Origin of the sequence: Flavobacterium succinicans, assembly GCF_001662485.1 — a bacterium.
Classification (GTDB): Bacteria; Bacteroidota; Bacteroidia; order Flavobacteriales; family Flavobacteriaceae; genus Flavobacterium; species Flavobacterium succinicans_A.
The window spans coordinates 519,042-576,712 of record NZ_JMTM01000017.1 but is presented as its reverse complement, the minus strand read 5'-3'; the positions used below and the strand labels follow the sequence as shown (position 1 = coordinate 576,712).

The following is a 57,671-nucleotide window of genomic DNA, read 5'->3' as shown; positions in this document are numbered from 1 at the left end:
TAATTCTTTTAATGTAGAAACAACAGGTTCTGGATAAGTTCCATCAGGTTTTGGGCCAATATCTAATAATAGATTTCCTCCGTTTGAAACGGCATCAACAAAAATAGTTATGATTTCATAAGGTGTCTTCCAATTGTTGTCGCTCACACGATAGCCCCAGTTTTCATTCATGGTCATACACAATTCCCACCATTTGAAAGCCGGACGAACTACAGGAAAATTTTGTTCTGGCGTATCATAATCGCCATACCCTTGTAAACGTCCGTTGATGATAGTATTTGCATTTTTTTCTAATATCATGTTACGCGTTTTCTCAGCTTGCCACTCCTCTGCACTGTGTTCCCAGTCTCCATCGAACCACCATAAATCTGGATTGAATGCATCTGATATTTCTTTGATTTGACCCTGAAAGAATTTTTGAAAACGTTCCCAACGCGCTGGTTCTTTTTTGATATCATAACGCTCTTTATTCTTCAAATAACCAGGGTAATCATTGTGTGTCCAATCAATCAACGAGAAATAGGCACCGCATTTTACCTCTCTTTTTCGCAATTCTTCAAAAAAAGGTTTTATCATATCTTTTTTGGCTGCACATGTTTTTACAGCACTCAATTTACCTACTTTGGTATTATACATTGCTACACCATCATGATGTTTTGTTGTAATTACACAATATCTAGCACCACAATCTTTAATCATTTCTGCCCAAGCTGCAGGATCATATTTGCTTAATGTATATCCATTTTGTTGTTTCATATAATCATCTACTGAAATAGTTCCGTTATGAAAACTCCAAGACTCTGAAACATCGGCTACCGAATATATTCCAGCATGAATGAAGATACCTAACTTAGCCTCTTCAAACCATTTCATTTTACCTTCAATATCGTGTTCAGCAATTTTGTTCTGTGCCTTTCCGACTATCGCAGTTCCAATAAGCAAAGCGCCTAATATTACCTTCTTTATCATAGTTTTTTTTTAAAATTTATAACTAACCTTTACTAGTACCGTTTCAAAGAATAAAAAAAATTTGCTTTTTTTGACAAATTTTTTCATTTCAGTTCACTTACAGCTCAGTGCTTTTTACAGACCTATTTCCTGTTAGGTCGCTTAAAAATAATGTGCCTTTTCTGTGCGTTAACTTTTGGCATGAGTTACAAACAATGCTATTAATTTTTAAAATTTAAAAGAGGTCAACCTTTCAAACAATATGCCCTAAAAACAACGCACCAAATACATACCCCGCCTATACTAGCCTATCCAATAATTCTTTTATTTCTTGTCTATTTTCTTTTTAAGTGCCAACAATAAGTTACGATCTTTTTCCCTCATTTTGCCTTCGGTATTGGGTGGACAATTCAGAATTAAAACATTGTCGTTCGCTGTGGCCTTTGTATACAAATCATATAGATCGTCCACAGATTTATAAATAGTGTCTTTGGAATTAAAAAACCATTTTTGGCTCATACACACCGTAGATTCCCATGGTAAATAATACTCTTTCCCTTCATGTGTAAATATTTTTGGATCATTTTCTTTTGGTAAATAAGGATCGCCAAGTCTAAAATCACTAGGAAAATAACGTATTGGATAACCTGTTTTTTGATCTTTTGGTACTACCAAATGAAAATCTGGATTTTCTGGTAAACCAATAGTCCAATTTATTCCTACTTGGCAGTTTGGTACTCTGGACTTTATAGTATGGTAAATCTTTTGTGTTGGCCAGCGGTAATTTGGTTTTTCCCAACCGCCATCAAACCAAAATTCAACAATTTTCGTGTATTTTTTCGTAATAGTAATTAATTCATTCAATTGATTAATCATATACTCATTGTAAGCCGCATCTAGAGTAATGTCTGAGGTGTTAGCATTTTTATTTCTATCCCAAAGCGAATAATATAGTCCTAAACTCATATTATGTTTTTTACAGGCTCTTGCAACAGCTTCCACCACATTGGTTGTGTTGGAAGAACTTCCAACATCATACTCGGTATACATACTGTTCCATAAACAAAAGCCATCATGGTGTTTTGTAATCAAAATAACATATTTCATTCCTGCATTTTTAGCAGTTTTCACCCATTGTTCAGCGTCTATACTTGTTGGATTGTAAGACGACGCTGGTTTTGTACCGTCAGTCCATTCTTGATTATGAAAAGTATTGATGCCAAAATGAATGAACATACCGTATTTACGAGAAATCATCTCCATTTGACCAGCACTCGGATTTTTTGATGCAATTGGAACAATACTATTTTTTTGTGCAAAAAGAGTTGTTGAATAAATCGCAAAAAGGACAATATATACTTTTTTCATTTTTACTTTTTTATTAAGATTAACCCGTTTGGTAAACTATTTTGTACTTCTACAAATTAACTTATTCCATGCTGCTAGCCCGCAAAAGGTAGTTAGATTTTTGTTTAATTAAACTTCAACAACCCTCTAATGTTTATAATGCCCTATCTAAATGCGTATAACCACCGTCAACATAAATCAATTGCCCTGTAGTATGACTTGATTTTTCAGACAAAAGAAAGACAACCATATTGGCAATTTCTTCAGTAGTCGTCATTCTGTTTTCCAAGGGTATTTTTTTTGTAATCTCTTTTAGTTTTTGCTCGGAATTTTCAAGAGATTTAATCCAAGTTTCATATAATGGGGTATAACACTCCGCTACAATAACTGAATTTACGCGAATTCTATATTGTAATAATTCAACTGCCCATTCTCTGGTTAGAGCGTTGCGTCCACCATTTGATGCTGCATAAGCCGATGTATTTCCCTGTCCCGTATCGGCGGTTTTTGAACCGATGTTGACAATTGCACCTTTAGTTTTCTTTAATTCTGGCAAAGCATATTGTGCCATCAAATAATAATGAAGTAAGTTTTTATGAATAGAAGCCATGAACTTATCGTAGTCTCCGTTTTCCAAACCGACGCCATCATTTACACCTGCATTATTGACTAATCCATCAATACGGCCAAATAACGCAATAACTTGTTCAACAGCAATTTTACAAGCTTCTGGATGAATTAATTCTGCAACAACAGAAAATGCTCTTCCTCCTTCGGCTTCAATTTCTTTTACAGCCATTAGATTATCGTCATTAGCTCTTCCTACAATTATAGGAATAGCCCCTTCAGAAGCCAAAACTTTACAAATTCCTAGTCCGATACCTTTTGCTCCTCCGGTTACTATAACAATTTTATCTTTTAAATTGAGATCCATTTTCTGTGTATTTTATTGGTGTTGTTTTATTGAATTACAATAATCCATAGCATCGAACCGCATTTTCTCCAAACACTTTTCGCTTATCACTATCGGAATGATTTGACATATATTTCTCAATGATGTTCATACACACCGAATATTCAGCAGCCAATAAACTCACTGGCCAATCACTCCCATACAGTAATCGATCTATGCCAAAAACATCAAAAAGGACCTCAAGGCAAAAAAGAAAATCTTCGTATTTCCAATGCTTCCAATCGGCCTCAGTAACCAAGCCAGAAACCTTACAAAACACATTCGTGTGTCTCGCTATAGCTGTAATTCCCTTTACCCACACTTCAAAATCTAAATGTTTAAAATCTGGTTTTGCCAAATGATCAATAACAAATATTTGGTCAGGAAACCTTGCTACTAGTTGTTCTGCATACGCTAAATGTTTTGGAAAAATCAAAATATCATAGGTGAAATTGTATTTTTTTAGCATCGAAATCCCATTCAGAAACTTTTTACCAAGCATAAAGTCCAAATCAGTTTCCGCTTGAAGAATATGTCTAAACCCTTTCAATTTTTGAAAACTAGAATAAAATTTTAAACGTTCTTCTACGTTTGCTGCACGCAAATCAATCCAACCTACAACACCTTTGATGAACTTATTTTCATTGGATAATTCCAAAAGAAATTCGGTTTCAAATTCGGTTTGATCTGCTTGAATAGCCACACAGCCATCAAAGTTATTTTCCAATAACAAAGGTTTTAAATCCGAAGGCAAAAAATCGCGCTTTAAGATTCTCATATCCTCAGTTATCCAAGAACTTTTTACAGGATCAAACTTCCAAAAATGTTGATGACTATCTATTCTCATTCAAATCGAATATTTTTTCCATTAACATCCATTTTTGACCTTCTTTTGCCCAAGGCAATGCTTTTTGATACTTCCACATTTGTTCTTCCCATTTCTGAACCCACAAATTACTAGCATCCATCGCATCTTTTCTTTCAAAAGTAAACGTTTCATTGGCTTCAATAATCATAAATAATCTGTTGCCAATGCAATAAATTTCAAGTTTTTCAATTCCTGATTTTGTAATACTTTCGGTTATTTCTGGCCAAACTTTTTCATGATATTTTTGGTATTCCGCCTTTAAAATTGGATCATCTTTCAAATCTAATGCAAGACAATATTTTTGAGTTACCATACTTTATTAAATTTTAATAGAAATATGCTTAACATTAGTTCTAAGCTATTCCTTAACTCATTGTGTTCAATTCTTTTGTTATTTTTTGGTCTCTGAAACCCTTCTTTTTTATTACACCTTTTTAAAAGGAAAATACACTAATTAACTAAAACGATTTAATATTTTTAACAGCATATTTTTCAATATTTTAAAAAAATAAAATTATCCTATTATGATGTACTATTATAACTCAAAATTATCATTAATTAAGCAATTATTATCTTTACATAATATTTAATAAAAAACAACATAATTCTCATTTATATGAAAGAAAAATCTCTACATCTAAAATATATTTAGAAATAAACCACCCAATACCAATCCCTTTGAGTGAATTAGCAAAATATATTTTTTGTTTTAGTAGTATCATAATTTAACCCTTACAATACTGAATTTGAAAAAAGCTGTAGTATAAGATTAACTATATTTTTTTTCAAAAAACAGAGTTAACAAGTGCTTTTTTTCGATATTCTTTGGGAGTTGTACCAGTTAATTTTTTGAACAATTTATTGAAGTTTGAAGCAGTCTTATATCCACATTCATAAGCAATTTCCGAAATACCTAAATCGGTTTCAATCAAATATTTGCAGGCATTCGCAACTCTAATTTCATTCAAATATTCTACGAAAGGTTTCTTCGTTTTAGCTTTAAACATTCTACAAAAAGAAGTTGGTGTTAGATTAGCAATTTTGGAAATTTCATCAAGAGATATTTCCTCTTTATAATTTGATTTTACATATTGAAAAACTGCTGCTAGTCGATCATTTTTGTTTCCTTCATTAACTGAGACATAAGAATCTTCGTTGATATATCTCAAATCTTTACTTTTTGATAAAAGAAACAAAATTTCTAGTAGTCCCATAATGACTTCAAATCCTTTCTTTTGAAGTAATTTTTTCAGTTTTTTCGAAATCAATAGGTTCGTTTGTCCGGTAATACATACGCCTCTTATGGCTTGCGACAAAAACTTTTTGACTTCTTGAGCTTCAGGCAATTCGTAAAATGAGGTTCCAAAAAGTTCCTTACTGAAATAAACAACAATAGATTTTGCCTTTAAACTATTAATTCCTTTATAAAAAATTTCATCATTGAGCCAAACATGGGGAATATCATCACCAAGCAACACCATATCCCCCGGTTCAAAAGACTCAACTGAGTTTCCTACAATACGTTTCCCATGGCTTTCTAAAATATAAACGAGTTCAAATTCAGGATGCGAATGAAAAGGAGATTGAAAAAAAGATTCTTCACGGGAAAATACAGAAAGTGAAGTATTGGTATATGACGCAATTTTTGTTTTTACTATTTTCATTTTAAAGTGCGTAAAGATAAATTTTAGTTAAATATGGATAAAATTGAGCTAATTACTAAATCAATTTAGTAATACATTTAAATTTTTTAAAAAAATAAAAGTATTAAATCTAAACCATACTATTGAGACAAAAATAAACTGTTTAAAAAAAACATTTTTTATAATAGTTGGTGACCAAAAACGAATGATTTGCTGAACATGTTAATTTTGCTAATCGCCATAAATCAACACTAAATAAGTAAGAAAAATTAGAAATTGTATATTTCAAAAAAAATAGAACGTCTATTTTTCCTTTCAAAATTAATTTAAGATGAAAAAAAACAATAAAAATAAACGTTGCCCTATACTTCTTTTGTTAGTAGCATCCCTTTTAGTCCTTAGTTGTTCTAATAACCAAGAAAAACTTTCGATGGAAATCAACAAAGGCTGGGAGTTTAGTCAACTGTCAAAAAATGATTGGCATCCCGCAACTGTTCCCGGTGAAGTACATACTGACTTATTAAAAAACAAAATGATTCCGGATCCTTTTTATCGCGATAACGAGAAAAAATTAGTTTGGATAGAGAAAAAAGATTGGGAATACAAAACAACTTTTGACGTCTCTTCTGAATTTCTAAAAAAAGAAAATAAAGTATTGATTTTTGATGGATTAGACACTTACGCAACCGTTTATATCAATGGAATAAAAATTTTGACAACCAATAATATGTTCCGACAATGGTCTGTTGATGTAAAACACAATTTAAAAGCAGAGAATAATGAATTGCGAGTGGTATTTACATCAGCCCAAAATGTGGTGGATTCATTAGCTAAAAAAGATTTACCGTACGTGATTCCTGATAATCCGAGGTGTTATGTTCGTAAAGCGCAATATCATTTTGGCTGGGATTGGGGGCCAAAATTCACCACTTGTGGCATTTGGAAAGCGGTTCGTTTGGAAGCTTACAATAAAAAAGTAGACGAAGAAGAATACAAAGCTCCTCGTAAATACGAATTAATCCAAGAAAAAGATACCGCTGGAGCTTCATTTTATTTTAAAATAGACAATAAAGCGGTGTATATGAAAGGTGCTAATTACATTCCTTCGGATGCCTTTTTATCAAGAATGACAAACGCTGAATATGATAAAGTAATTGCTACGGCAAAAGATGCCAACATGAACATGCTTCGTATTTGGGGCGGTGGAATCTATGAAAGCGATTATTTCTATGATTTATGTGACAAAAACGGAATTTATGTTTGGCAGGATTTTATGTTTGCCGGAACGATGGTTCCTGGTGACAAAGACTTTTTTGACAATGTACGAGAAGAAGTAAAATACCAAGTAAAACGCTTACGCCATCATCCGTCGATTGTGGTTTGGTGTGGCAATAACGAAATTGACGAAGCTTTCAAAAATTGGGGTTGGCAAAAAACATACAAAATGAATAAAAATGACTCTATTCGTTTATGGAAGGACTACAAAAGATTATTTCAAGATAGTATTCCAAAATGGGTAAAAGAAGTCGATCCATACCGCCCATACGTTAGCAGTTCTCCTCTTTTTGGTTGGGGCAAAAAAGAAAGTATCCGACAAGGAGATAGTCATTATTGGGGCACTTGGTGGGGATTAGAAGACATCGAAGTCGTACATAAAAAAACGGGGCGTTTTGTAAGCGAATACGGCATGCAAGCCATGCCAAATTATTCTACAATAGAAAAAATCACATGGGAAGAGGATCGAAAATTATTTTCGGAGGTATTGAAGGCGCATCAAAAAGCTGGAAAAGGATTTACTAAACTTAATACATACATTAATCGCTATTTTAAAGACACGACAAATGTTAAAACCTGGTCGCTAAAAGATTATACCTATTTGACCCAATGTTTACAATATTATTCATTCAAAAACATCATTGGAATTCACCGTTCTAAAGAACCTTACAACATGGGAACTTTGTTGTGGCAATTGAACGATTGTTGGCCAGTAGCGAGCTGGAGTATCACAGATTATTACAACCGTCAACCAAAAGCCGCTTGGTATGCCGTGAAAGAAGCCTACAGAGATGACGTAAAACCGACAATTGATAAGGTACGGCCAATTGAGTTAAAATTAGAAGATCCGCAAATCACCTTTAAAGTTGAAGGAAATAAAATAGTATTAAAGGCCAAAAAAGAGGCAAAATTTGTATGGATTGATATCAAAGGATACACAGGAAGATTAAGTGATAATTATTTCGATTTGAAAGCAGGAGAAGAAAAAACTATCACCATTAGTACTCCAACATCAAAACCTGTAGTTACAATTACAACCCTTTTTAATGTTTTGAGAAGAACTAAATAATAATTTAAATTTAAGAAAGAAATAAAAGAAAAAAAATGCTACCAAACCAATTAAAAGACACCATACTAACAACAATAAGTATGCTTTTTATGCTACCTGTTTTTTCTCAGGGAAACATAAAAAAAACACCAATTCCTCAGTATACTCAATTTGTAAATCCATATATAGGATCAGGTGGACATGGCCATGTTTTTGTTGGTGCAAATGTTCCTTTCGGAGCGGTTCAATTGGGGCCTTCTACTATTTTTGAAGGCTGGGATTGGTGTAGTGCCTATAATTACTCCAGCAATACGATTCTTGGGTTCACCCATACGCACTTAAGCGGAACCGGAATTGGTGATTTGAACGATATTCTGCTGCTACCTGTAACAGGGAAAGTTCCTTTGCACAAAGCAGCTATTAAATCTCCAAACGGTTACGGTTCTACTTTTTCACATCAAAATGAAGTGGTAAAACCAGGATATTACAGCGTTATCTTGGATAAATACAAAGTAAAAGCCGAATTAACCTCATCAGAAAGAGTAGGTTTTCATAAATACACATTCAACTCAAAAGAAGAAACACATGTTTTATTAGACCTTGCTGACGGTGTGGGATGGGATCGTCCAGAAGAAACATTTATACAAAAAAAAGGTTCCAAAAACCTTGTTGGATTTCGCCATTCAAAAGGTTGGGCCAATGACCAACGGTTATTTTTTGCCATGGAATTTTCAGAGGAAATTTCAGCTATAGCCTTGTATGACAGTACAGCTATTAAAAATGGATTTGAAGGCAAAGGTCTAAAAATGAAAGCCGTTTTGGATTTCAAAAACAAAAAAGGAAAGGTGCTTATGGTAAAAGTTGGAATTTCACCCGTAAGTGTAGAAAATGCGCTAGCGAATATCAAAGCCGAAATTCCACAATGGGATTTTACCAAAACAGTACAAAATGCTGATAGTAAATGGAACAAAGCCTTAGCAAAAATCGATATCAAAGCCAACGCTGATACCAAAACCATTTTCTATACGTCATTGTATCACACGATGTTTGCGCCATCAATTTTCAACGATGCCAATGGCGATTACAGAGGAACCGATAAAAAAGTCTATAAAAATCAAGGGTTTGTAAACTACACTACTTTTTCGTTATGGGATACCTATCGCGCGCTTCATCCGCTTTACACTATCATCCAAGAGAACAAAATCAACGATATCATAAAAACGTTTTTAGCAATTTACCAACAACAAGGAAGATTGCCTGTTTGGCATTTGATGGGAAATGAAACCGATTGCATGAACGGAAACCATTCCATTCCAGTAATTGTTGATGCTTATTTTAAAGGATATCGAAATTACGACGTGAATTTGGCATACGAAGCCCTAAAAAAAACAGCAATGCAAACCCGTGCAGGAATGGATTATGTGCAAAAACTCCAATACATTCCGGCAGACAGTCAATTTGAAACTGTAGCCAATGCCTTAGAATATGCAATTGATGATTGGTGTATTGCCCGCATGGCGAAAGATTTAAACAAAATGGAAGATTACGCTTATTTCACCAAAAGAGCAGCTTTATACAAACTCTATTTTGATAAAAACACTGGTTTCATGCGCGGAAAATTAGCAAATGGTCAATGGCATGAGCCTTTTAATCCGCTTTCTTCTTCTCATCGAAAAGATGATTATGTTGAGGGAAATGCTTGGCAATATACCTGGCTCGTCCCTCAAGACCCCTATGGTTTAATCGACTTATTTGGTGGAGATCAACAATTTATTGAGAAATTCGACCAATTATTTACTTTGACAGAAAAAGTAGCTGGTGAAGATGCCTCACCAGACATTAGTGGATTAATTGGTCAATATGCCCAAGGCAATGAACCTAGTCATCATATTCCCTATTTATATGCGAATGTGGGGCAACCTTGGAAAACAGCTGCAATAGTACGTCAAGTTTTTGACCAATTTTATACGACCAAAATTGATGGAATTTGCGGAAATGAAGATGTTGGACAAATGTCGGCATGGTATGTATTGTCTGCCATGGGATTCTATGCTGTGAATCCAGCAAATGGCACTTATGTTTTTGGAAGTCCTGCAGTCGATGAAGCCGTCATCCATTACAAAGAAAATATAGCATTCAAAATAACAGCGGTAAATAACAGCAAAATAAATAAGTATATTCAAAAAGTAGAATACAACGGAAAACCTTATACCAAATCATACATCACTCACGAAATGATCATAAAAAATGGAGCGCTAAAACTATATATGGGCAGTAAACCATCCCGAACTTTTGGAACGGCTAAATCTGACAGACCTTTGTAATAAATGAAAAATGCAACAAATCTACCATTAGATCTAAACAATAAATTTAAAATGAAAAATAGCAACTGTTTCTTTTTGACTTTTCTTTTTATAGCTTTTTTTGCAAATGCCCAAAACAAAACTGAAAGTCCAGCGGATCATGTCAATATTTTAATGGGAACACAATCGGTTCACAGTTTGTCAAACGGAAACACTTATCCGGCAATTGCTCGACCTTGGGGGATGAATTTTTGGTCTCCACAAACAGGAAAAATGGGTGATGGATGGATGTACACGTATACTGCCGAAAAAATACGAGGTTTCAAACAGACACATCAACCATCGCCTTGGATTAACGATTATGGTCAATTTTCGATTATGCCCGTTACCGGAAAATTAGCCTACAAAGAAGACGACAGAGCGAGTTGGTTTAGCCATAAATCAGAAATTGCAAAACCCTATTATTATAGTGTTTACCTAGCCGATTTTGACATTACCACCGAAATGACTGCTACTGAAAGAGCTGCGCATTTTCAAATCACATTCCCAGAAAATGAACAATCTTCAATTGTGATTGATGCTTTTGACAAAGGTTCTTATATCAAAATCATTTCTTCAGAAAATAAAATCATTGGGTACTCAACCAAAAATAGCGGAGGCGTTCCTGATCAATTTAAAAATTATTTTGTTTTGATTTTCGACAAGCCTTTTGAAACAAAATACACTTGGAATGACAAGGGATTGGTACAAGATCAACTCGAAATGAAATCTGATCATTCAGGAGCGGTTATTGGTTTTAAAACCAGTAAAGGAGAAAAAGTCAATGTTCGTGTAGCTTCTTCATTTATCAGCATTGAACAAGCTGAACAAAATTTGAAAGCAGAATTAAAAAACACCCCATTCGAAAAAAATGTAGCCGAATCCAAAACGATTTGGAATACCACTTTAGGCAAAGTAAAAGCAGAAGGCGGAACCGAAGAGCAAATCAATACCTTTTACTCTTGCCTGTACCGCACAGTTTGTTTTCCTCAAAAGTTATATGAAGTGGATGCGACCGGAAAGATCATTCATTACAGTCCCTACAATGGCAAAGTTTTGGACGGTTATATGTATGGCGGAACCGGATTTTGGGACACTTTTCGCGCATTGTATCCCTTGTTGAATTTGGTTTATCCTTCCATTAACAAAGAAATGCAAGAAGCCTTGATTAACGATTATAAAGAAGGCGGATTTTTGCCCGAATGGTCAAGTCCGGGTTTACGAGACTGCATGGTGGGCAACAACTCGGCATCAGTAGTTGCAGAGGCCTATTTGAAGGGCTTGAGAGGCTACGACATCAATACTTTATACGAGGCATTACAGCACGGCGCCAATACTGAGGGACCTAATGCCACAGGACGTAAAGGAGTGTCGTATTACAACACCTTGGGTTATGTTCCTTATGATGTAAAAATCAATGAAAATGCTGCTCGAACATTAGAATATGCTTATGATGATTTTACAATCTGGAGATTGGCAAAAGCCTTACATCGTCCCGCAGCAGAAATTGCTGTGTACGAAAAACGAATGATGAACTACAAAAATGTTTTCAATCCTGAATTCAAATTAATGAGCGGTAGAAATAAAGATGGAAGTTTTACCAAAGATTTCAATCCGTTTAAATGGGGAGATGCCTTTACCGAGGGAAATAGCTGGCATTATAGCTGGAGCGTTTTTCATGACATTCAGGGTTTGATCAATTTGATGGGAGGCGAAAAAGCCTTTACGACAAAATTGGACGAAGTATTCTCATTGCCACCAACATTTGACGATTCCTATTACGGCAGTGTAATTCATGAAATTCGCGAAATGCAAATCATGAATATGGGACAATATGCTCACGGAAATCAACCGATTCAGCACATGATTTATTTATACAATTTTGCAGGTCAACCCTGGAAAACTCAATATTGGTCCAGAGAAATAATGAACCGTTTGTACAAACCCACACCTGATGGATATTGTGGTGACGAAGACAATGGTCAAACTTCGGCTTGGTATGTTTTCTCCTCAATGGGCTTTTACCCTGTTTGTCCGGCTTCGGATGAATATGTTTTAGGGGCACCGTTATTTAAAAAAGTAACTGTATCTTTAGAAAACGGAAAGCAAGTAGTTATCAAAGCAGATAATAATTCAGCCGAAAACAAATTTGTTCAGGAATTGAAATGGAATCAAAAAGTATACGACAAAAATTACATCAACCATTTTGAACTACAAAAAGGTGCTGAATTGAATTTTAACATGAACAGTACTCCTAACAAAAAAAGAGGTGCTTCGAAAGATAGCTATCCGTATTCTTATAGTAAATAGCTTTAAGAATTTAATAAATTGACACTAAGGTAAACGCATTAACCAATAATACCAAATGAATAAACCATCACGCAGAACGTTTATAAAAAACACAGGGATTTTATCCGCAGGACTGCTTGCCTTGAATACCGAAGTTTTTGCTTCAAACGCATCTTCCTTTTTTAATCCAACAGCTGATTTTGTGAGTCAACGTCCACCTTTAGCACAACGAAAATTCATTAGTAAAGCCATAGAAGACGCCATTATTAGAATCAAAAAACAAATCGCTAATCCAGAATTGGCCTGGTTGTTCGAGAACTGTTTCCCAAACACTTTAGACACCACTGTCGATTTCGAAATTATAGACGGAAAACCAGACACCTATGTAATAACTGGCGATATAGATGCAATGTGGCTACGTGATTCTACAGCACAAATTTGGCCATATATTCCTTTTGTAAAAGAAGATAATAAGCTCAAAGAACTAGTGAAAGGCGTTATCAATCGTCAAACGAAATGCATTTTGTTAGACCCTTATGCCAATGCTTTTTACAAAGACTTCAATCAAGTGAGTGAATGGAAAAACGATATAACCAAAATGCAACCCGGCATTCACGAGCGCAAATGGGAGATCGACAGTTTATGCTACCCCGTTCGTTTGGCACATGGATATTGGAAAGAAACCGGCGATGTATCGATGTTTGATCAAAGTTGGAAAAAAGCGATGCAATTGATTTTGCAAACCTTCCAAGAACAACAACGCTGGACAGACAAAGGACCGTACACTTTTCAAAGAAATACAGCTTGGGCAACTGATGGTGTGCCATTATCAGGGTATGGCTATCCCGTAAAACCGTGCGGATTGATTGTTTCTACTTTTAGACCAAGTGATGACAGCACTTTGTTTGGCTATTTGATTCCGAGCAATATGTTTGCTATCGAAATATTAGGCTATATGATTGAAATGTGTTCGACTCCAGCACTGAAAGATGATGCTATCGTAAACAAAGCAACCGAACTGAGAGCACAAGTTCAAAAAGGTTTAAAAGAAAACGGCATCATTATGCACCCAAAGTTTGGCGAAATTATTGCCTTTGAAGTAAACGGTTATGGAAGTTTTCATTTTATGGATGATGCCAATGTCCCTTCGTTATTGTCATTACCATATTTAGGCGCTGTAAAACCAGATAACCCTTTGTATTTGAATACTCGAAAAGTGGTACTATCAGATAATAATCCATTTTTTTACAAAGGAAAAGCAGCCGAAGGTATTGGTGGCCCCCATACCGGAACCGATACAATTTGGCCAATGAGCATTATTCTAAGAGCTATCACGAGCGTAGACGAAAACGAGATTAGATATTGTATCAGCACTTTGAAGAAAACACACGCCGATACAGGTTTTATGCATGAATCATTCCATAAAGATGATGCGAAAAAATTCACTCGAAAATGGTTTGCCTGGGCCAATACTTTATTTGGGGAATTAATTATCAATACTAGTCAGAAACATCCAAATATATTAGCCGATAAAAACATTTAACCCAAACACACATTAGTCTTCGTTGTGAAAATGAATTATTTTATAAAAGTAAGAGCTCACGAACTATACTACTTCCTTTTTTCAATCAATTTTAAATGAAATGACAAATCGTAGAAATTTTCTAAAAAAAACAATGATTGCTTCAACAGCAGTCGCATTGAGTTCTTTCAAAGGCATAGCATCAGGAGAAGAAGAAACAATAATAAATGCACCAAAAACAAGAAAGCCTATTGTACTTTCAACTTGGCGTTTTGGTCTTGAAGCCAATGAAGCTGCGTGGAAAATATTAAAAAATGGAGGACGTGCCTTAGACGCTGTAGAAGCAGGCGTAAAAGTGCCCGAAGGCGATCCAACGGAAAGAAGTGTTGGATACGGAGGGCGTCCCGATAGAGATGGACGCGTGACGCTGGATGCTTGTATTATGGATGAAATGTCGAATATTGGCGCTGTAGGGTGCTTAGAACATATTAAACATCCTATTTCTGTAGCACGTGCCGTCATGGAAAAAACACCTCACGTAATGTTAGTGGGCGATGGTGCCTTACAATTTGCTTTAGCACAAGGTTTTCCAAAAGAAAATCTTTTAGTACCTGATTCAGAAAGAGAATGGAAAGAATGGTTGAAAACATCAGAATATAAGCCGATTGCAAACATCGAAAATCACGACACCATCGGAATGATAGCATTGGATACCGCTGGTAATCTCTCGGGAGCCTGTACAACAAGCGGAATGGCTTTCAAAATGCATGGGCGTTTAGGAGACTCCCCTATTATTGGTGCGGGTTTGTATGTAGATAACGAAATTGGCGCTGCAACTGCAACGGGTCATGGGGAAGAAGTAATTCGAATTTCGGGATGCCATTTGGTGGTCGAATTAATGCGTCAGGGAAGATCACCTCAAAAAGCATGTGAAGAAGCCGTTTTGAGAGTTGTAAAACTGATGAAAAACAGGAATAAGGATTTGAAAGATATTCAAGTTGGTTTTATTGCTTTGAACAAAAAAGGCGAATACGGTTCGTATTGTGTTCAGAGTGGTTTCAACTATGCCGTTTATGACAATACCGGAAACCGATTGATTGATCCGGATTATTATCTAAAACCATAAATAATCAATTACCCTTTACAATGATAAAATACAATTTAGAAATTGCCTGTTTTAATGTAGAATCGGCAGTAATTGCCCAAAAAAATGGAGCCAATCGTGTAGAACTCTGTGATGAAATGAACGAAGGAGGAACAACCCCTTCTAAAGAAGCTGTAATCGCTGCTAGAGAAAAATTAACCATTGATATGAATGTAATGATTCGACCACGTGGTGGAAATTTCGTCTATAGCGATGCAGAATTCGAACAAATGAAACAACAAATAATAGCATACAAAAAATTTAAAGTTGACGGATTTGTATTTGGAATTTTGAATCAAGACAACAGTATTAACGGCGAGCGAAATAAAGAATTAGTGTTTTTAGCAAAACCGTTGCCCTGTACTTTCCATCGCGCTTTTGATGTCGTCCCCGATGTTTACAACTCCTTAGAAACAGTTATTGATTGTGGATTCAAAAGTATTTTAACTTCAGGTCAAGCGCCAAATGTGATGGAAGGAATTACTGTTTTAGAACAATTGACAAAAAAAGCAGGAAATCGAATCATCATTATGCCTGGTGGCGGGGTACGTTCCTCAAATGTGACTCTGTTAAAAGAAAAAATGAATACCACCTATTATCATTCTTCTGCAATCACCAACGAAACCGAGACAGCCGATGGGAAAGAAGTAAAAGCTCTGGCTACTCATTTAAAGTAAAAAAACACAAAATGAAAAACAACTTCAAAATCTTGTTTGCTTCTTTCATATTAGCTCATTCAATTTACCTTCATGCCCAAAATGATTTTAGCCTAAAAGCGGACAAATCAGAGGAAGAAAGTTATGTCTGGACCAAAGATCCACAAGTAAAAGCTAATCTAGATAAATGGCAGGGCTACAAATTTGGTGTATTGATCCACATGGGACTTTACAGTCAATTAGGAACAGTAGAATCCTGGGGATTGGCTCCAGAAGATTGGGTGACTAGAGATGGCTATGACAATTATTATACCTATGCCACCGATTACAGGAACACCAAATACAAATTAAATCCAACAAATTTGGATGCTGAAAAATGGGCAAAAATGTTTAAAGAAGCTGGTGCAAAATACATGATTTTCACATCCAAACACCATGATGGATTCTGTATGTATGATTCAAAATTCACCGATTTCAAAATCACAAATCCAGCATTTCCTTATGCTAAAAACCCCAAAGCTGATGTTTTAAAAAACGTATTGGATGCATCCAGAAAACAAGGATTGGCAGTGGGTGTGTATTTTTCAAAACCCGATTGGACAACAGAAAATTTCTGGTGGTCTTATTATCCACCAAAAGACAGAAACCCTACCTACGATATAACAAAATTTCCAGAAAGATGGAAAAGCTATGTGCAATATACCCAAAATCAGCTGAACGAATTAACCACAAATTATGGAAAAGTAGATATTCTATGGCTTGATGGCTGTTGGGTGCGCCCCTTCTCCACCATCAACAAAAAAGTAGAAGAGTTCTGCAAATATCCATACGATATGGATATTAACATGAAACTGATCGCAGAAACGGCTCGAAAAAAACAGCCTGGAATGTTGGTTGTAGACCGATGGGTTCCTAGCGAATATGAAAATTATTTAACTCCAGAACAAAAAACTCCAGAAAAACCTTTGAGCGTACCATGGGAAAGCTGTATAACTCTTGGTGGAGCTTGGGGATGGGTGCCGAATGACAAGTATAAATCCTCAAAAGAAGTCATCCAATTGATGACCAACATCGTGGTAAAAGGCGGAAACCTCCTACTAGGTGTAGGACCTGATGCTAAAGGTGAATTTGACCCAAAAATTGAAAAAACACTAGCTGCCGTTGGAAAATGGCTTGCAATAAACGGCGAAGCTATTTACAATACCAAACCCGTTACACCATACTTAGATGGAAAAGTGGGGTATACTCAAAAAGAAAATACAATTTATGCCATTTATTTGCCTTCAAAAGACGAAAAAGAAATCCCTTCCGAAATTGCCATCAAAACTAATATGAAAGGGAGCTTGAAGGCCACTTTATTAAGTGACAAACGAAAATTAAGATATAAAAAAGTAAATAACGGAATTCTAATTGCCATTCCTAAAGAACTTAGATCTACTTTAGCTAGTCATGAAGCGATTGTAATTCAATTAACCAACTAATTATATTTAAAACTTATATGACTACCCGTTAGTTATTCCATATAAACAGAACGAGAAAAAAAATCGCTTTTTCACAATAGATTACCTATGTGAATAGTAAAACGTCTATTTGTTTCTCTTAAAAACAGCAAATTCTATGATTCTAGCCTGGACTGAGGCATCAAAGTGTGGTAAAAAATAATTTCACCCAACGGGTACCTTTAATTTTTTGGTATGCGTTAAGGGCAGTTCTTTAAAAAAAATGGCACCTTTTCTGGCATTTTATTGGACATTAATTGCCTCTAACTTTAGTTGAAGAAGTGAAATTTGAAAGTTTTTAACGACTTTAACCAAAATTAGCTACTTTTATTTGACTAAAGCCAAAGCAATCAATCTGCATAACTCCAGCTAAAGCTCGAGCCAAATGAAAGCAGGTCAAGCTGAGTAGTTACAAAAATCAAATTTTTAGAAATTGTAAACATTTCAAAATCTTTTCCTATACTTTCAGCAAGAATACCTATTTTTATAAAGTTCAAATTTACCCAAAACTTACCACTGTTTGATGCGTAATTCCTATACTTTATTGCTTTTATTGGTACTTACTATCTCACCTTCAATAAAGGCACAACACCATTCTAAATTAGAAGTAGCAGTAAATTGGGTAAATAAATCATTATATGTAGAGCAGGAACTTCTTTTTTTTAATGACTCTAACGACACACTAAAGAGTATAATCCTGAACGATTGGAACCATGCTTATTCCGATGTTTCAACGCCCTTAAGCAAGCGATTCTCGGATGAATTTTACCGTGGTTTTCATTTGGCAAAAAAACAGGAACGAGGAGGCACATTTCATTTGAACATTCAAGATAAGGATCAAACCGAAATGTCTTGGAATCGATTACATGAAAAACCAGATGTAATAGAGCTAAAGCTTACAAAACCATTACTTCCTCATCAAACGACCTTAGTTCAACTTTCATATACTGCAAAAATTCCTAGTGATCGTTTTACTGGAATCGGCTATACAGCCAAAAAAATGACCTTGAAAAATTGGTTCCTATCGCCTGCCCGATACGAAAATCACCATTTTATTCAAAATAGCAATGCCAATTTAGAAGATATCGCCAACGCTATTTGTTCTTATGAAGTTACCCTAAAAGTACCCTTAAATTTTAGTGTAACTAGCGATATGATTTGTGCAAAAACGAACAGAGATAACCATTCGAATAGTTATTTTTTAAGCGATAAAAATAGAACTGATTTTAGTTTGTTTATAGAAGAAAAAAACAGTTTTACGACTTATAAAAGCGACTTTATAGAAATACAAACCAATCTTAATGACTATCAAATAGATTCCATCAATAAAGCAATAATTATCAATCAAATTTCCCATTTTGCAAGAACTACTATCGGAGCCTTTCCTCATGAAAAAATAACTGTTTCGCAATCAGATTATGAACATAACCCTTTTTATGGGCTGAATCAATTGCCTTCTTTTGTCAGTCCGTTTAGCAACGAATTTATTTTTGAATTGCAATTTTTAAAAACGTTCTTAAACAATTATTTAAAAAACAGTTTGCGTTTGAATCCTAGAGAAGACAACTGGATTTATGATGGAATACAAGTTTTTACGATGATGCAATACATCGACACGTTTCATCCTAATAGTAAAATGCTTGGAACGATCGGAAAAATAAAATTACTTAAAGGCTACAATCTTATCAATTTAGATTTTAATGAGCAATACAGTTATTTTTATATGCTCATGGCCAGAAAAAATTTGGATCAATCTCTAAGCGATCCCAAAAACACATTACTACGATTCAACGAGCAAATTGCCAGTAAATATAGAGCAGGATTGAGTTTTAGGTATTTAAATGAATATTTGAAAGAAGACGTTGTTCCTAAAAGTATTGCCACTTTTTTCGAATTAAATCAGCAAAAACAATCCAATGGCTCAGATTTAAAAACCATTCTAAATTCGAATACTTCAAAAAATATCGACTGGTTCTTTGAAACTATCATTGGCTCCAGAAAACTCATCGACTACAAATTCGATCATGTCACCCATACCAAAGATAGTATTAGCTTTGCCATCAAAAGCAAAACAGGTGTAGCAGTGCCAATGCCAATTTATGGAATAAAAAAAGGAGCAATTGTATTCAGTAAATGGCTAGATATTCCAAAAAATCCTGATACTATTTATACGATACCAAGAGAAAATGCCGATAAAATTGTTTTGAATATAAAGGATGAAGTTCCTGAATTTAACCTGAGAAATAACTGGAAGAAATTGGACGGTTTTTTCCCCAACAACCGCCCCATAAAATTTGTATTCTTAAAAGATTTAGAAGACCCTTATTACAATCAAGTTTTGTTTACTCCTGCTTTAGGATTCAATGTATATGATGGTTTTTCTCCTGGTATGCGTTTTCATAATAAAACTATTCTAAACAAACCTTTTACTTTCGACTTTAGTCCAATGTATTCTATAAAAACACAGACTTTTTCAGGTTCTGGTTTTTTTGTCATCAATCAAAATTACCGCGAAAGCCGATTATACAATGTTCGTTATTCCCTTGGCGCATCCTACTTTCATTATGCTCCTGATGCCACCTATCTTCGACTCAATCCCATGATTCAAATGCAAATAAGAGGTAAAGATTTCCGAGACAATCGCAAACAACTTTTGGTCTTTCGTCATGTGATGGTCGAAAGAGAAAAAAGTGCCATCGTAGCAGACAAATCTTTGCTCAATTATGCTGTTTTTAATGCAAAATACATCAATTCAAAAACAGAAATAACCAATCATTTAAGCTTTACAACCGATTTGCAATTGGCAAAAGAATTTGGCAAAACATCGGCAGAAATTGAATACCGAAAACTGTTTCATGCTAATCGCCAATTGAATGTACGATTATTTGTAGGCCGCTTTTTGTACAACACTTCAACTGATTCTAATTTTTTTAGTTATGCCTTAGATCGTCCGACCGATTATTTGTTTGACTATAACTATTACGGTCGTTCAGAAAGCACTGGTTTTTTTAGCCGACAATTTATTTTGGCTGAAGGAGGATTTAAGTCAAAACTCAATAAACCCTATGCAAATCAATGGTTGACTACTTGTAATGCAAGTTTTAATATTTGGAATTGGATAGAATTGTATGGCGATGTTGGTTTTGTAAAAAATAGAGGCACCCAAGCACAATTTGTTTACGATAGTGGCGTTCGATTAAATTTACTTACGGATTATTTCGAACTCTATTTCCCGGTGTATTCAAGCAATGGATGGGAAATATCCCAATCCCATTATAATCAGAAAATTCGTTTTGTAGTAACATTTGATCCTGGTAAACTAATCAGTCTTTTTACCCGAAAATGGTTTTAAAATCATTTAAAAATTGATTAAAAAATAAATATTTGTTATATTTTTAACAAATAAATACACAATTACATGATTCTACCCCCCAATTAAACAGATTTTGTTGAAAATAATTTAATTTTATTTTACGCAACGAATTATGAAAATCACTTGTTTTTAAGTAAGTTTGTAGAAAATTACTATCAACAGCATCATGGTAAAAGAACAACACAACACTACTCTAACTTTTGAAGATTTCAAAACAGAAGTTATAAACGATTACAAATTAGCCATTACCAGTCGGGAATGTAGCCTTTTAGGACGCAAAGAAGTACTTACTGGCAAAGCCAAATTTGGAATTTTTGGAGATGGTAAAGAAGTACCACAATTGGCAATGGCCAAAGCTTTTCAAAATGGAGATTTTCGTTCTGGATATTACCGAGATCAAACTTTTATGATGGCGATAGGTGAATTAACACCTGTACAATTTTTCGCTGGACTCTACGGACATACCGATCTTTCTTTCGACCCCATGTCGGCAGGAAGACAAATGGGAGGCCATTTTGTGACTCATAGTCTAAACGAAGATGGGTCATGGAAAAACTTAACCCAACAAAAAAACTCAAGTGCTGATATTTCTCCAACTGCTGGACAAATGCCTAGATTATTAGGATTAGCTCAAGCTTCCAAAATATACAGAAACGTCTCTGGCATCACTAATGCTGCTAATTTTTCAACTAACGGAAACGAAATCGCGTGGGGAACTATCGGCAACGCTAGTACCTCTGAAGGATTGTTTTTTGAAACCATCAATGCTGCTGGTGTTTTACAAGTTCCAATGGTAATGAGTGTATGGGATGACGAGTATGGTATTTCTGTTCATGCTAAACATCAAACCACCAAAGAAAATATTTCTGAAATTTTAAAAGGATACCAAAGAGACGAAAATAGTAACGGCTATGAAATTTTCAGAGTAAAAGGTTGGGATTATGCAGAATTGATCGCTACCTACGAAAAAGCCGCAGCAATTGCCCGAAAAGAACATGTACCCGTTTTGATTCACGTGCATGAACTTACCCAACCCCAAGGTCATTCTACCTCTGGTTCACATGAACGCTATAAAGATAGTGAGCGTTTGGCCTGGGAAAAAGAATTCGATTGTTTGCGTCAAATGCGTTTATGGATGATTGCCATCAATATTGCATCGCCAGAAGAATTAGACGCAATTGATGCCGAAGCTAAAAAAGAAGTAGTAGAAGCCAAAAAAGAAGCTTGGAACAACTTTATCCAACCTATAATCAATGAACAAAAAGAACTCATTGGTTTGCTAGAAAAAATTGCGCCATCAAGCACCAACAAAGATTTTATTCTAAAACATTGCGCTGATTTAAAAGCCATTAAGAACCCTTTAAAAAAGGAAATCTTAATTGCCGCAAGAAAGTCATTGCGCTTGGTCATCAATCAAAATGGTCATCACGAACTAGCACAATGGATTTCAAATTATATTGGCATTACACAACCAAAATTCAGCAGTAATCTTCACTCTGAATCTGCACTAAATGTACATTCTATACAAAAAATAGCGCCAACCTATAAGGAAAATGCTTCTGCCGATACAGACGGAAGAATGATTTTACGCGATAATTTCGATGCTCTTTTTAATAAACATCCCGAAGTTCTAATTTTTGGTGAAGATGCTGGTGCTATTGGAGATGTAAATCAAGGCTTAGAAGGCATGCAAGAAAAATACGGTGAACTTCGTGTGGCCGATACCGGCATTCGCGAAGCAACTATTGTAGGTCAAGGGATAGGAATGGCATTGAGAGGATTGCGCCCTATTGCTGAAATTCAGTATTTAGATTATTTGCTTTATGCGATCCAAATCATGAGCGATGATTTGGCCACCTTACAATATCGTACGGTTGGAAAACAAAAAGCACCACTTATTGTTCGTACTCGTGGTCATCGTCTAGAAGGAATTTGGCATTCTGGTTCCCCAATGGGAATGATCATAAACGCAGTTCGAGGAATGCACGTTTTGGTACCTAGAAACATGACACAAGCTGCTGGATTTTACAACTCTCTATTGGAATGTGACGAACCTGCATTAGTAATAGAATGTTTGAATGGGTATCGCTTGAAAGAAGTAGCACCAACCAATTATGGTGAATTCAAAACCCCTATTGGAGTTGTTGAAACTTTAAAAGAAGGTACCGATATCACTTTAGTTTCTTACGGCTCTACTTTGCGATTAGTACAACAAGCAGCTAACGAACTTTTAGAAGTAGGCATAAACTGCGAGGTAATTGACATTCAGTCATTACTTCCTTTTGACTTGGATCATGATATAGTTAAGAGTTTAGCCAAAACAAATCGCCTTTTGGTAATCGACGAAGATGTTCCTGGTGGAGCTTCAGCTTATATCTTACAGCAAATTACAGAAATTCAAGACGGATATAAATATTTGGATAGTAAACCAGAAACACTTACTGCCAAAGCACATCGTCCTGCTTATGGAACCGATGGAGATTATTTTTCAAAACCTTCAACCGAAGATATTTTCGAAAAAATATACAGTATGATGAACGAAAGTAATCCAGTTAAATTCCCTAGTTTATACTAACTTTATTAATCACTTTTTCTAATGTCGTTTCTCTATTGAAACGGCATTTTTTTTATAAAAATATAGTTCAAAAAAAATTAGTGTTTAGTTATGTGCTTTTTTACTACTTTTAAAAAAAATCACAATACAGCATGAGCCCTTTTGAAAATTTATTGTACAATCTTACAGAAGTCAAAGTAATTGCTCCTGATATCCCGAATTCGTTATATTTTCCTTTAGACTTATCTATAAACAACAAAGCTTTAGCAAAATCAAACCCTACCACATCAGAAGATTTTGAGAACTTCATACATAAGCTTTTAAAGGAAAACAATGCCAAAATAGCTTTTGGTGGATATAATGAGACTAGAAACCTTTACAAACGAAGCCCCGTTTTCAAAAGCGTTAAGCAAGAAGAACGTAATATTCATATCGGTTTGGACTTATGGACAACTGCCGAAACTCCTATTTTAGCTGCTTTGGATGGAAAAATTCACAGCTTTCAGTTTAATGACAACTTAGGAGATTATGGTCCCACCATTATTCTAGAACACGAAATAGACGGTCATAAATTCTATACTTTATATGGTCACTTATCCGTAGAAAGCCTTCAAATACTGTCTAAAGGACAAATCATAAAAAAAGGAGAACAGATAGCAACACTAGGAAACGCTAGCGTAAATGGCGATTACGCACCTCATTTGCATTTTCAAATCATAAAAGACATACAAAACAAAGAAGGAGATTATCCAGGCGTATGCAGCCCAAGCTCCCTTTCATTTTATCTTGAAAATTGTCCGAATCCCAATTTATTACTAAAAATCAACTCATAATCATGCATCCAAACAAACAACTCATCCATAAATTCTACACAGCTTTTCAAAATGGCGACGCTCTTTCCATGAAGCAATGTTATCACCCCGACATTGAATTTCGCGATCCCGCTTTCGGCCTTTTAAAAAAAGAACAAGTCAATATGATGTGGAAAATGCTTTTAGAAAGAGCCAAAGGAAACATCAAAATAGAGTATTCTAATGTTAAAGCAAATGACACATCCGGCATTGCACAATGGGTTGCCCATTATACTTTCTCTCAAACTAACAAAAAAGTGGTCAATCATATCGCTGCCGAGTTTGAATTCAAAGACGGGCTTATCTATAAACATAACGACAACTTTAATGTATGGAAATGGTCGCAACAAGCTTTAGGATGGAAAGGATACCTATTTGGATGGACTGGTTTTTTTCAGCAAAAGATCCAAGAAAAAGCATTGTATTCCTTAAAAAAATATTGTGAACGATAAACCATAAAAAAAGGCCTATTAAGAAAAACTTCTCAATAGACCTTAACTTATGCTATGCCACACTACAAAAAGATGCTTAAAATATAATACGTAATCGCAGCTAAAAGTGCAGAAATCGGAATGGTTAACACCCAAGCCCACATCAAACTTACGGTTACGCCCCAACGCACTGCAGAAACTCTTTTAGTCAATCCAACACCAATGATAGAACCTGTAATCGTATGTGTTGTACTTACAGGAATCTTAAGATGCTCTGTAAAATATAAGGTCAATGCTCCAGCTGTTTCGGCAGCAACTCCTTCGAAAGATGATACTTTAGTAATCTTGGATCCCATTGTTTTCACAATCTTCCAACCCCCACTCAAAGTACCCGCTGCAATAGCAGTATAACAAGCTAAAGGAATCCATGAAGGCATTGCACCTTTTATCCCTTTATCATCGTTTGGCAAAATAACATTCAACCAATCTGGTAACGATTCTTGAGCGACTCCACTCGTATGAATATAAACTGCAACTGCTGCTGCAATAATCCCCATCACTTTTTGAGAATCATTTCCACCATGCCCTAAACTAAAGGCAGCAGAAGAAAGTAATTGAAATTTTTTCAACCATGAATTCGCCTGATGAATATTCAAGCTACTAAATATTAAACAGAATGTACTGATTGATAAGATAATAAAAGCCACTAACAACCATTTGATATTGTGCGCTTCAAAAGCAACACTCCAAAAGTGAGAATCGAATCTTGGTTTTTCAATATCAGCATAATATTTCATTTGTTTTTCAACAAACCAAACCGTTACTGCCATAATTGACAAGGTAAATATTTTTGGATAAACACTTTTCTTAGAAGAATTCAATAACCAAATAGAGATTAAATACGAAATCAAAGCTCCTAACAAAGGCGCTAAAACAATAAACGCAATCACTATTAACACTCCAGATGGTAACCCTCCATCTTTTCCTTCTTTAAACCAAGTTACCACTCCAAACCCTGCATGAGCAATGGCTGCACCAGCAAAACCTCCAATCAAGGTATGAGAAGAACTCGATGGAATTCCTAACCACCAAGTCAATAAATTCCAACAAATAGCCGCTATTACTCCTGCTAAGATGACTACCAAGTTGATATCCATAGTGCTGGCAGTTTTGGCTACAGTATCTGCTACTCCAAAACCAAAAACCCAATAAGCTAAAAAGTTAAAAAAAGCAGCCCAAAGCACAGCTTGAAAAGGAGATAAAACCTTGGTAGCTACCACAGTTGCAATTGCATTGGCTGCATCATGAAAACCATTGATGTAATCAAAAATCAAGGCCAAAACAATGATAATTATTAATAAAGTAAATTCCATAATTGTATTTTCTATAGGGAATAAAAGGTTTATGAGTGTTTCACAGTGATGGATTCTAAAACACTGGCTACACTTTTACATTTATCCGTAGCAGTTTCTAATACAGAAAGTACTTCTTTGTATTTAATAATATTTTTTACATCGGTTTCGTTTTCAAAAATTTCAAAAACAGCTTTATTATAAACATTATCAGACTTGTTTTCCAATTTGTTTATTTTAGCACAAGCATTGGTAATGGTTTTCATTCGTTCTAAATTCTTCAACTCTTTCACCGCCTCGTCAATATGATGACAAGCCTCAAGATTGATCTCAGTTAATTTACGAATTGATTTGGTAATTTTATCTACTTGATACAAACGCATTCTACTAGCTGCACCATGCAAATTATCAGCAACATTGTCAATAGAAGTAATCAAAGAGTGAATGTCCTCTCTATCGAAGGGAGTAATAAAATTTCTACTCAACTCTAGGTTGGTTTGACGCGTAATATCTTCTCCACGCTGTTCTAATTCATCAATTTTCAAAAACAAAACTTCTCGTTCTTTCAAAGGCAAATTAACTGCTTCGTGTAAATTCGAAGCCAATTCAATTAAATTACTAGAGGCTTCTTCGAAAAGTGGAAAGAATTTTTTGTCTTTTGGTACTAAAAATTGGAATAAACTATTAATTGTCATTTTTTATCGATTTAGATTTGCAAAATTAATCCATTATTTACAGCTAATGTTAGCTTAATGTTATCAATTCGTCTTCAATATGAAAACTATTTAGAAAAGCAATTGTCTTCTCAATATCGTAATGGAAAATTCGATCTTCATTAACAAATGGAACTTCTTGACGATACGAATTCAAGAACATTTCTATAAAATCACTAGACTGTAAGGGCCTTCTATACTCGATGGCCTGAGAAGCATTCATCAACTCAATAGCCAGAATACGCTCTAAATTATCCATGATACGCAAGCATTTTGTAGCGCCATTAGCCCCCATACTTACATGATCTTCTTGACCGTTACTTGAAACAATACTATCAATACTTGATGGAGTCGCTAACTGTTTGTTTTGGCTAGCAATACTAGCAGCAGTGTATTGTGGAATCATAAAACCAGAATTCAATCCTGGATTATCAACCAAAAAAGCTGGAAGATTTCGTAAGCCAGCAATCAATTGATAGGTTCTTCTTTCGGAAATACTTCCCAATTCAGCCAAAGCAATTGCCATAAAATCGAGCGCCAATGCCAGAGGTTGTCCATGAAAATTCCCTCCAGAAATGATTTGATCACTTTCAATGAAAATATTTGGATTATCAGTAACCGAGTTGATTTCGGTCTTAAAGACTTTTTTTACATACTCCATGGCATCTTTTGAAGCACCATGCACTTGGGGAATACAGCGGAACGAATAAGGATCTTGCACATGCAATTTGGGTTGCGCTATAATTTGGCTTCCAGCCAAAAAATCATTTACCCGCTGTGCGGTTTGAATCTGTCCTTTGTGAGGGCGAATAAAATGAATCAATTCATTAAAAGGTTCAATTCGTCCATCAAAAGCCTCCAAAGAAATCGAACCGATTAAATCTGCAAAATAAGACAACTTATATCCTTTAATCAAAATGTGAGCGCCATAAGCCGCCATAAATTGAGTTCCGTTCAACAAAGCTAAACCTTCCTTGGATTGCAAAACTATAGGATCCCATTTAAAAGTTGCGAGCACCTCACTAGCGTGGACTTTTTTTCCTTCAAAATACACTTCACCTTCACCTAATAAGGGCAATGACAAATGAGCCAAAGGAGCCAAATCACCTGAAGCCCCAAGCGAACCTAAGGTGTACACAACTGGATATATTCCGTTATTATAAAAATCAACCAAACGCTCTACCGTTTGCAATTGAACTCCAGAATAACCATAACTTAACGATTGAATTTTAAGCAACAACATCAATTGAACAATAGCCGTAGGAACTTCCTCTCCAGTACCACAAGCATGAGACTTTACTAAATTTTCTTGAAGCTTTGACAAGTTTTCGTTAGAAATTTTAACATTACACAACGAACCAAAACCAGTATTAATCCCATAAATAGGTTCGGTATGCGTAGCCATCTTTTTATCCAAGAAATCCCTACATTTCTGAATATTTACTTTGGCTTCTTCTGATAAAGCAATGGTTTTTTGAAAAGCTACAATCTCTTGAAGTACTTCAAAAGTAAGGAGTTCGGTAGAAATATAATGCGTATTATCCATTTTAATAATCGTTTAAGCTCCAAAATTGAATAAATTCACATTAAAAACCAACAGAAATTAGAAATAATTAAAAAAGAGCAAACATTTTTAACACACTATTCCTTTTTTAATCGAGGAAAGTTTTCATCTTAGATTAAAATACTTGACTTTATTTTAAATTTTAAATCTCAAAAACAAACCTTAAAATAAAAACATTCGACTTACTTGAAGCTATTTGTTTCACATTTAATAAAAAAAACATTTACTTCTTAGCTTTGAACACAAGATAAACCCAAGAAAATCACAAACATCCATTGCTAAAAATAAATTAAACATAATTTTAAGAAGATTGCTTCGTCATTATTAAAATATTCGTAAAAAGACTAAACAGTTCTAAATCTTTACAAAAAAACTGTATTTTTGAAAAATCAAAATGGAAAAGAATAACAGCACATACACACTACTAATGACAACTCCAACTGGGGTTGCTTTTGCTGTTACCGCTACTACAACTACCACTACTACCCTTTAGGGGTATACTTTATTACATATCATCCGTTTATCATCCCATCTATTGTATAGAAAATAGACTTTTGGGAGGCAGCAAACCTTAAGCATTCAATTACATAAAAAATATAAAAATGAGAGTATTAAAATTTGGCGGAACTTCTGTAGCCAATGCCGATAATATCAAATTAACTTTAGCCATCATTGCACAAAAAGCAGAAAATGAACCTTTAGCCGTAGTCGTTTCAGCCTTAAGCAAAGTAACCGATTTGCTACAACTCGCCGCTTCTAAAGCCGCACAAAACGACGAAAGTTTCAGAAACATCGTTTTAGAAATTGAGAAAAAACACCTCGACACCTTAAAACAATTAATTCCAGTTAGTGAACAAAGCGCTTTGCTGAGCCACATCAAACGCATCATCAATCACTTAGAAACATTATTGGATGGTTGTTTTTTATTGGGCGAATTATCTCCTAGAACTTCAGATACGATTTTGAGTTTTGGTGAATTGTTGTCGTCATTTATCATCGCGGAAGCTTTGAAACAAAATTTAAAAAGCACTAACTACAAAGACAGTCGCGAACTAATCAAAACCAACGCAACTTTTGGAAAAGCTAGCGTGAATTTTGAGCTGAGTAATGCTTTAATTCAAAATTATTTCAAAAATAATGACTCACAAGTGGTGCTACTTCCCGGATTTATTGCTGCTACCGAAGACGGCATTACTACAACTTTAGGGCGTGGCGGATCAGATTACACTGCTGCTATTTTTGCTGGCGCATTAAATGTAGCCGAATTGGAAATTTGGACAGACGTGAACGGAATGTACACTGCCAATCCAAAACTCGTAAAACAAGCGCAACCCATCGCTACTATTTCGTATCAAGAAGCGATGGAATTGTCTCATTTTGGGGCTAAAGTTTTATATCCACCAACGATTCAACCGGTATTGCAGAAAAACATTCCTATTTGGATTAAAAACACTTTTGAGCCCCAAGCCAAAGGCACTTTAATTTCGAATTCCGTTGCTGCGAATGGAACACCAGTAAAAGGAATCAGTCATATCGATAACATTACACTTATTACGCTCGAAGGCTCGGGAATGATTGGTGTGGCGGGTTCTTCCAAACGTCTTTTTGAAGTGCTTTCGAATGAAAAAATCAATGTCATTTTCATTACACAAGCTTCTTCTGAACATTCGATTTGTATTGGTATTCAAAATTCAGATGCCGAAACTGCCGAAATCGCCATCAACAAAGCCTTCGAAATTGAAATTGCTCAAAACAAAATAGAACCTTGTATCGTTGAAAAAAACTTATGCATCATTGCTTTAGTTGGCGAAAACATGAAAAATCACCAAGGACTAAGCGGACGTATGTTTAGCACTTTAGGAAAAAACAATGTTAATATTCGTGCGATTGCACAAGGTGCTTCCGAAAGAAACATTTCAGTAGTGATTAACGAAAGAAACGTTAAAAAAGCCTTGAACACCCTTCACGAAAACTTCTTTGAAGAAAACACCAAGCAACTCAATTTGTTTGTGATGGGTGTGGGTAACGTGGGCGAAAAATTTATAGAGCAAATTCACCAACAAAAGAAATTTTTAAAAGAAAATCTAAAAATCAATTTGCGTGTCATTGCCGTTTCGAATTCCAAAAAAATGCATTTTGATGAAGAAGGCATGTCTCTCAAAGATTGGCCATCACTTCTAGCAAATGGTGAAGTTAGCAACGCTGAAGCCTTTGTAAACAGAGTAAAAGAACTTAATTTACGCAATAGTATTTTTGTTGACATTACTGCCAACGAAAAGGTAGCACAATTGTATGAACATTTCTTAAGACAAAATGTAGCCGTGGTCACTTGCAACAAAATTGCATGTTCATCGGCTTATGCTAACTATCAACATCTTAAAAAATTATCCCGAAAATACAATGCTCCTTTTTTATTCGAAACCAATGTAGGTGCAGGATTACCAATCATTGATACGGTTAAAAACCTAATCGCATCTGGAGACAAAGTACACAAAATACAAGCCGTTTTGTCCGGAAGTTTGAACTTTATTTTCAATAATTTTAATGAAAACAATCCTTTTGATGAAGTAGTAAAAGAAGCTGGAGTACAAGGTTTTACAGAGCCTGATCCTAAAATCGATTTGAGCGGTATTGACGTAGCCCGAAAGATCCTGATTCTGATTCGCGAAAGCGGCTATCAAATGGAAATTGAGGACATAGAAAACCTTTCTTTCTTACCCGAAGAATGTATGAATACGACCAACAATGATGATTTTTTCAAATCCTTACTTACTCATGCATCGCATTTTCAACAGCTATTAAAAGAAGCCAACGAGAAAGAATCCCGTCTAAAATTTGTCGCACAATTCGAAAACGGCAAAGCCAATGTTGGGTTGCAATGCATCGCCAAAGACCATCCGTTTTACAACTTAGAAGGAAAAGACAATATCGTATTATTCTACACCGATCGATATGTAGACCAACCATTATTGATTAAGGGAGCTGGCGCAGGTGCAGCAGTAACGGCTTCAGGAATTTTTGCCGATGTCATTCGAATTGGAAATGTGTAAATAGAGTTACTAAGAGACTAAGTTCCTAAGCCTCTAAGATAATTCAAACTTAGAACCATAGAAACTTAGCCACTCAGAAACTAAGAAACTAAAAAAAATGAAAGAAATAAAACTATTTTGCCCGGCTACTATCGCTAATCTTTCTTGTGGATTTGATGTCTTGGGCTTGTGTTTGGCCACGGCAGGCGACGAAATGATTGTGCGAACTTCTACCGAAAAAGGCGTTCGCATCACCAAAATCGTAGGTGTCGATTTGCCTTTAGAAACCGAAAAAAACGTTGCTGGAGTAGCCGCTTTAGCCCTGCTAGAAGCTTTCGAAACAGAACTAGGTTTTGAAATCGAGATCTACAAAAATATCAAAGCTGGAAGCGGTATTGGAAGTAGCGCCGCAAGTTCAGCCGGAGCCGTTTTTGGAATTAACGAATTGCTAGGCCGACCTTTTTCACGCAAGGAATTAGTACAATTTGCCATTCAAGGCGAGAAACTAGCCAGTGGCAATGCCCATGCTGATAATGTAGCCCCTTGCCTTTTGGGAGGCTTCACTTTAGTAAGAAGCTCCAACCCTTTGGACATTATCAAAATCGACAGTCCCTCAGAATTATATGCAACAGTAGTTCATCCACAAATTGAACTCAAAACTTCGGATGCGCGATCGGTTTTAAAGCAAACCGTTTCCCTAAAAAGTGCCATTACCCAATGGGGCAATGTGGGTGGTTTAGTCGCAGGATTGTACACTCAGGATTACGAACTCATTGGTCGTTCATTACATGACGAAATCATAGAACCCGTTCGCAGCATGTTGATTCCTGGTTTTGATGCCATCAAACAAACCGCTTACGAAAACGGTGCTTTGGGCTCTGGAATTTCAGGTTCTGGCCCTTCGATTTTTGCGTTAAGCAAAGGCGAAACCAATGCCAAAAAAATAGCCGATGCCATGAGTAAAGTGTATGAAGAAATGAAGTTGCCCTACGAAATTCACGTGTCGAAAATCAATCCTGAGGGAGTTACAATAATAGCCTCCTAACCCCCAAATAGGGAATACTGTTTATGCAAGCAAAACAACACACTAATTACTAATCACTAATTACTGTCAGCTCGAGCGCAGTCGAGAGCGACTATTCACTAAAAATGAAATACTACAGTTTAAACCATAATGCACCCAACGTTTCTTTTGAGGAAGCAGTGGTACAAGGATTGGCCTCCGACAAAGGCTTATATTTCCCAGAATCGATTCGCCCTTTGGCAGCCGAATTTTTTGAAAACATCGAAAATCTTTCTCACGAGGAAATCGCTTTTCAAGCCATTCAACAATTTGTGGGTGACGAAATTCCAGCCGATACTTTACGCCAAATTATAGCCGAAACACTTTGCTTCGATTTTCCTGTAGTCGAAGTAGAAAATGGCATTTATTCGTTAGAATTATTTCACGGGCCAACGATGGCGTTCAAAGATGTGGGCGCCCGTTTCATGTCGCGTTGTATCGCCTATTTTAACCGAAACGATCCATCTAAAAAGAATACCGTATTGGTAGCCACTTCTGGGGATACGGGTGGTGCCGTAGCCAGTGGCTTTTTGGGCGTTGCTGGAGTAGATGTCGTAATCTTGTATCCATCGGGTAAAGTAAGCGACATTCAAGAACGCCAATTGACCACTTTGGGACAAAACATCAAAGCGCTTGAAGTAGACGGTGTTTTTGACGATTGTCAGGACATGGTCAAAAAAGCATTCTTGGATCCTGAATTGTCCGCTGTTCATTTAACTTCTGCCAATTCCATCAATATTGCGCGTTGGTTACCCCAAATGTTCTACTTTTTCTTTGCTTACAAAGCCTTGAAACAACATCAAAAACCCTTGGTCTTCTCGTGTCCGAGTGGGAATTTTGGGAACATTTGCGCAGGCATCATTGCCAAAAAATTAGGATTACCTATCGAACATTTTGTAGCCGCGACCAATGCCAACGATACCGTACCGCGTTTCCTAGAAAATGGCGTGTACGACCCAAAACCTTCCATCGCAACGATTTCGAATGCTATGGATGTGGGCAATCCGAATAATTTTGTGCGCATACAAGAAATGTATCAACAGGATTTGAAGCAATTCGAAAAAGACTTCTCGTCCTACACCTTTAGCGATGCCGCCACACTCGAGGCCATGAAAACCATTCAACAACAAAAAGGCTACATCGCAGAACCTCATGGCGCTGTGGGTTATTTAGGTCTAAAAAAAGAACTACAAAACCATCCCGATGCCCTTGGAATTTTCCTCGAAACCGCCCACCCTATCAAGTTTTTAGACATTGTAGAACCTGCATTGGGTGTGACTTTACCCATTCCGTCGCAAATAGAAAGTGTCTTAAACAAAGATAAAGTAAGCACCAAAATCAAAACGTATGAGGAACTGAAAGCGTTTTTACAAAACCAATAATTCCACCACTACCCTATTCATAAGCGATTTCTGTAAAGGAGTCGCTTTTTTTTTCAGGAGCTTAAACCTGCTGTCCGTTACAATCTCCGCCTCGGTTGGCTTTTTTGGCTGGGCCGCAAAGGAGCTTCTTAGGTCGCTCTTTCCGTCCCGCCAAAAATAGCCACCCGAGCCAGAGGATTTCCACTCCCATCAGGGCTAGGGAAGTTATAAATCAGGACTTAGTTCTACAATAATCAGTATTTTTTCTATTATCTTTAAAAAATGAAAACTAGATAAGTTAAAAAATTATTTCATAGATTACCTACTTTTGCACAGGAATCCGTATTAGATGAATTGCTTCAAGCATATGAGATTAGTAGACAAAAAGAAGTCAATAAAAATAATTCAATCTCAAATCAATGGGTATTTAATCAGCAAAACGCCAATTAGCATTTTACTTTATTAAAACTAAACACAGAAAAAAAACTAATGGTAACAGCTACAACGGATTTGGAAGATTTACTTCGTCAATTCGCTATTGCTCTGGTGTAAAGTCCTAAAAATGAACCTAATTTAGTCCCAAAAACTAATGTTTTATCGGAACATTAGATGGTAATTGTTTAAAAATAAAAAAACATAAAAATTAACTGAATATATGAAAACTAGAGTTACTACTAAAATGATAATCACTTTATCATTTTTTGCATTTACTATTTTAACAAAAGCCCAAAATGCAAGTGTTGAAAAATCAACTTATGGCATTCAAACCGGTGTTTTAGGAATTTGGGTACACCGAGAGGTTAAACTTGCAAATCAAATTGCTTTACGAGCAGAATTAGGAATGAATGCAGGAATTTGGGGCGGAAATTTTTATCCTAAAACTGGCTATTTAATGACTCCTGTGATTACTTTGGAGCCAAGATGGTATTATAATTTAGAAAAGAGACAAGCGGAATCGAAAAGTATTGCAGGCAATAGCGGGAATTATTTAACCATACAAACAAGTTATCATCCAAATTGGATTACAATATCAAATTATGACAATGTAAAAATAGTAAACCAACTTTCTATTATACCAACATGGGGAATAAAGCGAAATATTGGGCAACATTTCACCTATGAGACAGGAATTGGATTCGGTTATAGATATTATTTCGCAAAAAGCGAAGGTTACACTAAAGACGAAAGTTCAGCTGGATTAAATCTGCATTTAAGAATTGGTTATAGATTTTAACAATCTTAAAAAAAACAAGAGATATAAAATACCTTTTAACCCTATGAGTTAGAAAGGATTTGTGTTATTTGCTTAACTAAAAATTGATTTTTTATTTGTAAGTTCCTGTTAATTTAAACATTAACAATAATTTAGCATCTACCTACTTGTAATACTGAAACGAAGTCGATACTTTTGCCGACCCAAAAAAAAAAAAAAAGGAAAAGCCGAACACCTTAGTAAAAAGTAGGCCAAATTAAATACCATCACCATGAAAAATTCATTAAGATTTTTATTTGTTTCAGTTTTTTTAGTTTTATTATCTTGTTCTAAAAATGACGATGAACCAACAATTACAACAACCTATAAACTTACCATGAAAGCTACAGTTCCAACTGAGGGTAATACTGTTTTTTCGACAATAACTTATAAAAAAGCAGATGGTACGACTGCTACAATCAATAACACTAGCACTTCATTTTTAGAATCTTTTACTATTTCTAGCGGGTTTAATGTTTTATTTAATGTTTCTGGCACAAATAAGTCCACAAGCCAACCCAATATAAGTATTAATTATATGATCGAAAAATATGAAAACAATGTTAATAAGGGTATGATATGCTATGGTTCTTCAACTTCAGTAGGTGGAAGTTCAGGTTCATGGACATTTAATTCAAATAATAGTACTACATTTAATGGAACTTCTTGCCAATAAATAGAAAATTAAACCAACAGCTATGATAGAAATTATAATTCAAAAATTGTAATTCGAAATTGTAGTTTTAAATAGACTTAAACTTAATAAATGAAAGAAAAATTAGGTATTCTATTAAACAGAATATCCAAATAAATGAGCCATTGTTGGTGTGGTTTACTTTCTTTCATTTAGTTTAATCGCTGCAAATCTATAGTTTTTTTTTATACTATATTTTATATAAAAAAAACGTCACTTTAAGCTAATAATTAACTTAATAGCTATTCAATAGTTGTATAATTCGAAGCAGAATATCTTCTTTTTCTGTTAAACCAAATTTCAATCTATCAAAGATTTCTAACTTCATTTCTTCTTTAGAAATAAGTTTCTTGCCCTGAGTTTTAAATTTTCTTTACGAGAAAAACTTCTTTCTCCAAACTCCTCTTACATTTTTCTCTATTTACAACTGTGGCGCTTTTATCCTCAACGCTCTGTAGAATTCTGATATTTTTTTTCTATAATAACTCAATTTGAAAACTTTCTCATAAATTTTGCGAACCTTTTATATTGCTGAACAATAAACTTTCTGAGATGCCTAAGGTAGCATGGCTTAGGTTTTGAGACAAACTGAGGCTAGTTAGCGATGACGATTCTCTAAACTCAAACCACTTGTCAAAACCTTGACTTTAGTATCTTTGCAGAATGTTCAAAACCATATCCATTGCCGACCTTATCAATCAATCTGAAAAACAGGTTGATTTTTTGGTGGACCGTTTTGAAGATATGGTTGAACCTGAAAATATCGAATTTCCACATAAGCACAATTTTTACAGTATCATGTGGATTACAAATGGTAAAAGCAAACAGCATATTGACTTTAAAAATTATACTGTTTTTGAAAACACTTTGTTTTTTATTTCGCCAGGACAATTGCATTTATTTGAAGAATGGGAAGACATTGAAGGCTTTGTAATTGCATTTACAGAATCCTTTTTTCTGCAAATCTTTCAGAATAAAAACATTCTTTTCGAGCTTTCTTATTTGGATAATTTATACGAAAATCCATTTTTGCAACTTAAAAACGAAGACATAAAGGCATTGAAACCTATCGTAGATTTACTTTTTCATGAATCGAAAAACAGTGAACAAAACCACGATACCATCCAAGCATTATTGTTGGTTTTATTAAGATGTATCCAAAAATTATTTTCAGCCAAAAACGAACAAAACAATCACAAACATCAAATCGTAATTTTTAAGCAGTTTAAAAATTTAGTCGAATTAAATTTCAACAAAAACCTTTCTGTTTCTGATTACGCCTCACAACTGAATATTTCTGCCCATCTTTTAAATACTTTCATCAAAGCAACTAGCGGAAAAACAACCACCGAGATAATCAAAGAACGAATTATTCTGGAAGCCCAACAATTTCTTCATTTTTCTGAATTGACGGTAAGCCAAATTGCCGACCAACTCGGTTTTGATGACAGCAGCTACTTTGCCAGATATTTCAAAAAAGAAGTTGGACTTTCTCCCCTAGATTTCAGAAAAAACAAAATCTAAAAGTACCGATAAACCTACGATTTGTCCTAACCTCATCTGTATCATAGTCCTCATCTTTGCAGTAGCTAAAGTATACGTATGACACTCGAAGAAAAAGGACTTATTATTCCACCACCAGTATTAACTACTTACCCACAAATGGTAAGCCATGCCATTCAACAGTGGCCAAATGTAATGGCTGCAACCCATTGGGATTTGTACAACAACACCAAAGTAGATGGTGCAGATTTTTACGTAGGCAAAAATGAAATAGGACACATTCATTTAGATGGCACAGTGCATTTGGCCACAACTAATGAACTAAGAATACCGCTGCTAAAAAACAATTTGGCTCAAAAATTCCCTTATAGCGGAGAATATGAAGGTTGGGTACTATTCAAAATCACTACTAAAAGCGATGCTGAACATGCTATTTGGCTTTTTCAACTAAATTATGAAAGACTCATGGGACTTTCAATTGAAACTTTACTTTCTAAAATAAACAACCACTCAATAAAATAATTATGTCAAAAAAAGTAATCGTTTTCGGAGCAACAGGCTTAATGGGAAAACAAATTGTAAAAGAAAATCTAAAAGCAGGAAATGAAGTAAGCGTCTACATTCGCCAAACCGACTATTCTGAAAATGTAAACATCATTACAGGAGAACTGAATGATGAATCTAAAATTGCAGCAGCCATCAAAGGATTTGATGTCATTGTATCGGCTGTTGGAAACCGAAATTACGAAGACCCAACAATGGTAGTGGCTCCCATCGGAAAAACATTGGCCAAATTCGTTTCCGAAGAGCAAAGATTAATTTTAGTTGCTGGTTCAGGGCTTACTTTACACGACAACAAAACCTTGCGTAGAGATTTGGCAGGACAACCCGATTTTCTAAAACATCAAAGAGCCGATCATTGGGAGGCTTATACCAGCATTGCACCTTTAGACCTTAACTATATTTTCATTTGCCCCACTATGGTGGTAGAAGGCGATGCAGATGGAAACTATTTTTCACAAGAAAACTATTTCCCAAAAAGTGAAGCCAAACAAATTTCCGCAGGAAATGTAGGTCATTTTATCGCAAAGGAAATTGGCGAAGCAAAATTCAATAAGACAAGAATTGGTTTAGTAAATTCATAGAGGTTTCATTGATAATTAGACAGTTTAAGCAATCGAATTAAACCAAATGAATTGAAATTAGTCTAAAGCATTAGATTAATCCCAAATTAAACAGTAAGCTTCCCGTCGATGCTTACTGTTTTAACAAACAGAAGAGCGGACAGACTGTTTTCGAAAAAGGCAATACTTTTGTATTTTGAATTCAAAAATGAGCGTCAGTTTTAGGTTTTGAAAAAGACATCGAAGATTACATTTGACTAATCAATCAAGTGCGTAAACAAAAGAAGTAGCGTCACTAAACTCCTCAATTGTATGCAAAAAGGTGGACTAATTCCGCTGTAATAGTTTTCGAATACGCAATTTGGGATACTATGAAATAGTAATCATTTTAAATTCAAAAATTATGAAAAATCATTTAGTAGTATTTGCCTGTCTTGTAAGTTGCTGTTCTATTCAGTGCAGTTCGAACGATAACACCAACGTACAACCCACAACTCAAACGAAATACATTGACAATTTGTATACTGTTTCCAAAACAGCCGATTTAACCTATGCCAATGCTTTAAACATTGAGGGAAATAATCAAATACTAAAATATGATTTATACCAACCTACCGAAGACAATCAAACCACTAGACCGCTAATAATTGCGATTCACGGAGGAGGTTTTATAGAAGGCTCAAAAGAAAACCCAGGTACCGTTAGACTTTGTGAAACCTTGACAAAAAAAGGCTATGTAAGCATGTCCATTAATTACCGTTTAGGATACGAACAACCTAAAAATGAGAAAACATATTCAGAGGCAGTTTGGCGGGCACAACAAGATTTACGAGCTGCTATCCGATTTGCAAAGGCTAACGCAGCAAAACTTAGAATTGATGCTTCTAAAGTATTTATTTTAGGAGGTTCTGCAGGCGCAGTTACTTGTTTGAATGTTGGGTATTTAAACCAAGACGAAGCGCCAATTATTATCAATCAAACAAAATGGGGAACTATTGAAGGAAACTCAGGTAATTTGAATTTCAGTTCAAGTGTTAAAGCTATTATAAGCATCGCTGGCGGGCTTACAAATCCAAGTATCATTAAAACCGGAGATGCACCTGTTGCTTTTATTCATTGCAACCAAGACCCCGTTGTGCCTTACAATGAAGGCTTAGACGATAACGGTTTTTATATATATGGCAGTTTTTATCTGAATAATTTAGTAAAAACATTAGCAATAAAAACCGACTTACTTACTTATATTTCTACCAGTCATTCTTTTGCCGCTAATCCCGAAAATGTGACACAAACTACGGATTACATTGCGGCTTTTTTATATCCTTTGGTAAAATAAACCATCATAGACTGAGAATTTGGTTTGGCAGACTGAAAAGTAGCTTATAGTTTAAATATATTAGCTAAATGAAATCAGATGTTACATTACTGTTATCCAAAATCTGAATAATCAATGGCATCTTCGAGCTTAAAATTAGGTTAATCCTCTGCGAAGCGCTTAATCCTATAAAATAATGCCTTAAATTTGAAGCAAAATCAATCAACAAAAAGCAATAGGTTACAAAACACCATTCTTTTTGCCAAAACCTTCTTTGAAGGAATGCTAGTCGTAGGATCAAAAAAACAAATAACTTCTCTTCCATGGATCACATCACTTCCCAACATCCAGCCGATATTGCCGACCAACTGACCCAAAAAAACAGTAAAGATCGCGTGCTTTCCTTTCTTCTATTGGCAGGTGATGCCAAAGCCGAGGTGTTTCCGTATTTTGACAGTGAGATTCAACAAGAACTCATTTTGAATTTGGGAAACGAAGCCACCAAGGAACTGTTTAATGAACTCGCTCCTGATGATAGAACGCTACTACTGACTGATTTTCCAGATAGCATCATCAAGGAAATTATTAATTTATTGGATCAAAAAGAAAGAGAACAAGCCCTGAATTTGTTAGGCTACGAAAGTGATAGCATTGCCAGACTCATGACACCTCATTATATTCAGGCGAAAAAAGATTGGACCGTAAAACGCGTGTTGGAATCAATTAAAATCTATGGTAAAAAAGCCGAGACCCTCAATTTTGTCTATGTAGTCAATGACAAAAACAAGCTGATTGACGATTTACGTATCGGTCAATTACTCATGGCAGAAGACACCACTTTGATAGAGGAACTGATGGATAGAAACTTTATCGCCATTCGCACTACCGAAAAAATTGAGGAAAGCTTAGCTATTTTTGATAAATACGATCGCGAAGCCTTGCCTATTGTTACTGAAAAAGGCATCTTGGTGGGCATAGTTACTTTTGACGACTTGTTGGAACAAATCGAACAACGTGATACCGAGGACATGCAGAAATTTGGGGGTATGGAAGAATTGGATCTCTCCTATACCAAAACGTCACTTACCGATTTGGTTAAAAAACGTGCGGGTTGGCTGATTGTGTTGTTTTTAGGCGAATTACTCACCGCCTCGGCCATGGGGCATTACGATGAAGAAATAGCCAAAGCCGTAGTATTAGCCCTATTCGTACCACTAATCATTTCAAGTGGCGGAAATTCAGGATCGCAAGCGGCTTCCTTGATTATCCGTGCTATGGCGCTAAAAGAATTGCAGTTGCGTGATTGGTGGTATGTGATGAAAAAAGAGATGATTTCTGGATTGCTATTGGGTGGCATCCTTGGACTTTTGGGGTTTGTACGCATTGCAATTTGGCAAAAAACCGGAATTTATGACTATGGCCCGTATTGGTTTTGGGTGGCGCTTAGCGTTTCGACTTCGCTCCTACTGATCGTTTTATGGGGAACACTTTCGGGTTCACTGATTCCGTTTTTATTACGTAAACTAAAACTCGATCCTGCTACGGCTTCGGCACCTTTTGTGGCTACTTTAGTAGACGTTACAGGATTGATTATTTATTTTTCCATTTCGGCGCTGTTCTTGGCGGGAAAATTGCTGTAACTCATAAAATGTAACTCATTTTCTTTTTTTTTTAGAAATTGCAAGTATCAATAGCCCTTATTGACATTTTGCTGACATCCTGAAGAAGTAAACCTTATTAATTCTACCTAACTAAATCGCACCTCTTGAACAAGCGCTGCCATTCTTCATTTGTCGGAATGACTGAACATGAAAACATAAGTCAAAGATAAAATTACTGTAACGCTCTGTTTCGTAGCTAAAGTAAAGTTTTTTTTTTTTGAAAATGAATTGCATTGTTCATCCTAAATCGACGGCAATTTTACTTACAAAATCACTAAGTATCAATAATTACATGGCATGATTGAATTTAAATTGGTACAGAATCGATCCTTTTTTAGTTGATCTCACCTTGTAATCAATCAAAATATTTTACCTTTATTTTTCTCAAAATCAATCCACTATGAATAAAGAAGAAATATTGTACGCTTTTCAATTCCGTCACGCATGCAAAGAATTCGACACCAACAAAATCATACCCAAAGAAGATTTTGATTTTATTTTAGAAACCGCTCGTTTATCGCCTAGTTCATTTGGATTTGAACCTTGGCATTTTGTGGTGGTACAAGATAAAAACTTGAGAGAGCTTCTCAAACAAAATGCGTGGGGAGCTCCTAAAAAATTAGAAACTGCAAGTCATTTTCTATTAGGACTTACCATGAAATCACCTTTGACCAAATGGGACAGCGAATACATCGCTCATTTCATGAAAGACGTGCAACAACTTCCAGAAGAAACCATCAAAGGAAGAAGCAAATTCTTTGAAGACTTTCAAAAATCAGATTTTGATCTCAATAACGAACGACATTTATTCGATTGGGCCACTAAACAGAACTATATTGCATTGGGCAATATGATGACAGCTGCCGCCATGATTGGCATAGATTCTTGCCCTATCGAAGGCTTTAGCCAAAAAATATCCGAAGCCATCCTAGCCGAACATTTTGACATCGACACCACCCAATACGGCTTGGCTTATATGGTCGCTTTTGGCTACCGAGTAATCGAACCGCGCTCAAAAACCAGAAGAACAATCGAAGAAATCGTAACGTGGAAATAAGTTGAAGGTAGAGTTTAGAATATAGCAGGCATATAGAAAACAGTTTAAAACTTAACCTTAAACACTTAAATTTCAAACCCTTAAACTTTTAAACCCTTAAACATTTAAACCTTAAACCCTTAAACATTTTACCCAATTACCCAAAACCCTACTACCCTATAACAAGTAACAAATTTTTCCATAACAAATATAAACAGATTATGAATTTACCACATTTATTTTCAAAGTATCAGTTAGGGGCCATCGAATTAAAAAACCGATTCCTTATGGCACCAATGACGCGTTCTAGGGCTTCAGAACCAGGCGAAATTCCAAATGCATTAATGGCTGAATATTATGCACAACGTGCTTCGGCAGGGATTATCGTTACCGAAGCCGCACAAGTTTCACTCCAAGGCACCGGCTTCGCCAAAACTCCCGGAATTTACACTGACGAACAAATCGAAGGTTGGAAATTGACGACCCAAGCCGTTCACCAAGCAGGAAGCGCCATTTTTATCCAATTATGGCATGTTGGACGTGTAGGTAGTGCCAAAGTCAATGGTCTGCAACCCATAGCGCCATCGGCGATAACCGCACAAAATACCAATGTGTACCTATTTGATGGCGCACCCAATGGCGATGCAACTTTTGTACCCGCAGACGAACCAAAAGCCATGACACAGTCCGACATAGACCAAACCATTGCCGAATTTGTGCAAGGTGCCAAAAACGCAATCGCAGCTGGTTTTGATGGCGTAGAAATTCACGCTGCCAATGGTTACCTCATCGACCAGTTTTTGAGAACCAACAGCAATCAACGAACCGATAACTACGGAGGAAGTAAGGAAAACCGCATCCGCTTTTTGATCGAAACCACTACTGCCGTGGTAAAAGCAATAGGGAAAGAAAAAACAGGCGTTCGCTTGTCGCCTACAGTTCTTTTCAAAGGATTGAGCGATCCCGAAATCCTAGAAACCATTGCCCTTGCTGTAGTTCAACTCAACGCCCTCGACATTGCTTATATCCATTTATGCGAAGCCGACTGGGACAATGCACCGCAAATTCCAATGGATTATAGAATTCAACTCAGAAAGGATTTCAACAACACCATCATCGCCACTGGAAAAAAAACTCCCGAAGAAGGTGAGCAATTACTAGCCGCGCAACTCGTGGACTTAATTGGTTTTGGCCGCAACTTCTTGACCAATCCCGATTATCCCCAACGCCTGCTTCTAGATGCCCCACTCAATCCCATCAGCGACACCCACACGCTTTTTGGAGGAGGCAGCAGCCGTGGCTATACCGATTATCCATTTTGGGAGCAGCCCGCCTAAGGACCGCAAGTACGTCCCCTCCCGTGATTCGTTCTATCTTTGTAGCCGAACCCCGGCCACAAAGGATGCCACTACTCCCGGGGCTAGCCACCACGAATAGGTTTCGAACAACATTAAAAAAACAACGCTTCTCTGGGAATGGAGAAGCGTTTTTGTTTCTATTAATTATAACCTATTGTATTCAAGATAATGAATAGCAAAATAATTTTTCATTGCCTTTTCCATAATGATAGTATCCAATTCGAGCAAATTCTTTTTAATGTCCCAACCTTCAATCAACACTTCATCGTCAGCATCAATTACTTCTCCTTCAAGTTTTCTCAAAAGAATATCACTCAACAATATAGAGTCACAGGAATAATAATTAGGATAATATGCCTCTATAAAAGACCGGTAGTTGATAGAATTGAGATTTATCATAAGACAGCAAAAAAAATATCAGTTTAATTAAAAATAATTATCCTATAAACAATTGATTAGTGAATAATGAATGTGGAGCAGAAACTAAATTAATATCAAACTTTAAAGAAGGTTCTATTCTTGAGCTAGCATTATGAATACGAAATGAAATTTGCCATCCTTCACTCAGAGTAACAATTAGAGTGGTTTTAGAATTATCCTGATAAACAACCTCAATTAATCGATTGGGCAACTTCAATTTTGGAACTTTAGCTTTTGGTTTAATATTCTCAAATGGTAAATTTAATGTACCATGCAAATTATAAGCTTGAATTTCTACTTTGTTCTTTCCTTTGATTACTTTATAAAAATCTTGATTACCAACCAAATAACTTATTAACTTCTCTGCAACTATACCTTGATTTTCTTTATCCAACCTCAATAATTCTTTTTTAAAAGCATCTAATACTGGAACATAAACCGAAGTATGGTAATCACCTAAAGTATCCCATTTTTGCTTAGATTTACTAGAGGTTCTAATCTCAGCCAGTTTATCAAAAATCGGTTTTATTTCATTAAAGTAATCAGATGAACAAGGAATACCTAACCATTTCAAACCAAAATCTATATCATTAGATAATCTAGAATGTTTAACTGCTCTATGATTATTTTTGGCTGAAATTCCAATCTCCCATTTTTGTAAAGAACGAATAGCCAATACATCTCTTACATCTCCAAACTGTCCTGCTTTATCAGCTACTACTTCAAGTTCTAAAATATCAGAAGAATCGATACCATTTGACAATCTGGGTTCTATATCTAGAAGAAAATTAACTGCAAAACTTGCTACAAGATTATAATGACTTTGTTCGGTTTCATTAAAACTATCAAAACATTTAAAAGCTGTTTTATAAGAATCGTTTTCAATAATTACAACTTTAGTTAAATCTTTAAGTCTAACATGAAATTGGTTCAAAAGTGAATACTCGAATGCTTTTCCGTTAATTGTTTGTATAGATTTTTTTATCATTATGCTGATATAGTTTTAATTATTTCATTCATTTTGTCACGGACAATATTTCCATTTATATCACTATTTGTAAATTTTCTGTTATCATCCTTCAAATCCTCAATTGCACTTAAATCAAGAAAAATTTTCTCTGCCAAAATTTTACCAATTTGCACTGGAACAGCATTACCTATCATTTTGTAACCAGCAACTACATTAGAATACTCAAAAGAAAAAGTATCTGGAAAAGTTTGTATACGAGCACATTCACGCACACTTAATCTTCTATATAGATGCTCCTTATTCTTTTCAAATTCACGAATATTTTGCTCAATAAATTTCATTTTAGGAGCCTGAGGATGTAAGGGAGCATGTCTACCACCAGCCTGAATTGTAAAAGAAACCTCATCCCATGACCTCACTCTATTTCTTGACATAAACATAGATGAAAAACCTCCAATCATGTATTCGTGATTTGAAATCTTACAATCTGAACCATTAGTAAAATTACCCGTTCTTGCTGGTAAAACATTATCTTTTAAATCACTTATTACATTTTCTAAAGTAACTTTCTTTTCAATTGTTGTAGGCTTAGGAAATAAAAACTTAATTCCTAAATCCTTTCTATAACCAATAAAAAAAACACGTTTTCTGTCTTGAGGAACCCCATAATCAGAAACATTTAATAATTGAAATGATAATTCATATCCAATATCAGTAAACATTTGTTTTATATTATTTAATGCATCCCTGTGTGTAGGTAACAACATACCCGAAACATTTTCTGCTAAAAAAAATTTAGGCTGTTTATCAGCAAGAATTCTAATAAACTCATAAAAAAGTTGCCCTCTTTTATCAGCTATTCCTCTTTTGGAACCAGCTTCAGACCAACTTTGACATGGTGGACCACCAATTATACCATCACAATCTGGCACTTCACTTGATGGTATATCTACAATACTTCTTCTATCTAATACTGTATTTTTATGGTTTTTCTCATAAGTTGCCCAAATTTGCTTATCATATTCATTAGCCCATACAACATCAAATCCAGCATTTTCAAATCCTAAATCTAAACCACCTGCACCCGCAAAGAAAGAAACTACTTTTAATTTATCGACTTTCATCTTTTAAACTTTTTATCATTAAAGAATGTTGCTAAATCTGTTTCAAGTGCAACAACTATTTTTTCTAAAATCTCTACTGAAACATTTCGTTTCCCTTTTTCTATATCTGAGATATAATTTCTATCAACATCAGAAATGTTGGCTAAATACTCAATGGTAATATCCTTTTCTAGCCTGAGAATCTTGACTTTGTCTCCTATTTTTTCTTTAATATTCATGTTTCTAAAAATACTTTTATGCCTACAATTGTACTGCATACTATCGTAAGCAAAGCGCCGTTAGTTGTTAACAAATTATACTTCATAAAGTAACCAAAATCCCTCCTCCCCAACCCGCCACTTGCTACTTTGTTTTAAAAAAGCTACTTTTATGCTAAAATCGAACGTTTGAAACCTAATATCCAAAAAAGTATTTCGGTGGTACGCAAAATAGTCTTGGGGGCTGTCCTCTTGCTATTGGTTTTGGGTATAGCGCTGCATTTGCCTTTTGTACAACGTTTCGCCAAAGACCAAGCGGTCGATTACCTACACCAAAAAATCAAAACCAAAGTGCAAATTGACTCGCTTTCGTTTGGGCTTTTTCAACCCATACAACTGCACGGCTTGTATTTGTCCGACCAAAAGAAAGACACTTTACTGGCAGGACAACACCTTGTAGTCGATTTTAGCCTAGTCGATTTGATGAGCAACCAACTAACGTTAAACAGCATTACACTAGAGGGTATTACTGCCAAAATTGACCGTAACCGTCAAGGCACTTTCAATTTTGATTACATCACCCAAGCGTTTGCTGCTCCAGAAAAACCAGAAGAAGAGCCTTCGGAACCTATGGCTATCGTGCTGCATAAAATCAAGCTGAACCAAATACGTTTCGTATACAATGATGCCAAAGCGCCCATCAAAGCCACACTCAAACTCAAACATTTCGACACCGAATTCCAAGCCTTCGATTTAGAAAAACAAGAAATCGACCTACCCAAAATCAAAGTCACTGGACTCACCGCAGACGTATCTCAAGCCCTAAAAGCAACTCCCAAAACGGTAGTGTCCAACAAAAGGGCTGCGGCTACCACACCCGTTTGGAAAATCAAATTGGGCGAAATGGATATTCGAAAAGTACAACTCGATTACTTAGAATCCGTTCAAAAAACCAAAGCCCATGTTTCCTTCAAACGCTGGTACACCAAAATAGATTTGATTGATTTGGCCAATGAACTCGTGGTCATCAACACCCTGAATTTCGAAAACCTAAGAGGTGCCGTAGCTTTGGGCAAAGTGAATAAGATTGCAGCTCCCAACCTCACCAACCCCGCCGAAAAACCGAACCAATGGGAAGTAAAAATCAATCAAACCGATGTCGCTCAACTGTTTTTTCAGTTTGACAATGACAACTTTAACCGTCTAGCAAAAGGATTGGATTACAACCATATCCAACTCAAAAAAGCCCATCTCAAAGCGAATAATTTTCATTACAAACCCGAATCGATTGCGGTCAACGTAGCTTCTTTTGCAGGAAAAGAACAAAGTGGTTTGGTCATAGATTCCCTCTCCACCGACTTTTTCTATGGCCCCAAAAACAGCTATTTGAAAAAGCTGTACCTCAAAACACCTCAAACCCTTTTGCGCAACCAAGTGCTTTTGGGCTATCCTTCTATAGCGGCTCTAAGTAAAAACCCGGGTGAGCTATCCGTAAAGGCGAATCTAAAAAAGAGTCAGTTGGGTTTCAAAGAGGTGCTTTTATTGGCGCCACAACTCGCCAATACCAATCCGTTTGCGAGTAATCCTAAAGGAATTTTGCTGATTAACAGTACCGTTTCGGGCAAACTGAATCGCATCGAAATTCCCAATCTCGAAGTGAGCGGCATTGGCAAAACCAAATTGCAAGCGAGTGGTTCTATCGTTGGCTTACCCAATGTAGACCAAGCCCGATTCGACATCGCCATTCAAAATTTTGAATCATCGGCACAAGATATTAAGCAATTCGCTCCCAAAGGAAGTTTGCCTTCGAACCTTAGCTTGCCCAATCAGCTTAACGGAAAAGGAAGTTTCAAAGGAACGATTCATTCCTTTTTTACCGATGTGGTGCTGAATAGTAGTTTTGGCAAAGCCAAAGTAAAAGCCACCTTCGACCAACGTCAAAAAAACAAAGAACGCTACGACGCCCAAGCCGAGTTGATGAATTTTGATATCGGTCGTTTGATTCAGAATAAGGAGTTGGGGAAAATGAGTAGTCGCCTCCGAGTAAAAGGAACGGGATTGGACCCCAAAACAGCAACAATTGTAAGTACGGGAACGGTATCTAAACTGATGTACAACAAGTACACCTATCAAAATTTGAGTTGGAATGGCGCAATGAAACAAGGGCTTTTTGAAGCCACAATGGATGCGAACGACCCCAATTTGACTTTTACTTTGACAGGAAATGGAGGGATGAACGGTAAAACGCCAAAAGGAAACGTAAAACTTCATTTGGACATCGCCGATTTAGAAAAACTAAACCTTCACGCAGGCCCTTTAAAGCTAAAAGGAGAAGTGGATGCCAATATCCTTTCCGCCGATTTGGACCGACTTAACGGAACGGTAGTCGCTCATCAACTCGTAGTTACCAACGAAAAAGGAGCATTCCCAGTAGATTCTATTCAATTTAAAGCGGTATCCAATAAAGAAAAAACCGAATTGCTCTTGCATTCTAACTTTATGAATGCCACTGCGGAAGGACCGTTTAAGATTATCCAATTGGCAACAGCTTTACAAAACTCGATAGCGCATTATTACAATACGGCACCAAAAGCTAAAAGAAAAACAACGGCTCCGCAACAATTCAGCTTTACGCTCAATACCAAAGAGAGTCCGTTATTTGCCCAGTTATTGCCCGAGGTAAAGGAATTGGCACCTATTCAGTTTTCTGGGCGTTATAATTCGGTAAACGATTCGATTGCAGTTACAGGAAAAATGCCAAAACTAGTGTATGGCAATCAAACCATCACCAATGCCAATTTGAACATTGCTACTAATGACAATGCGCTGAACTATAGCGTAACCATTGATGATATTCAAAATCCACAAATGCAATTGCCTTTTACTTTACTCTCTGGAAAAGTAGCCAACAATCAAATCGATTATGCCTTGCAACTTAAAGACAACAAAGACAAAGAGCGCTATTTTCTTGCTGGAAATGTAAAAACCAGTCAAGGCAATACTTTGCTCCACTTGGATAAAAACGCCTTGCTGAATTACGAAACTTGGCAATTGCCAGAAAACAATCAAATCGTTTCGACGCCCAAAGGATTGATTCTTTCGGATTTCAAATTAGAACACGAAGGAAGCAGTATTAGTGTGCAATCGCAAACGCCAAACGCCAATGCACCTATCGCTTTGGCATTTGAAAATTTCGACATCCAAACGCTAAGTAGTATGGTCGAAAAAGACGATTGGCAAATGAGCGGAAAAATCAACGGAACGGCTGTGGTCAAAAACATAGCGACGCAACCGCTTTTCACCTCGGACATAAAAATCGATGCCTTTACTTTCAAAAAAGAAGCTGTGGGCGATTTTGTGATTCAAATTAAAAACGAAAGAGAAAACGAATACGATACGCACGTAGCCCTCACAGGTCAAGAAAATGACGTAAAGCTAGACGGGACTTTTAGTAGCCAAAGCGATAATTTCGATATGAAATTGGCCATCGAAAAACTCAATATGAAAAGTATTCAAGGCTTTTCTATGGGGCGACTAACGAAAAGCACCGGATTTTTATCAGGTAATTTCGATATTTCAGGAACCAGCGCAACTCCCAATTTGACAGGGCAATTACAGTTCAACGATGTGGGATTCAATGTCAAACAACTCAATGCGAACTTCAATTCCATTAATGACGCTATTATTGTTGACAATCAAAAAATGATCTTCAAAAAGTTCACCATCAAAGACGAAAAAGGAAATGATTTAACTATCGATGGCAACCTTGACACCTCTGCATTCAACAACATTGGTTTTGATTTGGCCATTAATGCCGAAAATTTCAAAGCCATCAATTCGAAAGCCAAAGACAACGAATTGTTCTATGGCGAATTGTTCTTAGACAATCAAATAGCCATCAAAGGAACAATGAACCAACCAATCGTCACGGGAAAAGTAAAGGTCAATAAAGACACCAAATTTACTATTGTTGTCCCACAATCCGACCCCTCAATAGCCGACAGAGAAGGCATTGTTGAGTTTATCGACCAAGACCATCCTGCCCTGGCAACTACTTTAAAAGGGGATGAAAAAGCCAGTCAAAGCGACATTATGGGCATCAATGCATCAGTGGATATTACGGTAAACAAAGACGCCGAACTAACAATGATTATTGATAAAACTACGGGCGATTTTGTAAAAGTAAAAGGAACGGCCAACTTAAACGGTGGTATTGACGCCTCCGGAAAAACTAATTTGACCGGAAAATATGAGATAGAAGAAGGACAATATGAAATGACGTTCAGTTCCATCAAAAAGAAATTCGACATCAAAAAAGGAAGCTACATGTTATGGAAAGGCGAACCTTTGGAAGCCGACATCAATATTACCGCAGTGTACAAAGTCAAAACGGCACCTATTGACTTGGTGTTAAACCAAATTGGCAGTGTTTCAGAGGCAGAAAAAAACACCTATAAAGAGAAAATCCCGTTTGAAACCGAGCTGAAAATGACGGGCGAAATTATGAAACCCGAAATTGTTTTTGATATTATATTGCCCGACAATACTTCGGTTTCCTCGAAAGTAATTAGCAAAACCAAAGCCAAATTGGCGCAATTACGCCAAGACCCGAATGAAATGAACAAACAAATTCTTTCCTTATTACTCTTTGGTAATTTCTTAGGCGAAAATCCATTGTCGAGCGAATCAGGTTTTTCGGCAGAATCAATGGCAAGAGGTAGTGCGAGTAAAATTTTATCCAATCAGTTGAACAACTTTGCTGGCAATTTAATCAAAGGTGTCGAATTGAATTTTGATTTACAATCCACCGATGATTACTCTACTGGACAAAAAGAAAACAAAACCGATTTGAATGTAGGCGTATCCAAAAAACTATTCAATGACCGCGTAAAAGTCACTGTAGGGAGTAGTTTCGAATTGGAAGGCAGCCAACAAGCCAATGAAAAAGCCACCAATATTGCAGGCGATGTTTCTATCGATTACCAAATCACAAAAGACGGTCGTTACAAAATAAGAGGGTATCGAGTAAACAAATACCAAGTAGCCCTTCAAGGAGAAGTAGTTGAAACAGGCGTTTCTTTCATCATTACGATGGATTACAATAAATTTAAAGAGTTGTTTCAGAGAAGTAAATAAACAGTAGTTGAAATTAAAACAAACCACATAGAATCATAGATTAAACCTAAATAAAAAAAGAATAAATAGCAATAACATTATTTCACACATAGAACAACTATGTGAATAGTAAAACGTCTTTTTTCTCTTTTAAAACTAAAACTTCTATGTCTCTAGCCTGCACTGAGGCATCGAAGTGTGGTTAAAAATAATAGCAACCGTTAAGTAAATAAGGAATCAAAACCAAAGTACAGTGAAAATGCATCACAAAATAGTATTCATTTTGCTTGTCGCCATCGGGCTTCAAAGCTGTTCTTCTACTAAAAATCTAGCAGAGGGCGAATTGCTGTATACGGGTGCCAAAGTAACGGTTGAAGGACCAAGCAGCTCAAAAGAAAAAAAAGCATTGGCTACAGAATTGAATGCTTTAGTACGTCCGATTCCCAATCAATCTTTCTTAGGCATTTATCCAAAACTATCCATTTACAATCTGGCAGGAACACCCAAAACCGAAAAAGGATGGCGGAATTGGTTGCGCACCAAAGTAGGTGAACCACCCGTTTTGAACACCAAACTCGATCCCGAATACAATCGCTTAGTACTCCAAAATTATTTGGAAAACAAGGGTTTTTTCAATGCAAAAACCAAAGCAGATACGATTATAAAAGGCAAAACCATTCAGGCCGTTTACACCGTCACACCTTCAAAACAATACCGCATCAAAAAAGTGGTATTCCAAAAAGATTCTTCGGATTTGTCCAAAGCCATTAGCAGTACCGAAAGAAGAAGTTTGCTAAAAATCGGCAATACCTACAGCCTAGAAACCATAAAAGAAGAGCGCATCCGTATCGACGAACGCTTAAAAGAATTAGGGTTTTATTACTTCAGTCCCGAATATTTAAAAATTCAAGTGGACTCAACCGTAGCCCAACAAGAAGTCGATTTGATTATAAAAGTAAAAGAGGAAACACCCGCCCGTGCCCGATTTATTTACAAAATCAACCAAATTGTAATTTATCCTAATTACACCTTGGGATCCGATACGATAAGTGCCTCCAAAAAAGCAGTAATCCAATACAAAGATTTTTCAATCGTAGACAGCGATTCGCTGTTCAAACCCAAAGTTTTTGACCGTGCATTGTACTTCAAAAAAGGAGATGCATACAACCGTACCAATCACAATCTATCCTTAAATCGCTTGGTGAATTTAGATGTTTTTAAATTGGTTAAAAATGAATTTCAGCCTTCGTTGATAGAAGGCAATTATTTAGATGCCTTTTACTACTTATCTCCTTTAGAAAAAAAATCATTGCGTTTTGAAGTTTTAGCCAAAAGCAATTCTGCAAATTATCAAGGAACAGAATTGAATGCCAATTGGAGCCACCGTAATACGTTCAGAGGTGCCGAACTGATTTCGATTTCAATTTTTGGCGGATATGAAGTACAAATTTCAGGGCAAAATAATGGCTATAACGTGTTCCGCATTGGTACCGAAGCCAATTTGATTTGGCCGAGAATGATTTCTCCAATCCAATTCAAAATGAGCAATCGCTTTACTCCAAAAACCAAGGCAACTTTGGGCTATGAATTTCAAGATCGTCAGCAATTGTATAGGCTGCAAACGTTTAAAGCGCTATTTGGGTACAACTGGAAAGAAAATGCTCGAAGAGAACATACCTTAAACATCGCTGAAGTCATTTTTGCCCGACCTCAAAATGTAACGCAATTGTACCTCGATGAAATAAAACTCAATCCCTCATTGGGTAAAGTGATTGAACGCCAGCTAATTTTTGGCCCTACTTACTCTTACACCTATTCCAACACGACTCAGAATAGAAAGAAAAACACCATCTATTACAAAGGTACGGTAGACCTATCGGCTGCGGTTACTGGCTTGATTGCTGGTGCCAACATCGATAAAAAAGATACGTTAAAAGTCTTTGGAGTGCCTTTCAGTCAATATGTAAAAATCGAAAATGAATTCCGCCATTTTTTAAAATTAGGAAAAGAAACACAATTGGCCAGTCGAATTATAGTCGGAACCGCTTTGCCTTTTGGGAATTCTAAAGAAATGCCTTTTATCAAACAGTTTTTTATTGGAGGAACCAACAGTATTCGAGCCTTTAGAGCACGTTCTATTGGTCCGGGAAGTTATTTAGATGAAGCGATAAATACCGATGGTTTTTTGGCGGATCAATCAGGAGATATCAAAATCGAACTCAATACTGAATACCGAACTACCTTATTTAGTTTTGTGAAAGGAGCTGCTTTTATCGATGCGGGGAATATTTGGTTGCTCAATGAAAACAAAGACAAACCAGGAGCCAAATTTTCTAAAAACTTTATGAAAGAAATGGCCGTCGGCGCTGGACTTGGATTGCGTTTTGACTTTAATTTTTTGATACTTCGAACGGATTTTGCTTTCCCGCTTCGTAAGCCTTATCTTCCTGAAGGCAAGCGTTGGGTTATTGACCAAATCAACTTGGGGAGTGGTGCTTGGAGAAAAGAGAACTTGATTTTTAATTTGGCTATTGGGTATCCGTTTTAATGTTTGTTGAAAAGCTGGAAAAACTTAACAAAATTTAACCGCAAAGTTCGCAAAAGGGTTACGCAAGGGTCGCAAATAATTAAACGGCTTTTTAAAACATATAAGATTCATATAAGTTGTAGTGTATTATAGCTTAGTAAAAAGGAACGCATAGTTTTTTACCTTTTAATCTGTGAAAATCTGTGTCTACAAGCTTAACCGCAATGAGCGCAAAGGGTTACGCAAGGGTCGCAAGGTTTTTTTTAAAAATCTGTGTAAATCTGTGTAATCTGTGTCAAAACCTTAACCGCAAAGTTCGCAAAGGTTTACGCAAGGGACGCAAAGCTTTTCTAATCTTTAATCTGTGAAAATCTGTGTAATCTGTGTCAAAAAAATAACCATAAAAAAAGCGCGATCCTAAGAATCGCGCTTTGTAGTTTCATTATTAGACGGTTAGTTCACCAAGAACAAAGCATTGCTAAAGAGTAAATTTCCGTTTTCCCAAAAAGCTCTAAACAATGGGTTATCTACCATATAAATCACTTTTCCAGACCCTTTGTAGTCTATGGCGAAATTTACCGTTTCGGGTAATTCTTTACCAATTTCGTGACCTACGAAACCATAGCTTTTGTAGCCTTTAGGAACATACGCGATATTTGAAGCGTTTTTCAATAAAGCATAATGACGGCTATCGGTTTTTAAACTGAAATATTTTTTACCTAAACCAAATGCCATCGGATGAGTAACATCCAATACATTTTCGATAATCGCACCTGGTATAGCATCCGACATGGAACGACGCTCTTCGTTCGCTGAATCTAAGAATCGTTTTTTCAATTCTTTTTCTTTAGCGGTTTTTTCTGCTTTTTGCTTGTCATCATCGGTCGCGTGAGCATTTAATGCAAAACCATCTTTCCCATCAAAAATATCCAAAGCTCCGTTCATAGCAATGATTTTTCCACCACTACTCACCCATTCGTTGATGTGTTTTTGTTCCCCATCAGAGAAATCATAATTGCCATCTGCCAAAATCAAGGTGTTGAATTCTTGCAATTTCACTCTTCGGAAACGATCCACATCTACAATGCTTACAGGATAGCCAATGGTCTCTTCTAAATAAAACCAAACCGATCCAAAATCAGTTGAATTAACTCCTCGTCCTGATAAAAATAAGATTTTAGGAGCTGTCAACAACGGGAAGTTTTCTCCTCCTAAATCTCTAGCATTTTTTGAATACCCAGAAGACAGCATAGAAAAATCCGATTTCTTTTTAACGATTTCACCCACTACTTTTTCAAAATCAACCACCTTTGGGTTATCGCCTTTGCTCACGATTATCCCCCCAGGTGCTACAGTAGTACTTCCAAAAATAGCTTGTTTCATCGCTGAACGTACTTTGATGCCTCTTTGGTGTAATAATGCTACCACTTGAGCCGAAATACGGTTGTTCCAAGGAATATGAAACGCATACACTGAACTGGGTATAGAAGATGAAGTCGTTTCTATCGCAGGTTTTGTTTTGATATTGATAGCATTTTTCAAAGCATACCCTTCTACACCATACGCCAATGGCAACGCCCAAGCCGTAATGTCATAAGACAAACTATCATTCAGTTTGTGATTGGGTTCGAACAAAATTTGAGCAAAAACGGCTTTTTGTTGGTCTACTTTTACAATCATATCATTAGGCTCGATGGTAAAGCTGTTCTCTTTTTTCGTTTGGTAATTAAAACCACTTGCTGATTGTTTGGCATCGGCATACGAAAATTCGATTTTGTTTTTTTGCAACAAATCGGCCAATTGCTCTAATTTAGGATTGCTTTTCATTACATAAGTTGCATACTTCCCTTTCATGGTTTTTCTAGAAGTATTCATAAACCCTCTAAATCCTTTCAACAAAGGTTCCACTTGAGAAGCAGCCGATTCCACTATCGTTAAAACCGTTGTTGCGTGATGTGTCAAACGGTCTTTGATGGTGAGATTCGCGCCGTTTTCCAGCATCACATCTCTTCCAGCACCAATTCCGCCTTGCTCTATTGTCATTCCTACAGCACCGTTGTACGTTGGATACGTATCTCCATAACTTGGGTAAAACAAATCGAAACGCTCGCTAGTGTTGTACAACCAATTTTGAGCATCGAATTTAGCCGATATGTTTTTTCCTAACAAAGCATGAAAATCTTTTTGATACGGCTCAATAAACTCATGCAAAGGCTCCGCAGAAGGTGGAAAAAAGTAAGGTGAATTATAGCCTTGCTCGTGAACGTCTGTATGCACTTGCGGCATCCATTGGTTGTACAAAGCAATACGTTGCTGGCTTTCTTTTTGGGTTTGCCAAGCCCAATCTCTATTCAAATCAAAAAGATAGTGATTGTAGCGTCCACCAGGCCATTCTTCCATGTGCTCTCTATCGGTAATACCCGGATGTGTTTGTTTTCCAGCGATTTCATGCAACCAATTTCCGTATCTTGAATACCCATCAGGATTCACACAAGGGTCAAGAATTACCACAGTATTTTTCAACCATTCTTTGGTCGTTTTATTCTCTGGATTGGTCAATTCGTAGGCAACAGTCAAAGCACTTTCGGTTCCCGCCCATTCGTTTCCGTGAACGTTGAAACTCAACCAAACAATTAATTTATCCCCTACCGTTTTGGATTGATTGGGTGCCATACCAATGGAAGCTAAATTGTTCAATCGGATTTGCTCCAAATTCGCTAAATTCTCAGGAGTAGAGATAAAATACACATTCAAGTTGCGGTGCTCCGCCGTTTGGCCGTATCTATACGGTTTGATGTAGGGCGTTTGCGCTACCAAATGCTCAAAATAATCTTCAACTTGATGGTAAAAAGTAATGTGTTGACCATAATCAGGAATGAACTGAGAAGGACTTTTTACTTGGGCCGAAACCCAAACAGTACTGGCTAAAAATAAAGATAGAATTAGTTTCTTCATACTAGTTTTGGTTAATTAGAATTCAAAAATAGGGAAACCTATGGTATTGACCTAAATAAATTACCAACTAACTCATCACTCAAATTTGAACACCTTTTAAATTAGAAATCTATAAAAGAATACTAGTGCTCAATATTTAAAAAAATTACAATGAACAATAATCAACATACATTTATTTTCACACAACAAATAAAAAAAGTAAATTTGAGTGAAACCATTGAAAAACTGCCACTTAAAAAACTTTCCAAAATCAGACATTCATGAGCAAAGAAGAAAAACCAAAGAAAAAGAAGCTCCTTTTTGAAAAATTAAATCCAAAAGAACGAATCGAAAGAGCCAAACAATTTTCAGCTCAATTTAAAGTGCCTGAAGAAGCTCCTTTTCAACTATCGGAATACAAAACCGATATGGTGGTTGATATTAGTAACAAAAAATTGGCTAAAATATTAGCTCTTGGTGTCGACGCTTTGGCTGATATGCAAGAAATTCTATATGCGCAGGACAAATGGTCGTTATTACTCATTTTTCAAGCGATGGATGCCGCTGGAAAAGATGGCGCCATCAAGCATGTACTTTCGGGCGTGAATCCACAAGGG

At 36.1% G+C, this 57,671-nt stretch carries 40 protein-coding genes (2 of these 40 cut by a window edge); 26 read left to right on the top strand and 14 right to left on the bottom strand.

The annotated features are described in order from the left end of the window. The 6 genes from FLB_RS04655 to FLB_RS04630 form a co-directional block, all read right to left on the bottom strand. Positions 1-969: the 5' portion of an alpha-L-fucosidase gene (locus tag FLB_RS04655; RefSeq protein WP_064714779.1), read on the bottom strand. The gene continues 369 nt to the left of window position 1, outside the view; only the first 969 of its 1,338 coding nucleotides appear in the window; the start codon lies at positions 967-969; its stop codon lies off the left edge, out of view. A gap of 303 nt (positions 970-1,272) precedes the next feature. Next, positions 1,273-2,316, bottom strand: a complete 1,044-nt coding sequence (locus tag FLB_RS04650) for an alpha-L-fucosidase (protein ID WP_064714778.1) — start codon at positions 2,314-2,316, stop codon at positions 1,273-1,275. 133 nt (positions 2,317-2,449) lie between these two features. Beyond that, positions 2,450-3,229: an SDR family oxidoreductase gene (locus FLB_RS04645; protein WP_064714777.1), complete on the bottom strand. Its 780-nt coding sequence runs from the start codon at positions 3,227-3,229 to the stop codon at positions 2,450-2,452. A 34-nt stretch (positions 3,230-3,263) separates the two neighbouring features. Continuing rightward, complete coding sequence (locus FLB_RS04640; protein ID WP_064714776.1) at positions 3,264-4,094, bottom strand: amidohydrolase family protein; 831 nt, start codon at positions 4,092-4,094, stop codon at positions 3,264-3,266. Further along, positions 4,081-4,428, bottom strand: a complete 348-nt coding sequence (locus FLB_RS04635; RefSeq protein WP_064714775.1) for an L-rhamnose mutarotase — start codon at positions 4,426-4,428, stop codon at positions 4,081-4,083. Before FLB_RS04635 ends, FLB_RS04640 begins: the two co-directional genes overlap by 14 nt. Positions 4,429-4,900: 472 nt before the next feature. Then, complete coding sequence (locus FLB_RS04630; RefSeq protein WP_064714774.1) at positions 4,901-5,779, bottom strand: AraC family transcriptional regulator; 879 nt, start codon at positions 5,777-5,779, stop codon at positions 4,901-4,903. A gap of 310 nt (positions 5,780-6,089) precedes the next feature. Here FLB_RS04630 and FLB_RS04625 point away from each other — a divergent pair, with 310 nt between their 5' ends. From FLB_RS04625 to FLB_RS04575, 11 genes are all read left to right on the top strand, one after another. Continuing rightward, complete coding sequence (locus FLB_RS04625) at positions 6,090-8,102, top strand: beta-mannosidase (protein ID WP_231891041.1); 2,013 nt, start codon at positions 6,090-6,092, stop codon at positions 8,100-8,102. A 35-nt stretch (positions 8,103-8,137) separates the two neighbouring features. Then, the gene (locus FLB_RS04620; RefSeq protein WP_064714773.1) at positions 8,138-10,405 is read left to right on the top strand and encodes a GH92 family glycosyl hydrolase; all 2,268 of its coding nucleotides are present in this window, start codon (positions 8,138-8,140) and stop codon (positions 10,403-10,405) included. Between the two features lie 51 nt (positions 10,406-10,456). After that, positions 10,457-12,733: a GH92 family glycosyl hydrolase gene (locus FLB_RS04615; RefSeq protein ID WP_064714882.1), complete on the top strand. Its 2,277-nt coding sequence runs from the start codon at positions 10,457-10,459 to the stop codon at positions 12,731-12,733. Between the two features lie 55 nt (positions 12,734-12,788). Next, the gene (locus tag FLB_RS04610; protein ID WP_064714772.1) at positions 12,789-14,255 is read left to right on the top strand and encodes a glycoside hydrolase family 125 protein; all 1,467 of its coding nucleotides are present in this window, start codon (positions 12,789-12,791) and stop codon (positions 14,253-14,255) included. 100 nt (positions 14,256-14,355) lie between these two features. Next, positions 14,356-15,360, top strand: coding sequence for an isoaspartyl peptidase/L-asparaginase family protein (locus FLB_RS04605; RefSeq protein ID WP_064714771.1), 1,005 nt, complete (start codon positions 14,356-14,358; stop codon positions 15,358-15,360). A 20-nt stretch (positions 15,361-15,380) separates the two neighbouring features. Further along, complete coding sequence (locus FLB_RS04600) at positions 15,381-16,055, top strand: copper homeostasis protein CutC (protein WP_064714770.1); 675 nt, start codon at positions 15,381-15,383, stop codon at positions 16,053-16,055. A gap of 11 nt (positions 16,056-16,066) precedes the next feature. Next, complete coding sequence (locus tag FLB_RS04595; protein WP_082923205.1) at positions 16,067-17,515, top strand: alpha-L-fucosidase; 1,449 nt, start codon at positions 16,067-16,069, stop codon at positions 17,513-17,515. A gap of 541 nt (positions 17,516-18,056) precedes the next feature. Next, positions 18,057-20,885 (top strand): aminopeptidase, encoded by a 2,829-nt coding sequence (locus tag FLB_RS04590; RefSeq protein ID WP_231891040.1) that lies wholly within the window; start codon positions 18,057-18,059, stop codon positions 20,883-20,885. 187 nt (positions 20,886-21,072) lie between these two features. Continuing rightward, entirely contained in the window at positions 21,073-23,481 is a 2,409-nt protein-coding gene (locus FLB_RS04585; protein WP_064714769.1) for a thiamine pyrophosphate-dependent enzyme, read from the top strand. A gap of 131 nt (positions 23,482-23,612) precedes the next feature. Beyond that, complete coding sequence (locus FLB_RS04580; protein ID WP_064714768.1) at positions 23,613-24,293, top strand: peptidoglycan DD-metalloendopeptidase family protein; 681 nt, start codon at positions 23,613-23,615, stop codon at positions 24,291-24,293. A gap of 2 nt (positions 24,294-24,295) precedes the next feature. Continuing rightward, complete coding sequence (locus FLB_RS04575) at positions 24,296-24,763, top strand: nuclear transport factor 2 family protein (RefSeq protein ID WP_064714767.1); 468 nt, start codon at positions 24,296-24,298, stop codon at positions 24,761-24,763. A gap of 62 nt (positions 24,764-24,825) precedes the next feature. On the opposite strand, the gene FLB_RS04570 is transcribed toward FLB_RS04575, so the two are convergent. The 3 genes from FLB_RS04570 to hutH are packed head-to-tail and all read right to left on the bottom strand — an operon-like array spanning position 24,826 to position 28,353. Further along, a complete protein-coding gene (locus FLB_RS04570; RefSeq protein ID WP_064714766.1) occupies positions 24,826-26,115 on the bottom strand; it encodes an inorganic phosphate transporter in 1,290 nt (429 codons plus the stop codon). 29 nt (positions 26,116-26,144) lie between these two features. After that, entirely contained in the window at positions 26,145-26,789 is a 645-nt protein-coding gene (locus tag FLB_RS04565) for a DUF47 domain-containing protein (protein ID WP_064714765.1), read from the bottom strand. 49 nt (positions 26,790-26,838) lie between these two features. Then, positions 26,839-28,353: a histidine ammonia-lyase gene (hutH, locus tag FLB_RS04560; RefSeq protein WP_064714764.1), complete on the bottom strand. Its 1,515-nt coding sequence runs from the start codon at positions 28,351-28,353 to the stop codon at positions 26,839-26,841. A 620-nt stretch (positions 28,354-28,973) separates the two neighbouring features. On the opposite strand from hutH, the gene thrA reads away from it, so the two are divergent. The 12 genes from thrA to FLB_RS04500 all read left to right on the top strand — a co-directional run bounded on the left by thrA (position 28,974) and on the right by FLB_RS04500 (position 43,746). Continuing rightward, positions 28,974-31,421, top strand: coding sequence for a bifunctional aspartate kinase/homoserine dehydrogenase I (thrA, locus tag FLB_RS04555; protein WP_064714763.1), 2,448 nt, complete (start codon positions 28,974-28,976; stop codon positions 31,419-31,421). Between the two features lie 97 nt (positions 31,422-31,518). Then, positions 31,519-32,445, top strand: coding sequence for a homoserine kinase (locus FLB_RS04550; RefSeq protein WP_064714762.1), 927 nt, complete (start codon positions 31,519-31,521; stop codon positions 32,443-32,445). A gap of 104 nt (positions 32,446-32,549) precedes the next feature. Next, positions 32,550-33,845 carry a threonine synthase gene (gene thrC / locus FLB_RS04545; protein WP_064714761.1) on the top strand — a complete coding sequence of 432 codons (1,296 nt, stop codon included), beginning with the start codon at positions 32,550-32,552 and terminating at the stop codon, positions 33,843-33,845. 634 nt (positions 33,846-34,479) lie between these two features. Beyond that, the gene (locus FLB_RS04540) at positions 34,480-35,058 is read left to right on the top strand and encodes a hypothetical protein (RefSeq protein ID WP_064714760.1); all 579 of its coding nucleotides are present in this window, start codon (positions 34,480-34,482) and stop codon (positions 35,056-35,058) included. 250 nt (positions 35,059-35,308) lie between these two features. Next, positions 35,309-35,752 (top strand): hypothetical protein, encoded by a 444-nt coding sequence (locus FLB_RS04535; RefSeq protein WP_064714759.1) that lies wholly within the window; start codon positions 35,309-35,311, stop codon positions 35,750-35,752. Positions 35,753-36,433: 681 nt separating this feature from the next. Then, the gene (locus tag FLB_RS04530) at positions 36,434-37,294 is read left to right on the top strand and encodes an AraC family transcriptional regulator (RefSeq protein ID WP_064714758.1); all 861 of its coding nucleotides are present in this window, start codon (positions 36,434-36,436) and stop codon (positions 37,292-37,294) included. A gap of 78 nt (positions 37,295-37,372) precedes the next feature. Next, complete coding sequence (locus tag FLB_RS04525) at positions 37,373-37,795, top strand: luciferase family protein (RefSeq protein ID WP_064714757.1); 423 nt, start codon at positions 37,373-37,375, stop codon at positions 37,793-37,795. 2 nt (positions 37,796-37,797) lie between these two features. Continuing rightward, the gene (locus tag FLB_RS04520) at positions 37,798-38,418 is read left to right on the top strand and encodes an NAD(P)-dependent oxidoreductase (RefSeq protein ID WP_064714756.1); all 621 of its coding nucleotides are present in this window, start codon (positions 37,798-37,800) and stop codon (positions 38,416-38,418) included. Positions 38,419-38,800: 382 nt separating this feature from the next. Then, positions 38,801-39,733: an alpha/beta hydrolase gene (locus tag FLB_RS04515; protein ID WP_064714755.1), complete on the top strand. Its 933-nt coding sequence runs from the start codon at positions 38,801-38,803 to the stop codon at positions 39,731-39,733. A gap of 302 nt (positions 39,734-40,035) precedes the next feature. Beyond that, complete coding sequence (mgtE, locus tag FLB_RS04510) at positions 40,036-41,352, top strand: magnesium transporter (RefSeq protein ID WP_064714754.1); 1,317 nt, start codon at positions 40,036-40,038, stop codon at positions 41,350-41,352. Positions 41,353-41,773: 421 nt separating this feature from the next. Next, positions 41,774-42,430 carry an NAD(P)H-dependent oxidoreductase gene (locus FLB_RS04505; protein ID WP_064714753.1) on the top strand — a complete coding sequence of 219 codons (657 nt, stop codon included), beginning with the start codon at positions 41,774-41,776 and terminating at the stop codon, positions 42,428-42,430. A gap of 200 nt (positions 42,431-42,630) precedes the next feature. Further along, complete coding sequence (locus FLB_RS04500; RefSeq protein ID WP_064714752.1) at positions 42,631-43,746, top strand: alkene reductase; 1,116 nt, start codon at positions 42,631-42,633, stop codon at positions 43,744-43,746. Positions 43,747-43,911: 165 nt separating this feature from the next. Here FLB_RS04500 and FLB_RS14235 read toward each other — a convergent pair whose 3' ends face one another. The 4 genes from FLB_RS14235 to FLB_RS04485 form a co-directional block, all read right to left on the bottom strand. Next, positions 43,912-44,070, bottom strand: a complete 159-nt coding sequence (locus tag FLB_RS14235) for a hypothetical protein (RefSeq protein WP_157490531.1) — start codon at positions 44,068-44,070, stop codon at positions 43,912-43,914. 133 nt (positions 44,071-44,203) lie between these two features. Beyond that, positions 44,204-45,175, bottom strand: coding sequence for a HaeIII family restriction endonuclease (locus tag FLB_RS04495; protein WP_064714751.1), 972 nt, complete (start codon positions 45,173-45,175; stop codon positions 44,204-44,206). Then, positions 45,175-46,281, bottom strand: a complete 1,107-nt coding sequence (locus FLB_RS04490) for a DNA cytosine methyltransferase (RefSeq protein ID WP_064714750.1) — start codon at positions 46,279-46,281, stop codon at positions 45,175-45,177. Before FLB_RS04490 ends, FLB_RS04495 begins: the two co-directional genes overlap by 1 nt. Then, entirely contained in the window at positions 46,278-46,499 is a 222-nt protein-coding gene (locus FLB_RS04485) for a helix-turn-helix domain-containing protein (RefSeq protein WP_064714879.1), read from the bottom strand. Before FLB_RS04485 ends, FLB_RS04490 begins: the two co-directional genes overlap by 4 nt. A gap of 168 nt (positions 46,500-46,667) precedes the next feature. Between FLB_RS04485 and FLB_RS04480 the strand changes: the two genes are divergently transcribed. Then, positions 46,668-51,614 (top strand): translocation/assembly module TamB domain-containing protein, encoded by a 4,947-nt coding sequence (locus tag FLB_RS04480; protein WP_064714749.1) that lies wholly within the window; start codon positions 46,668-46,670, stop codon positions 51,612-51,614. A 238-nt stretch (positions 51,615-51,852) separates the two neighbouring features. Continuing rightward, positions 51,853-54,141 (top strand): BamA/TamA family outer membrane protein, encoded by a 2,289-nt coding sequence (locus FLB_RS04475; RefSeq protein WP_064714748.1) that lies wholly within the window; start codon positions 51,853-51,855, stop codon positions 54,139-54,141. A gap of 432 nt (positions 54,142-54,573) precedes the next feature. On the opposite strand, the gene FLB_RS04470 is transcribed toward FLB_RS04475, so the two are convergent. Next, positions 54,574-57,075 carry a M14 family zinc carboxypeptidase gene (locus FLB_RS04470; protein ID WP_064714747.1) on the bottom strand — a complete coding sequence of 834 codons (2,502 nt, stop codon included), beginning with the start codon at positions 57,073-57,075 and terminating at the stop codon, positions 54,574-54,576. Positions 57,076-57,335: 260 nt separating this feature from the next. On the opposite strand from FLB_RS04470, the gene FLB_RS04465 reads away from it, so the two are divergent. Then, on the top strand, positions 57,336-57,671 hold the 5' end (the start) of the coding sequence (locus FLB_RS04465) for a polyphosphate kinase 2 family protein (RefSeq protein ID WP_064714746.1). Its footprint extends 606 nt past the window's final position; the window shows 336 of its 942 coding nt (coding positions 1-336); it begins with the start codon at positions 57,336-57,338; the stop codon falls past the right edge of the window.

Coding starts and splice junctions, on each gene's coding strand:
- FLB_RS04650 (WP_064714778.1), bottom strand. CDS start 2,316: ATGAAAAAAGTATATATTGTCCTTTTTGCGATTTATTCAACAACTCTT.
- FLB_RS04645 (WP_064714777.1), bottom strand. CDS start 3,229: ATGGATCTCAATTTAAAAGATAAAATTGTTATAGTAACCGGAGGAGCA.
- FLB_RS04640 (WP_064714776.1), bottom strand. CDS start 4,094: ATGAGAATAGATAGTCATCAACATTTTTGGAAGTTTGATCCTGTAAAA.
- FLB_RS04635 (WP_064714775.1), bottom strand. CDS start 4,428: ATGGTAACTCAAAAATATTGTCTTGCATTAGATTTGAAAGATGATCCA.
- FLB_RS04630 (WP_064714774.1), bottom strand. CDS start 5,779: ATGAAAATAGTAAAAACAAAAATTGCGTCATATACCAATACTTCACTT.
- FLB_RS04625 (WP_231891041.1), top strand. CDS start 6,090: ATGAAAAAAAACAATAAAAATAAACGTTGCCCTATACTTCTTTTGTTA.
- FLB_RS04620 (WP_064714773.1), top strand. CDS start 8,138: ATGCTACCAAACCAATTAAAAGACACCATACTAACAACAATAAGTATG.
- FLB_RS04615 (WP_064714882.1), top strand. CDS start 10,457: ATGAAAAATAGCAACTGTTTCTTTTTGACTTTTCTTTTTATAGCTTTT.
- FLB_RS04610 (WP_064714772.1), top strand. CDS start 12,789: ATGAATAAACCATCACGCAGAACGTTTATAAAAAACACAGGGATTTTA.
- FLB_RS04605 (WP_064714771.1), top strand. CDS start 14,356: ATGACAAATCGTAGAAATTTTCTAAAAAAAACAATGATTGCTTCAACA.
- FLB_RS04600 (WP_064714770.1), top strand. CDS start 15,381: ATGATAAAATACAATTTAGAAATTGCCTGTTTTAATGTAGAATCGGCA.
- FLB_RS04595 (WP_082923205.1), top strand. CDS start 16,067: ATGAAAAACAACTTCAAAATCTTGTTTGCTTCTTTCATATTAGCTCAT.
- FLB_RS04590 (WP_231891040.1), top strand. CDS start 18,057: ATGCGTAATTCCTATACTTTATTGCTTTTATTGGTACTTACTATCTCA.
- FLB_RS04585 (WP_064714769.1), top strand. CDS start 21,073: ATGGTAAAAGAACAACACAACACTACTCTAACTTTTGAAGATTTCAAA.
- FLB_RS04580 (WP_064714768.1), top strand. CDS start 23,613: ATGAGCCCTTTTGAAAATTTATTGTACAATCTTACAGAAGTCAAAGTA.
- FLB_RS04575 (WP_064714767.1), top strand. CDS start 24,296: ATGCATCCAAACAAACAACTCATCCATAAATTCTACACAGCTTTTCAA.
- FLB_RS04570 (WP_064714766.1), bottom strand. CDS start 26,115: ATGGAATTTACTTTATTAATAATTATCATTGTTTTGGCCTTGATTTTT.
- FLB_RS04565 (WP_064714765.1), bottom strand. CDS start 26,789: ATGACAATTAATAGTTTATTCCAATTTTTAGTACCAAAAGACAAAAAA.
- hutH (WP_064714764.1), bottom strand. CDS start 28,353: ATGGATAATACGCATTATATTTCTACCGAACTCCTTACTTTTGAAGTA.
- thrA (WP_064714763.1), top strand. CDS start 28,974: ATGAGAGTATTAAAATTTGGCGGAACTTCTGTAGCCAATGCCGATAAT.
- FLB_RS04550 (WP_064714762.1), top strand. CDS start 31,519: ATGAAAGAAATAAAACTATTTTGCCCGGCTACTATCGCTAATCTTTCT.
- thrC (WP_064714761.1), top strand. CDS start 32,550: ATGAAATACTACAGTTTAAACCATAATGCACCCAACGTTTCTTTTGAG.
- FLB_RS04540 (WP_064714760.1), top strand. CDS start 34,480: ATGAAAACTAGAGTTACTACTAAAATGATAATCACTTTATCATTTTTT.
- FLB_RS04535 (WP_064714759.1), top strand. CDS start 35,309: ATGAAAAATTCATTAAGATTTTTATTTGTTTCAGTTTTTTTAGTTTTA.
- FLB_RS04530 (WP_064714758.1), top strand. CDS start 36,434: ATGTTCAAAACCATATCCATTGCCGACCTTATCAATCAATCTGAAAAA.
- FLB_RS04525 (WP_064714757.1), top strand. CDS start 37,373: ATGACACTCGAAGAAAAAGGACTTATTATTCCACCACCAGTATTAACT.
- FLB_RS04520 (WP_064714756.1), top strand. CDS start 37,798: ATGTCAAAAAAAGTAATCGTTTTCGGAGCAACAGGCTTAATGGGAAAA.
- FLB_RS04515 (WP_064714755.1), top strand. CDS start 38,801: ATGAAAAATCATTTAGTAGTATTTGCCTGTCTTGTAAGTTGCTGTTCT.
- mgtE (WP_064714754.1), top strand. CDS start 40,036: ATGGATCACATCACTTCCCAACATCCAGCCGATATTGCCGACCAACTG.
- FLB_RS04505 (WP_064714753.1), top strand. CDS start 41,774: ATGAATAAAGAAGAAATATTGTACGCTTTTCAATTCCGTCACGCATGC.
- FLB_RS04500 (WP_064714752.1), top strand. CDS start 42,631: ATGAATTTACCACATTTATTTTCAAAGTATCAGTTAGGGGCCATCGAA.
- FLB_RS04495 (WP_064714751.1), bottom strand. CDS start 45,175: ATGATAAAAAAATCTATACAAACAATTAACGGAAAAGCATTCGAGTAT.
- FLB_RS04490 (WP_064714750.1), bottom strand. CDS start 46,281: ATGAAAGTCGATAAATTAAAAGTAGTTTCTTTCTTTGCGGGTGCAGGT.
- FLB_RS04485 (WP_064714879.1), bottom strand. CDS start 46,499: ATGAATATTAAAGAAAAAATAGGAGACAAAGTCAAGATTCTCAGGCTA.
- FLB_RS04475 (WP_064714748.1), top strand. CDS start 51,853: ATGCATCACAAAATAGTATTCATTTTGCTTGTCGCCATCGGGCTTCAA.
- FLB_RS04470 (WP_064714747.1), bottom strand. CDS start 57,075: ATGAAGAAACTAATTCTATCTTTATTTTTAGCCAGTACTGTTTGGGTT.